This window comes from Bifidobacterium mellis, assembly GCF_000967265.1.
GTDB classification, from domain to species: Bacteria; Actinomycetota; Actinomycetes; order Actinomycetales; family Bifidobacteriaceae; genus Bombiscardovia; species Bombiscardovia mellis.
In genome coordinates this window covers 845,209-902,879 of record NZ_KQ033885.1, presented here as the reverse complement: position 1 = coordinate 902,879, position 57,671 = coordinate 845,209, and the positions used below count along the sequence as shown (strand labels likewise).

Here is a 57,671-nt window from a genome sequence, read left to right as displayed (position 1 = left end):
CCGAGGGCAGGCATGCACGCCCCCGCCTCCGCCTGGGAGAGGAGGAAACACGGCCGGGCAGGCCAGGAGGCTCAACAGCCACCAGCCGGCCCGGCCGCTGTTTATCCATTCAGACATGTGTCGTATCAACTTGTTTAATTTCTTTGACAAAGTGGCCTTTAGATCCAACCGATCCCAAAATACGTGACCAGACTCACATTGTTCATGCACTTTGTCCTAGGCGCGCTACAGGTACGTATCCTCAGCTTCTGAATCACTCGGTTCCCCATGATTACCAGGTTTCCGCTCTCATCCCGTCCTGCAGGATAGGTGGGAAGCGGCTTCGCTACAACGCTGCGTCCGTTACGACTGGCCGGGTTTGCGAAAAGCAAGATTCAGCCGCTTTCGTGCGCTACCATGAAAACTCCTTCGGCACTTCGGCTCTCCTGCGGCCTCAATAGGCCGTATGTAACGGACTGAAGTGCGCAAAAGAAGGTCTAATATACGGGATTAGAGGAGGCCGATTAGCTGGTATGGAGGTGATGGACCATATCACGCCATCCAATGCCTTTCGCTTCCCGCAGCACCAACCGGTGGCTACAAGCCGCCCTGTTAGGATGTTGAGGATCAGCCATGCATTTCACAGTAGACAACCTTGAAGAGGTATTTCCCCTGGCAGAATTCATAGCCGATTCCTTCGGTCCCATGGCCGAGATTGTGGTGCATGACATCACCCGCCCGGAGAATTCCATCGTCTTCATCCGCAACGGGCAGCTATCCGGACGCTCCCTGGGCGACGGGGTTACGGACCAGACGCTCCAACTGGCCATACGGGCCGACCAGGACGGGGCCGACTTCGTCTCCGACTACCGGGGGCGCCGCCTGAACAAGCATGAGTTCCGCGTCTCCTCCTACCTGATCCGCAACCAGGAGCAGACCGTCATTGGCCTGCTCTGCATCAGTATCAACATCACCGAGCTGCAGCAGGCCGCCCATGTGCTGCAGACCCTGTCCTCGATTGACTCCGACGATGTGCAGATCTCCACGGAGACCTCGCGCAGCCACGTGAGCGAGGAGCCTGCGGAGAACATCCGTAGGATCACCAGGGATGAGGTCCGCCAGTTCAACATCCCCATGGACAAGCTGACCAAGCAGGACAGGCTGGACATCATCCGCAACATCAAGGACCGGGGCATCTTCCTCATCAAGGGCGCGGTGGGCATCGTCGCTCCCGAGCTCAAGATTTCGATTCCCACCCTTTACCGGTACCTGCAGGCCCTCAAATAGGGCCTGAAAAGTAAAACCTCCGGCGGCAGGAGAGGGGGGTATATTTCTGTGCCGCCGGAGGAGCTTTACACCGCGGCCGCCGCCATTGGCGACAACCGGAACGTGGTCACACATACAGACCACGCAAGTATTTCATAGGTAAAACAGGGAGACCACAGTTTCCTCAAGCTGCGGTGCATTGCAGATTCAGCCAGGCTAGTTACGTGCCCTCATTGGCCTAGGCCTTTCTTCATGCTATCACCTCTTCAAGGATGCATCAGGTACTCCCGTTTCTGGCAGGTCCCCCGACCTGTTGCTAAGAGCAAATTATCACAAGGTCCCGGACATGCTCAACACTCCGTTCGCTATCTGCCATGACAACCGGCATAGCAAGCGGCAGCTGGTGCGCAATTCAGCCGATACGACCAATGCAGGAGAGCCTGAAAAGTAAACCTGGTTTGTATTGGTAACAATAATTTATTACCTGAATTCCAGCTGGAGGAATAATTAGTCGGGGATCATTAGGAATACGATCACTGAAAATTGAGAAGATTTGCAGGCATCAATTACTGACTGAAAACTGTCTCTAGATGGAAAATAGGGGAGAAGTGGAAAATCCAGGTGGGCGATGCAGGAATCGAACCTGCGACCCCTTCGGTGTGAACGAAGTGCGCTAGCCGCTGCGCCAATCGCCCGGATTGGGAAAGACCACCGAAGTGATCCTCGTGGGCGATACTGGATTCGAACCAGTGACCCCTTCCGTGTCAGGGAAGTGCGCTACCTCTGCGCCAACCGCCCGGGTCATTCTCGTTTCGAGAGAGAGGTGGGTACGAGAGTCGAACTCGTCTATACGGCTTTGCAGGCCGCTGCCTAACCGCTTGGCTAACCCACCGTATTGGTTAAACTGCTCGAAACCTCGAGCGGGCAACGGGACTCGGACCCGCGGTCTCGACCTTGGCAAGGTCGCGCTTTACCAACTAAGCTATGCCCGCACATTCAACTTTCACCGTGGTGGTGACTGCCGAAGCACGTTGCACTACTGTAGCGTAGACCTCCGCACTTGGCAAAAAGCGCGTGTCGCCGCGTCATAGAGCCACCCTCCGCTGATGGCAAAGCCGCGAAATACAAGGCTTCCTACCGGTAGGGTGATAGGTATGAGTGAAGAAGCCAGGCAGCACTGCACCATGGTGGCCGCCTTCGATGGCTGGAACGATGCGTGCTCAGCCTCGACCAACGTCATCCGCCACCTCTTGAACGTCTACGAGTCCCACGAGATCGGCAGCATTCCGGGCGACGGGTTCTACGACTACCAGATGTCACGGCCCATGCTCTGCCATGTGCAGGGTCGGCGGCGGATCATCTGGCCCTCCGCCAAGATCTACCGGGTGCGGATTGATGACACCCACACCCTGCTGCTGGAGATGGGCCCGGAGCCCAACTACCACTGGAGCGACTTCTGCCGGCGCAGCATCCACTGGGCCGAAGACGACGAGGCGGAGGCCATCATCACCCTGGGCGCCATGTTCGCCGACTGCCCCCACACCAGGCCCCTGCCCATCGACGACCTGGCCGGCGACCAGCCCAAGACCGACACCGACGGCCATTCCGGCCCCATAGGCATCCCCACCGTTCTGGATGCCCTGGCCACCCAAGACGGCTACAGCACCGAGTCCATCTGGGTCTCCGTTCCCCAGTACCTGGGCAGCGACGAGTGCGCCCAGGGCACCCTGCAGCTGCTGCAAAGGCTCTCGGCCATGCTCGGCGTCCACCTTGACGAGGGGGAGCTGCCCCGCAAGGCCGCCGAGTGGAAGGCCCAGGCCGGAATGCTGCTGCGCTGCAACGACGACCTGGCCAACTACGTCCACCGTCTGGAGATGGACGTCGACCAGGCCCAGGTGGACGAGCCGGCCGCCGAAGAGCTGGTCCGGGAAGCCGAGGATTATCTGCGCTCCATGGGCAACAAAGGCCCCTCCTTGTCTGAGTGACGACCTAGGCTGTGGCTCGATAACCATGTCCAGCCTGCACCCTGTAACGCGGGCTCCGATAGCAAGGACGGCATTCATGACACAGTCGAGCATCTCCATCATCGTCAAGGGCGAACGGAAGGAGGTGGCGGCGGATCAGACTGGCGTCCAGCTTTTTGCTGACGACAAGGACATCATCGCTGTCGACCTCAACGGGCAGCCACGCGACCTCTACACACCCCTGCACGAGGGCGACAAGGTCGAGCCCATCACCCTGGAGAGCGACCAGGGACTGGCCATCATGCGGCACTCGGCCACCCACGTCATGGCCCAGGCCGTCCAGGAGATCCGCCCGGACGCCAAGCTGGGCATCGGCCCGGTCATCAAGGACGGCTTCTACTACGACTTCGACGTGGACAAGCCCTTCACCCCCGACGACCTCAAGCAGATCGAACAGCGGATGAAGCGGATCATCAAGTCCTCCCAGAGCTTCCGCCGGCGCGTGGTCACCGAAGAGGAGGCCCGCAAGGAGGAGGCCGACCAGCCCTACAAGCTGGAGCTGATCGGGGCCAAGGAGGCCGAGATCAACAGCGAGGAGGCCACCGAGGTGGCCACCGGCGGCGAGCTGACCATGTATGACAATCTGGACCGCGAGGGCAACACGGTCTGGAAGGACCTCTGCCGGGGCCCCCACCTGCCCAACACCCGCTACATCCGCAGCTTCAAGCTCATGCGCACGGCTGCCGCCTACTGGCGCGGGGACGAGAAGAACCCCATGCTCCAGCGCATCTACGGCACCGCCTGGGCCAACAAGGACGACATGAAGGCCTACACTGCCCGTCTGGAGGAGGCCGCCCGCCGCGACCACCGCAAGCTGGGCGCCGAGATGGACCTCTTCTCCTTCCCGGACGAGATCGGGCCCGGGCTGCCCGTCTTCCACCCCAAGGGCGCGGCCATCATCAACGCCATGGAGGACTACTCCCGCCAGATGCACCGGCGCAACGGCTACTCCTTCGTGCAGACCCCGCACATCACCAAGGGCCACCTCTACGAGATTTCAGGCCACCTGCAGTGGTACAAGGACGGCATGTACCCGCCCATGCACCTGGACGAGGAGAAGGACGCCAACGGCAAGGTGACCCGCCAGGGCTTCGACTACTACCTGAAGCCCATGAACTGCCCCATGCACAACCTGATCTTCAAGTCCCGCCAGCGCTCCTACAAGGAGCTGCCCCTGCGGCTGTTCGAGTTCGGCACCGTCTACCGCTACGAGAAGTCCGGCGAGGTCCACGGCCTGACCCGCGTGCGCGGCCTGACCCAGGACGACTCCCACATCTACTGCACCAGGGACCAGATGAAGGGGGAGCTGACCAACCTGCTCCAGTTCGTGCTCAAGGTGTTGAAGGACTTCGGCCTCAACGACTTCTATCTGGAGCTGTCCACCAAGGATCCCAACAAGTTCGTCGGCTCCGACGAGGTCTGGGAGGAGGCCACCAACACCCTGGCCGAGGTGGCCAAGGACTCCGGGCTGGAGCTGGTCGACGACCCCGAGGGCGCTGCCTTCTACGGGCCCAAGATCTCCGTGCAGGCCCGGGATGCCATCGGGCGCACCTGGCAGGTCTCCACCATTCAGCTGGACTTCAACCTGCCCGAGCGCTTCCAGCTGGAGTACATCGCCGCCGACGGCTCCCGCCAGCGGCCGGTCATGATCCACCGGGCCCTCTTCGGCTCCATCGAGCGCTTCTTCGCCATCCTGCTGGAGCACTACGCCGGCGCCTTCCCGGCCTGGCTGGCCCCCGTCCAGGTGCAGGCCGTGCCCGTGGCCGACGAGTTCGCCCCCCACCTGGAGCACCTGCTGGACCAGCTGCGCGACGACATGGTCCGCTGCGAGATCGACCGCTCCGACGACCGCTTCGGCAAGAAGATCCGCAACGCGGCCAAGTCCAAGGCCCCCTTCATCCTGATCGCCGGTGAGGAGGATGTCTCCAAGAACGCGGTCTCCTTCCGCTTCCGCGACGGCAGCCAGCTCAACGGGGTGCCCGTGGAGCAGGCCCGCGCCTGGATCAACGAGGCCATCAAGGTCCGCGCCCAGATCAACTCGGCAGACGACTTCCGAGCGAACACCTCCTGCAGTCAGGACTGACCGATGTTCGAGCATCTACGGCGCCCCTGGAAGCGCATCATCGCCCCCATCGCCCGCGGCCTGGTTCGTCTGGGCGTGAGCGCCAACGGTGTCACCATCAGCGGAGCCGTAGGCACCACCCTGGTAGCCATCGCGACCGGGTTCACCGGCTGGCTCCTGCCCGGGGCCATCGTCCTGGCCATCCTGGTGGCCTTCGACTCCCTGGATGGTTCCGTGGCCGCGCTGACCGGCGGTGGCACCCAGTTCGGGGGCTTCCTGGACTCCACCCTTGACCGGATAGCCGACTGGGCCGTCCTGACCGGGGTCATCATCTACCTGCGGCGCCACGAGCTGGCCTGGGTGGCCGATGGCAGCCACCAAAGTCCCGACATCTGGGCACAGGTGGGCATGGCTGCAGCCCTCTTCGCCATCATGACCTCCTTCGTCACCTCCTACGCCCGGGCCCGGGCCGAGGCCGAGGGCTTCGAGGCCAAGAATGGCATCGCCACCAGATCGGACCGGCTGGTCATCATCCTGGTGGGCATGGCCCTGACGGGAGCCGGGCTGCCCCTGGCCGTGCTCAGCTGCTTCCTGGTCCTGCTGGCCCTGCTGGGCATCGTCACCGTCTGGCAGCGGATCAGCCACGTCGCCAAGGACATGAGCCGCAACCCGCAGCCCGCCAACCCCAACCACGAGTGAGCCTATGCCGGACCGACTGCTCATCTTTCTGGCGCAGCATGCGCGTCTGGTGCCCGAGGGGCTGCTGCGCGGCCTATTCCTGGCGGCGGCCGACCTTTGCTGGCTGTTTCGGATAGGCGGTGTCAGACAGCTGGAGCGCAACCTGGCCCATGTCATGCCAGAGGCCGACCGTCGCAGCATGCGGCGCACCTCGCGCCAGGGCATGCGCTCCTACTTCGTCTACTTCGTCGAGGCCCTGACCGTGGGAGCCCGCACCAAGGAGCAGCTGCTGGCACGCATACACGGCGGCGGCAGCGCCTACCCGGATCCGGCCAAGAGCGACATCGGCCTGCGATCCCTGCCCATCGGCATGGGCCACCAGGGCAACTGGGACTACGCGGGATTCTGGGCCTGCTCCACTGTCGGCCAGGTCACCACGGTGGCCGAGCGGCTGAGAGACCAGGGCATGCTGAACACCTTTGCAGACATCCGTCGCCGCCTGGGCATGAACATCCTGCTGACCGGCGAGCCGGACATCACCGGCCGTCTGACGACCCTGCTGCGGAAGCCTGGCCAGGTGGTGCCCCTGCTGGCCGACCGCGACCTGAGCCGCCGAGGCGTCTTCGTCAAGGCCTTCGACTCCTGGATTCGCGTGGCCGCAGGTCCTGCCGTCATCGCCTTGGATGCCCGTCTGCCCCTATATACCGTGAACATGCACAGGGAAAGGCTGACGGGGGAGCGCCGACGGCAGGCAAAGGCCCCCTACGGCTATGTCTGCCAGGTGGACGGGCCCATCGCCATCGAGCCCTACCTGGACATGCCCCGGGAGCAGGCCATCAAGGACCTGACCCAGGCCTGGGTGGACCAGTGGGCCCAGGGCATTCGCGAGCATCCCGAGGACTGGCACATGCTCCAGCCGATTTTCCTTGAGGATCTGGATCTATCCCGGATGCACGACCTGCCGGACTTCATCCTGGCCCAGGCATCCGAGAACAAGGGAGGTGACGGGCATGAAGGCACCCGAACAAAGGCCTGAGCGGGAGCCGGAGCGGGCCGCCATCAAGGCTCCTCTGCGGGTGGGGATCATCTCGCCCTACTCCTTCGAGACCCCGGGCGGCGTCCAACTGCACATCCGCGACTTCGCCAGGCATCTTATGGACCGCGGCCACCAGGTGCAGGTTCTGGCCCCGGGCCGACGCACCCAGGACATGCCCCTCTGGGTGCAGACCACCGGCTCCTCCTTCTCCATTCCCTACAACGGATCGGTGGCCAACCTGAGCTACTTCGGCGTGGCCGGCCACAAGACCCGGCAGTGGGTCAGGCAGGGCCACTTCGACATCCTGCACCTGCACGAGCCCGAGGTGCCCTCCCTGAGCCACAAGCCCCTGCGGCCAGGATTCATTCCCTGCCCCTATGTGGCCACCTTCCATGCGGCCTTCGATACGACCCCGCTGGCCCTGAGGCTGACCAGGCGCTACCTGCGCCGATACCTGGCCAACATCAGCCAGGCCATCTTCGTCAGCCCCTCGGCCATGCAGAACGCCCAGAACCTGCTGGAGCCGGGCATACCCAGCCAGATCATCCCCAACGGCATTGAAACCAGAGCCCTGCGCAATGCCCGACCGCGCCCGGAATGGCAGGGGAGCGAGCGGGAGCCCACCATCGGATTCCTGGGACGGATGAAGGAGGAGCGCAAGGGGTTCAGGATTCTGGCCCAGGCCGCACCTGCCATTCTTCGGCGGGTGCCCGGAGCACGCTTCCTGTGTGCAGGTGACGGCCAGGGGGAGGCCCGGGAAATACTCGAAGCCGTCGATCCCGGACTGGCCCGGCACTTCACCTTCCTGGGACGGATCAGCGACGAGGACAAGGCCTCCTTCTACCACAGCCTTGGCCTGTATGTGGCTCCGCAGACCGGGGGAGAGAGCTTTGGCATTGTGCTGGTCGAGGCCATGGCGGCGGGCTGCCCGGTGGTGGCCTCGGACCTGCCCGCCTTCGAGGATGTCTCCCAGAACGGGCGCAGCGCACGCCTGTTCTCCAACGCAGACCCCGAGGACTGCGCCCGGGTGGTCCTGGGTCTGCTGGACGACCGACCTGCCCGCCTGGACCTGGCCTCGTGCGGAATGCGTCGTGCCAGCGACTACGACTGGGAGCGGGTCACCGACCAGGTTCTGGATGTCTACGCCCGGGCCCTGGCAGCCCGGCCCGATCATCGCCGTGGCCTGCTGGGCAGACTGGTAGGCCGGAAGGCTGGTTCTCTTTACGATGAAGCCCCCACGAAAGGGCCTGAAAACCAGTAAAATTGTCGAAGAGCGGAACTAGAATTCCATTCGTTTACGCATTCGTACCGTCAGGAGACATATGTCAGGGCATTCGAAGTGGGCGACCACCAAGCACAAGAAAGCAGCCATCGACGCCAAGCGTGGCAAGCTCTTCGCCAAGCTGATCAAGAACATCGAGATCGCTGCCCGCACCGGCGGCGGTGACCCCGACGGCAACCCCACCCTCTACGACGCCATCGTCAAGGCCAAGAAGTCCTCCGTGCCCGCAGACAACATCACCAGGGCCGTCAAGCGCGGCTCGGGCGAGGAGGCCGGAGCGGCCAACTACGAGAGCATCGTCTACGAGGGCTACGCTCCCGCAGGCGTGGGCATCATCATCGAATGCCTGACCGACAACCGCAACCGCGCGGCCGCCGAGGTCCGTTCCACCCTGACCAAGGGCGGCGGCTCCCTGGCCCAGAACGGCTCGGTCAGCTTCAACTTCGAGCGCAAGGGCCAGATCATCGTCCCTTCGGAGGGCCTGGACTACGATACGGTCTTCGAGAAGGCCGCCGAGGCCGGTGCCGAGGACGTGCAGGACAACGGCGAGAGCTACACCGTGCTGACTGCCCCCGGCGACATGGTCAACGTCCGCAAGGCCCTGCAGGACGCGGGCATGGACTACGACTCCGCCGATCTGGTCCTCAACCCCAAGAGTGAGGTCACCCTGGACCTGGACTCCGCCCGCAAGGTCTCCAAGCTGATCGACAACCTGGACGACCTGGACGACGTGCAGGAGATCTACAGCAACTGGACCGCCCCCGACGAGGTCATGGCCCAGTTGGACGACGAGTGACCCCATGATCGTTCTCGGCGTCGACCCGGGGCTCACCCGATGCGGCGTCGGCGTCATTGAAGCCGGTGCATCGCGCCGGCTTTCCTTTGTTCATGTGGACGTCGTGCGCTCAGACCCCGAACAGAGCCAGGACCTGCGGCTGCTGACCATCTACCAGGGGCTGACGGCCGCCCTGGACCGTTTCAGCCCCGACGTGGTGTCCATCGAGCGGGTCTTTGCCCAGTCCAACCACAACACCGTGCTGGGAACCGCCCAGGCGGCGGGGCTGGCCATGCTGGGGGCGGCGCAGCGGGGGATTCCCGTGGCCCTGCATACCCCTACCGAGGCCAAGATGGCTGTGACCGGCAATGGCCAGGCCGACAAGATCCAGGTGCAGCGGATGGTGGCCCGCATTCTTGGGCTCAACCAGCTGCCCAAGCCCGCCGATGCAGCCGACGCTCTTGCCCAGGCCATCTGCCATGCCCTACGGCCTGCCGGGGCCATCCAGGGCGGGGAACGCGAGGAGCATCTGACCCAGGCCCAACGCCAGTGGGCCGAAGCCTCTGCAAAGTACGGCAAGCATCGGGGAGTCCAGCGAGACATGTAAGCTGATTCGAACAGACGTTCGATTCCATCGAGGGGTGATCAAGTGCTGGCAATGCTGACCGGGCGGGTGGCCGCCATCGAAACGGGCTCCGCCGTCATCGATGTTTCGGGGGTGGGTTTCGAGGTGCGCATGCCCCAGTCGGACCTGGCCTCCATGCATGCCGAGTCCACGGTCACCGTCTACACCGCCCTGTCCCTGACACAGGACGCGCTGACCCTCTATGGGTTCCTCAGCCGCACGTCGAAATCCCTCTTCGCCCAGTTGCAGAAGGTCAGCGGCATCGGACCCCGCGTGGCCCTGTCCATACTCGCCACCCTGAACTCTGACCAGCTTGCCCAGGCCGTGGCAGACGGCGACGCTGCGGCCCTGTCCCGGGCGCCCGGCCTGGGCAAGAAGGGCGCTCAGAAGATCATCCTCGAACTCTCCGGCAAGCTGGATCTGGATGCCGGCACGGGCAGACAGGGACCCGCCCAGACCGACGACGGCGCCCACCAGGTGGTCGAGGGACTGATCTCCCTGGGCTGGCTGCAGCGTGATGCCGAGCAGGCCGTGGAGCAGACCTGCAGCGAGGGCGGCTACACCCTGCCCCTGCAGTCAACCGACATTCCCAAGGTGCTCAAGCAGGCCCTGACCCGGCTGGACAGGGGGCGCTGACCCATGGCTGACAAGCAGATGACCACCGGGTACATCGATACCCAGAATGGCGACGCCCAGGAGGAATCCCTGCGGATGGTCTCGGCCCGGCCCATCGAAGGCGAGCCGGTCAGCGACGAGGAGCTGCGTCCGGAAACCCTGGACGGATTCATCGGACAGCCCCGGCTCAAGGCCCAGCTGGGCCTCTTCCTGAAGGCCGCCAAGAAGCGGGATGTGGCCCCGGATCACATCCTTCTGGCAGGCCCTCCAGGCCTGGGCAAGACCACCCTGGCCATGATCGTCGCCCACGAGCTGGAGGTGCCCATCCGTGTCACCTCGGGGCCGGCTGTCCAGCATGCCGGCGACCTGGCCTCCATCCTGAGCTCCCTGGAGGCCGGCGAGGTGCTCTTCATCGACGAGATCCACCGCCTGCCCAGAGCAGCCGAAGAGCTGCTTTACATCGCCATGGAGGACTTCCGCGTGGATGTCATGGTGGGCAAGGGCCCCGGAGCATCCTCCATTCCGCTGACCCTGCCCAGGTTCACGGTCATCGGCGCCACCACCCGTGAGGGCATGCTGCCCTCGCCCCTTCGGGCCCGTTTCGGCTTCACCGCCCACCTGGACTTCTACCCGGAGGATGAGCTGGAGAAGCTGGTCGAGCGGTCGGCCAAGGTCCTGGGCATCGTCCTGCAGGATGACGCAGCTCACCAGCTGGCCCTGCGCTCCCGTGGCACGCCCAGGATCGCCAACCGCCTGTTGCGTCGTGTGCGCGACTGGGCCATAGTCCACGATCTTGACCAGGTCGGCCCTGATGACGTCAAGCAGGCCCTGTCCCTCTACCAGATCGACTCCGAGGGGCTGGACCGTCTGGATCTGGCCGTCCTCAAGGCCATCGTGAACAGTTTCGACGGCGGACCAGTGGGCCTGAACAACCTGGCCGCCATGGTGGGCGAGGAGGCCGAGACGGTCGAGACGGTCTGTGAGCCCTACCTGGTGCGTGAGGGCTTCCTGGTACGCACCCCGAAGGGGCGAGTGGCCACCTCCAAGGCCTGGGAGCACCTGGGCCGCAAACCGCCCGAGGATGTCATGAAGCTGTTCTAGACTGGGGTCTTCGCAGCAATGCATATCGCCGTTTGATACCCGCCGAAACAAGGAGTGGAAACAGCCATGGGATCCATGATTTTCATGATCGTCATCATCGCCCTGATGATCGCCATGATGTGGGGAAGCTCCCGCAAGAGCAAGCAGCAGCAGGCCGCCGTCCAGGACTTCCGCCAGTCCCTGCAGCCCGGTGACGAGGTCGCCACCACCACTGGTCTTCTGGGCAAGGTGGTCTCCGTGGACCTGGAGAAGGAGCAGGTGGTCATCGACTCCGAGGGTTCGCAGTCCCGCTGGCGCATCCAGGCCATCACCAAGCCTCCCATCGTCCCGGCCTACGTCCACGACGACGAGGTTGACGAAAACGGCAACCCCCTGCCCGAGCAGGTCGAGGGCCAGTCCGAGGATGCGGACGCCCCCGCCGAGGTCACCGCCGCCGACGATACCGCCACACAGAACTTTGCCGCCTCCGAAGGCAAGGATGATGCACAATCCAAGTCGTCGGATTCCGAACCGGAGCAGGAAGACGAATCAGACAAGGCCAGGACTGCTGAGAAGTCCGATGACGCTGCAGACTCGGAGGCATCCAAGGATTCCGACGCCTCTGAAGAGTCCGACACCTCCGAGGCTCCGGATTCGACTTCCACCAAGTCCTGAACCTCATACGCGCGCCACACCTTCCGTCAGGCTGACTCCGAACGGAAACGCGGCGCGCGTATGATGGCCCCGGCAACCACTTCCAAGGAGCAAAACAGAAAGAAGATCATGGCTCAATCGGACGATATCAAGGTTGGAGAACTTAAGCAGGTGGGCGATGATGACGCCGCTTATCTGATCTCATTGATCCGTACCATTCCGGACTTTCCCAAGAAGGGGATCCTTTTCAGGGACTTCATCCCGGCCATGTCGGATCCCAGGGGATTGGCCATCATCCTCGACGCCATGAAGCGCACCCTGCCCGTCAAGCCGGAGGACTTCGACCTGGTAGCCGGGCTTGAGGCACGCGGCTTTCTGATCGGCCCCCAGCTGGCCACCGATCTGGGCAAGGGCTTCCTGCCCATGCGCAAGGCCGGCAAGCTCCCCGAGCCCACCTACAGCCAGGAGTACGCCCTTGAATACGGCAACGCCCGTATCGAAATCGAGCGGGGCTCCCTGCGACCTGGCCAGCGGGTCCTGATTGTCGACGACCTGATCGCCACAGGCGGTTCCGCCCAGGCAGCGGCACGTCTGGTGGAACAGGCCGGGGGCCAGGTGGCTGGTTTCAGCTTCGTCATGGAACTCAACGGTCTGGACGGCCGCAAGGCCCTGGGTGCCTACCCGGTCACCTGCCTGATGAACATGCCCGCCTGAGCACGATTGGGGGACCTTCACCATGGATTTGTACGAATACCAGGCCAGGCAGCTGCTCGCTGAACATGGCATCTCCCAACCCAGGGCCGTCTATGCCTCAACCGCAGAAGAGGCCGGCCAGGCAGCCGACGTCATCGGTTACCCCTGCATGATCAAGGGCCAGGCCACCATTGGCCATAGGGGACAGGCCGGAGCAGTCAAGCGAGCCGAGAATCACGATCAGGCCGTAGCCCTGGCCGAGGCCATCCTGCCCATGAACATCGACGGCCATCCGGTCAGCGGGATCCTGGTCACCGAGGCACGCAACATCCTGCACGAGTACTACCTGTCCATTTCGGTGGACCGCACCTCCCGGGACTATGATGTCCTGGCCACGGCCAGCGGCGGCACCGAGGTGGAGACCATCGCCCGCGAGCATCCCGAATCGGTCCGGCGCCTGCACATCGGCCCCCTGGAGGATTTCGACAGGCAGGCCGCCCGCACCATGGCCGAGCGCATCGGCTTCTACCATGCGGATCTGGAGCAGGCCGCACAGATTCTTCTGGGCATGTGGCACACCTTTCAGGACAGCGATGCAACCCTGGTCGAGATCAACCCCCTGGCCAAGGTGGGCGACCCGGACGACGAGGCCACCAAGCACCTGGACGCCCTCGATGCCAAGATCTCCCTGGACGGGAACGCGGCCTTCCGGCACGACGGCTGGAAGCGCTTCACGGACCCGGCCCAGGTGGACCCGCTGGAAGCCAAGGCCAAGGCCGCAGGCCTGCACTACGTCCATCTGGACGGCCAGGTGGGCGTCATCGGCAACGGTGCAGGACTGGTCATGAGCTCCCTGGATGCCGTGGCTGGGTCAGGACGCCGCCAGGGCGTTCCTGTTGGACCCGCGAACTTCCTTGACATCGGCGGCGGCGCCTCGCCCGAGGTCATGCGCACCAGCCTGGACGTGGTCCTCTCCGACCCCAAGGTCCGTTCGGTCATGGTCAATGTCTATGGAGGCATCACCTCCTGCCAGCAGGTGGCCCAGGGCATCCTGGCCGCCGTGGACGCTGCGGACGGGCAAGACCATAACGACGACCGGCCCATAGTGGTCCGCTTCGACGGCAATGAGGCTGCCGAGGGACTGGACCTGCTGGCCAAGGCCCAAGAGCCTCGGCTCAAGGTGGCCCGCACCATGGAGGAGGCGGCGGACCAGGCCGTGGCCCTGGCCGCTCAGGCAGGAAAGGAGACGGGACGATGACCCTCTTCGTTGAAGACGGCGCCCCCGTCATGGTTCAGGGCATGACCGGTCACCAGGGCATGGTCCACACGGCCCGCATGATGGCGGCAGGCACCAACATCCAGGCTGGGGTCAACGCCCGCAAGGCCGGAATGACGGTGGACTTCGACGGTCCTGACGGCCAGACCCGTCATGTGCCCGTATATGCCGACTGCTCAGCAGCGCGCCAGGCGACCGGAGCCCGCACCTCCGTGGTCTTCGTCCCGCCCAGATTCGCCAAGGACGCCATGGTCGAGGCCATCGAGGCCGGCATCACGCTGATCGTGGTCATCACCGAGGGCATTCCCGTTGCCGATACCGCCTACTGCGTGGCCCTGGCCAGGGAACGCGGCTGCCACATCGTCGGCCCCAACTGCCCGGGACTGATGACCATGTCCGACCGGCCCAACGGCGTCGGCGTGGACCTGGGCATCATCCCGCAGGGCATCGCCGGTCGCGGCCCTCTAGGACTGGTCTCCAAGTCGGGCACCCTGACCTATCAGCTCATGGGGGAGTTGTCCTCCATCGGCTTCACCGCCTGCCTGGGCATCGGCGGCGACCCCATTGTGGGCACCACCATGCTGGAGGCCCTGCAGGCCTTCAACCGCGATCCCGAAACCAAGGCCTGCGTCATGATCGGCGAGATCGGCGGCTCGGCCGAACAGGAGGCCGCCCGCTGGGCCTCCACCCACATGACCAAGCCCATCGTGGCCTATATCGCCGGCTTCACCGCTCCGGAGGGCAAGCAGATGGGCCACGCCGGAGCCATCATCTCGGGCGGCAAGGGCACGGCTGCAGACAAGAAGGAAGTGCTTGAGTCCGTCGGCATCCAGGTGGGCACTACACCCGGCGAGACCGCCCGGCTGACCCGCGACCTGCTGCGGGAGCATGCCATCATATGACCGGCAGGGTGAAAGTATGGCTCCGGGGGGCCCTAGAGGCCTTCCTGGCCATGCTTATCTACACTGTCGCCCTAGGCGCCTGCATGGCCCTGCTCCTGCTCATCATCTCCATCGAGGAGGGCGGGCCATCACTGTCCATGGCCACTGTGGCCCTGACGGAAACCATCACCCTGCTCACCCAAGGCTGCGGGTTTACAGCCGGGGCCCTGACCCTGACCATCATCCCCTTACTGCTGACCGGCCTGCTGATTTGGGTGATCCGCACCCTGGTCGGCCGCATGGGCATGTCCATCGGCGGCTGCATTGCCGGCCTGGTCGTCTGGGTGCTGTGCAACCTGATTCTCATGCAGGGCAGCCAGACCATGCAGGTCGACACCACCCCGGTCATCCTTTTGCGGACCAGCCTGGTCTTCCTGTTGGGTTATGGCTGGGCCTGGGTCCGCTCCGAACCATTCCGCCAGGCTTTTGCCAAAGCAATCAAAAAGGTTCTGCCGGTCCAGGTCCGCAGGACCATCCGGCTTGGCCTCACGGCCGGCTTGATTCTTCTGGCCGCCATGCTGGCCGCCGGCCTGGTCGCCCTGATCGTCTGGATCGCCCTCTATCACGGAGACGTGGGCCGCCTGTTCAAACTGACACGTATGGGCACCGCCTCGGCTGTGACGACCAGCCTGGCGTCCCTGGCCTGGCTGCCCAATCTGATTATCTGGGCTGCCTCCTGGATCTTCGGAAACGGTTTCAACATCGGCAGTCTGGCCACCTTCACCCTCTGGTCAGGCCATGCCTCAAGTCTGCCCTCGCTGCCCCTCTTTGGACTTTTCCCAGAGCCTGTCTCCCGGCAGGAGGTTCGTCTGCTCCTGCTCAACCTGCTCCTGCTGGCCGGAGTGGTCGCCGGCATTCTGTTGCTGACCGGGCCATGGGGGGTCAGGATTCACGCTGCCGTGCGCCAAGCAGGGCTGAAATCCCGAGACACCGCAGTCTGCTTCCTTATGGCAACCCTGGCCATGGTCCTGGCCTGGCTGGTAACCCTGCTCGGCCTTGCCCTGCTTTTCCAGCTCTCCAACGGTGCCCTGGGCCGCCAGCGACTGGCCGGAGTGGGCGTGCCCATAGCCTCCTCCCTGCGCATGATCGGAACCTCCCTGGGGGTCGGCCTGCTGGGAGTATGGCTGCTGGCTCTCGTCACCGCCGCCCTGATCATCATCAAGGACGTCCTGATTGACTATCTGCGCCAGGCAGGCGACAAAAAGACTTCCGCCCAGGCGGAAAACAAGGGAAAAAACAATCAATCACGCGGTCAGGAGGGAAAGGAGCCCAAGGCAACCGACCGAGCAGACACACCACGACAGGTCTCGTCCACCCGCAGACCAGGCAAGTAGGTCCGAAGGTGGCGGGGCGCCTCGGCATTCAAGCATAGGAGTAGGAGTTTCCATGGTCACCACGAATCGAACCATCAACCGAGCACTGGTCTCGGTCTACCACAAGCAGGGCCTTGAGGCCCTGGCATCGGCCTTCCGCCAGGCAGGCACCGAGGTCGTCTCCACCGGCAGCACCGCAAAGAAGCTGCAGGATCTGGGCGTTAAGGTCACTCCGGTGGAAAAGGTCACCGGCTTTCCCGAGAGTCTTGACGGCCGGGTCAAAACCCTGGATCCGCATATCCACGCCGGGCTGCTGGCGGACATGACCAATCCCGACCATGTCCGGCAACTCAAAGACCTGGGCATAGCCCCCTTCGACCTGGTGGTGGTCAACCTCTACCCCTTCGAGCAGACCGTCCTTGAGGGCGCCGACGCGGACCAGTGCCTGGAACGCATCGACATCGGCGGACCCGCCATGATCCGGGCCGCCGCCAAGAACCATGCCAGCGTGGCTGTGATCACCGACCCGGACGACTATGCCCTGGCCGCCGAGCGCATCGCCTCCGGCACCGGGTTCAGCCTGGCCGAGCGCGGACGTCTGGCTGCAAAAGCCTTCGCCCTGACCGCCTCCTATGACGCGGCCATCGCCGAATGGACCGCACGCACATGGGTCGACGACAAGCAGGACAAGGCAGAAGATCAGAAACCAGCCCAGGCACTGACCCGCACCTGGCGTCTGACCAACCAACTGCGCTACGGGGAGAACCCCCACCAGAAGGCCGCCCTCTACCTGGACCCGCTGGACCGGGACGGCTTCGCTGCGGCAGAGCACTTGGGCGGGGCCAAGGAAATGAGCTACAACAACTATGTGGACGCTGACTCCGCCTGGCGCTCGGTCTGGGACTTCCCCGACCTGCCCGCAGTGGCCGTGGTCAAGCACTCCAACCCCTGCGGTCTGGCCGTGGGGGAGGACATCGCCCAGGCCCACCGCCGCGCCCACGCCTGCGACCCCATGAGCGCCTATGGCGGGGTCATCGCCGCCAACCGCACGGTCACGCTGACCATGGCCCAGCAGATCAAGCCGGTCTTCACCGAGGTGATTGTGGCACCAGGCTATGAGCCCGAGGCCCTGGACCTGCTGCGGACCAAGAAGAACCTGCGCATCCTGTCTGTGCAACGCCGCCCGCGTCAGCGTCCGGTCATTCGTCAAATCGATGGGGGAGCCCTGGTGCAGACGCCCGACCTGATCGACGCCCCGGGAGACAATCCCTCCAGCTGGCGTCTGGTCTCCGGCAACCCTGCCGACCAGGCGACCATGGATGATCTGACCTTCGCCTGGCGGGCCATCCGCTCGGTCAAGTCCAACGCCGTGCTCCTGGCCAACCAGGGTGCCACCGTGGGCATCGGCATGGGCCAGGTCAACAGGGTGGACTCCAGCCATTTGGCCGTGGAGCGGGCCAACACCCTGGACGAGGGCCGCAACCGCGCCAAGGGCTCGGTGGCCGCATCCGACGCCTTCTTCCCCTTCGCAGACGGTCTGGAGTATCTGATCCAGGCCGGCATCAGGGCAGTGGTGCAGCCGGGAGGATCCATCCGTGATCCCGAGGTGATCAAGGCCGCCCAGGACGCCGATCTGACCATGTATCTGACCGGAACCCGCCACTTCTTCCACTGATGAAACCGGACCCCGCGGTCGGATGTCGCCCTGCGACAAATTCCTTGACCGCGGGGTCCAATGCGGTGATATGCTGAATAGACTGACCAGCGAAGATGCTGACTGGTTATCAATCATTCGAAGGAGATATTGTGACCTATCAGACTGTCAATCCCTTTAATAATGAACTTGTCAAAACCTACCCCGATGCCACCGACGAGGACCTGGAGAACGCCCTGGCCCGTGGCCATGACCTCTACAAGACCTGGCGTAAGCAGGAGGGCCCCGGAGACCGTCCCGCACAACTGCGCCAGGTTGCCAAGCTCTTCCGCCAGAACGAGGATGCCCTGGCTGCCAACCTGACCCTGGACATGGGCAAGCTGGTGGGTGAGGCCCGCGCCGAGGTGGAGCTGTGCGCGGACATCGCCGACTACTTCGCCGACCACGCCGAAGAGCTGCTGGCCCCCGTCCCCCTGGACAACCCCGCCGGCAAGGCCTACTACATCAAGCAGGCCACCGGCATCGTCTTCATGGTCGAGCCCTGGAACTTCCCCTACTACCAGATCATGCGCGTGTTCGCTCCCAACTTCATTCTGGGCAACCCCATGATCCTCAAGCACGCCTCCAACGTGCCGGGTTCGGCTGTGGCCTTCCAGGAGACCGTGACCGAGGCAGGAGCCCCCGAGGGGAGCCTGACCAACCTCTTCGTCAACTATGACCAGGTTGACCGTGCCATCGCCGATCCCCGCGTCTCTGGCGTGGCCCTGACCGGATCGGAGCGCGGCGGCGCCTCGGTGGCCAAGTCGGCTGGAGCCAACCTGAAGAAGTCCTCCATGGAGCTGGGCGGCAACGACGTCTTCATCGTCCTGGATGACGCTGACTGGGATCTGCTCAAGAAAGTGGCCCCAGGCGCCAGGCTGACCAACGCCGGCCAGGTCTGCACCTCCTCCAAGCGCTTCATCGTCACGGAGAACCGCTACGACGACTTCGTCTCGCTCATCGTTGACGCCTTCTCGCACGCGGTTCTGGGCGATCCCAGCAACCCCGAAACCACGCTGGCCCCCATGTGCATGGTCTCCGCCCGCGACAACCTGGCCAAGCAGGTCGAAAAGGCCGTGGCCGGTGGAGCCAAGGTCGTCTACGGCAACAAGCCCTACGATTCGCCGGGGGCCTTCTTCACCCCGACGGTTCTGACGGACATCGACCGTGACAACCCTGTCTACAACCAGGAGATGTTCGGCCCCGTGGCCTCCATTTACAAGGTGGCCAACGAGGATGAGGCCATCGAGCTGGCCAACGACTCCAGCTACGGCCTGGGCGGTGTGGTCTTCTCCTCGGATACCGAGCATGCGGATGCCCTGGCCCGTCGCATCGAGACCGGCATGACCTTCATCAACGGCGGTTGGGTGACCATGCCCGAGCTGCCCTTCGGAGGCATCAAGAACTCCGGCTATGGCCGCGAGCTCTACAGCCTGGGCTTCGACACCTTCGCCAACGAGCATCTGATCTTCCAGCACAAGAACTGATCGGACAGCTCTGGCTCCTTGTTGGAACAGTGACCGTGCCATCATCGTCCAAGGGCGATGGCGGCACGGTCGCTTTGCGTCTGCAGCGCTGGTAGGCTCGAACCTGCAGAGCAAGTGCAGAGGCAGGAGAGCATGACAGACGCAGATAAGGCCGAGAACCCGGACCTCAAGCCCCCGCAGCCGCCCAAGACATCAGGCCGAGGTCATCCCTTCGTCTCTGAGGCCCAGGAAGGCCGTCCTGTATGTGAGGGGATCATTTTTACGGTGGTGCTGGTCGCCGCGCTCGTGGCCTTCTGTGGATACACCTGGGCCGCGACTGGACTGGTATCCATCGCGGCCCTGGTTTGCGGCGCCCTGCGGCTGATTCTCAAGGATCGCAGCCCCTGGAAGGTGCGGTCGGTGCCCTTCGACGCCTTCATCAGCATCGCCCTGGGCATCGGCCTCCTGGTCACCTACTTCAGCATTCAGCTGCTGCTGTGACCCCTCTCAGGCTTTTCGGTCCTGCTAAGTTCAGCCTTCGGTAGGCTTGTCTTTGGGTTCCTCGTCACCCTCTTCGTTTTCGGAAGCGGTGTGAAGGGGCTCGACCTGCAGATCGGGAATGGTCCCTGCATCGACTGGGGCAACCTCATCCTGGCCACCATCAGCCTGCTTACCGGCATCGGCATCCTGCCCTGCATCAGTATCTGATAGAGCCGATACATCGACAGCCTGAGCCGTGGTGTCTGCGGGGGCGGCCGTGTCTGCAGCATCTGCTGCATCAGCGGCAGTGTTTTGAACCGGAGCAGGATTGGCCTGGGCGGATTGATCCTGTGTCTGCGCACCTGTAGCAGCGAAGGCGTCAGCGTGTGTTTGTGCCTGTGCAACCGGCTGGGCGTCAGTGGCGATACCCATGGCATGCATGGCCATGTTGTCGGTGATGATGCTGGTCACGATGATGACCAGGGCCACCAGGGATGCAGCCAGCAGGGGGCAGATCCAGAAGAGCCAGAGCTGGGAGATCGGGCTGACGGCCATGTGCTTGGACTGGGCGAAGATGGCGATGCCGGTGGAGCGAGCCGGGTTCAGTCCCGAGCAGGTGATGGGGTAGGTGACCAGCACGCCGACGCCGTAGGCCAGCCCGGTATAGAGAGCATGGTTGCGGCGGGCGCGGCCGTCGGAGCGCAGGGTGGTGATGGCCGCAGCCACCACGATCATGCAGCCGATCAGCTCAACCACGATGGCCATGGGCGCCCCGAAGGCGATGTGCTGCTGGCCCAGGGTGGCTGCAGCGGGTGATCCGCCGGAAAAACCGTTGACCGAGAACATGAGCCAGGTCCTGTCCGGCACGGACTTGCTGACAGGAATAAGGGCGACTGCGAGTGCACCGGCGCCAATAGCGCCGATCACCTGGGCGACGATGTAGATCAATCCGTCCACCATGCTGATCTGCGAGGTGAACATGGCAGCCACGGTCACGGCGGGGTTGAAGTGTCCGCCGGAGACACCTCCCAGCATGGCCGTCACGACCAGGTAGGTCAGAGCGGTACCCAAGACCGGCAGCACCACGCTGGGCTGGCCCATGACCAGCTGGCCGAAGCTGTAGGACAGGTAGATGACCGCGCAGATCAGGAAGGTTCCCGCCAACTCTGCGGCCGCACGAATCCAACGAACATCACGAGGTCTGATCCGCCTGCGGACGGGCTTTGCGGCAACCTGCCCGTCGGCCTGTTCGAGGACCGGCTCAGCACTTGCTTCCATAGTCATGTTCCCCACCTTGCAATCCCTTCGACGACAATGAGCAATAACAGTTTCAAGCTTAGGGCAAGCCAACAACACTTCCCTAGGCTCCGATATAGTATGATATGACCTTTCGGCGGCTGCGGTCGTCCGGAACGGTATCCGTTACATATCTATCAGGCCACGTTGGGAGAACGATGCCACATCCATACACACAGGCGATAAGAGCGCGCGAACAGGGGGAGGAAGGCATCCGCCTCCAGAAGGTGCTGGCCCAGGCCGGATTCGGCTCTCGTCGCAAATGCGAACAAATCATCACCCAGGGCAGGGTCGAGGTCGACGGCAAGTTGGTTACCACCCTGGGCAGCCGGGTGGACCCCTCCCATCAGCAGATCCGCGTGGATGGATCGCGCATCCATCTGAACGACAAGCACGTCACCCTGGCCCTGAACAAGCCCCGCAAGGTCCTCTCGACCATGGACGACCCCAAGGGTCGGTTCACCCTGCGCGACATCATCGGGGACCGCTACGAGCGCGTCTTCCACATGGGCAGGCTGGACTATGACTCCGAGGGCCTCATCCTCATGACCGACGACGGGGAGCTGGCCCAGCACGTCATGCACCCGCGTTACGAGGTGGAGAAGACCTACATCGCCACGCTCAGCGGCCACATTGGCGGCAACGTCTGCCGACGGCTGGTCACCCAGGGTGTGGAGCTGGACGACGGCCTCATCCGGCTGGACCATTGCGCCATCATCGACCACAATCGCGAGCACACCATCGTCAAGGTGGTCCTGCATTCGGGCAAGAACCGGATAGTCCGGCGCATTTTCGGCGCCATCGGCTACCCGGTGACCAGGCTGGTGCGCACCCAGATCGGCCCCATCCGGCTGGGCGAGATCCGTCCGGGCTCCTACCGGGTGCTCTCCGCCACCGAGATCAAGGCCCTGGATAAGGAGGTCGGACTGTGATCACCGTCGCCATCGATGGCCCTGCGGGAGTGGGCAAGTCCTCCACCTCGCGGGCCCTGGCCAAGCATTTCGGACTGGCCTACCTGGACACAGGCGCCATGTACCGGGCGGTCACCCTCTGGTGCATGGACCGCGGGCTGGACCTGGACGCGGACCAGCCCGACCATGGGGCCATCACCGAAGCCGTGGCCGATTCCATCACCGGCTGCCACCTGGTTATGGGACTGGACCCCGAGCATCCTACTGTCAGCCTTGACGACCGTGACGTGGATGAAGAGATACGTTCCACCAAGGTCTCCGAGCATGTTTCCGTGGTCTCTTCGATTCCGGCCGTGCGCCATGTCCTCATCGCCGCCCAGCGGGCCATCATGGCTGACCAGGAGCGGGGCGTTGTGGCCGAAGGACGTGACATCACCACAGTGGTGGCCCCGGATGCCCAGGTCCGTGTGCTGCTGACAGCCCGTGAGGAGGTCCGTCAGGCCCGTCGCAGCGGCCAGGCCCAGTCCGGGTCGGCCGGCGCCGAGGATCTGGCCGCCCGGGATGCCCGGGATTCCAAGGTCACCTCCTTCATGAGCGCCGCCGACGGGGTGACCACCGTGGACAACTCCGATCTGACCTTCGAGCAGACCCTGAAGGTCCTGATCGATCTGGTCTCCTCGGCCATGGAGGAGGAATCCTACGACGAGTACGCCCGGAACCTGGACGACTATGAGCTGGACGAGGAGGACCGTGCCCTGCTGGAGGGCGGCTCCGAGAACCAGGATGACCAGGACCAGGGCCCCAAGGCTGTAGGCGTGCTGGCCGTGGTGGGAAGGCCCAACGTGGGCAAGTCCACCCTGGTCAACAGGATTCTCGGCCGCCGTGCCGCCGTGGTCGAGGACACCCCTGGCGTGACCCGCGACCGGGTCAGCTACGAGGCCGAGTGGGCCGGCACCCAGTTCAAGCTGGTGGACACCGGCGGCTGGGAGAGCGACGTGGAGGGCATCGAATCCGCCATCGCTTCCCAGGCGCAGGTCGCCGTATCACTGGCGGATGCCGTCATTCTGGTCGTGGATGGCCAGGTGGGGCTGACCGCCAGCGACGAGCGGATCGTCACCATGCTGCGGGCCGCCGGCAAGCCGGTCGTCCTGGCTGTCAACAAGCTGGACGACCGGATGGCCGACTACACCGCCTCCGAATTCTGGAAGCTGGGACTGGGCGAACCCTATGCCATCTCCGCCATGCACGGCCGGGGGATAGGTGACCTGCTGGACGCCGCGCTGGAAGAGCTCGGCAAGGCCGAGAAGACCTCGGGATTCCTCACCCCGGAGGGGCTGCGCCGGGTGGCCCTGGTCGGCCGGCCCAACGTAGGCAAGTCCTCCCTGCTCAACCAGCTGGCCCACGAGGAGCGGGCCGTGGTCCACGATGTGGCCGGCACCACCAGAGACCCGGTCGACGAGGTGGTCCAGGTGGACGGCGAGGACTGGCTCTTCATCGACACCGCCGGCATCAAGCGCCGCCTACACAAGATTTCGGGTGCCGAATACTACTCCAGCCTGCGCACCCAGGCGGCCATCGAACGCTCGGAACTGGCGTTGATCCTCTTCGATGCCTCCCAGCCCATCGCCGACCAGGACTTGAAGGTCATGAGCCAGGCTGTGGATGCGGGCCGGGCCATCGTCCTGGTCTTCAACAAGTGGGATCTGTTGGACGACTTCGGCCGTCAGCGTCTTGAGCGGCTCTGGCAGACCGAGTTCGACCGGGTCACCTGGGCCGAGCGGGTCAACCTTTCCGCCAAGACCGGCTGGCACACCAACCGGCTGGCCAAGGCCATGCGCACCGCTCTGGAATCATGGGACAAGCGCATACCGACCGGCAAGCTCAACTCCTTCCTGGGCAAGGTTCAGGCTGCACACCCGCATCCGCTGCGGGGCGGCAAGCAGCCGAGGATCCTCTTCGCCACCCAAGCCTCCACCAGACCGCCGCGTTTCGTGATCTTCGCCACCGGCTTCCTGGAACACGGCTACCGCCGATATCTGGAACGCTGCCTGCGTGAGGAGTTCGGTTTCGAGGGCACTCCCATCCAGATCTCCGTGCATATACGCGAGAAAAAGAAGCGCAAATAAAGAAGGTCCCTGGGCCAGTTCTTTAGTCGGCCCAGGGACCTTTCCATAACCCTGCAGATTGGGCGCAGCACATCGATCATCTCACTCCAATAGCCTCGCAATGCAAACTTGGCTGACAGTATTTGTGTCTGTCCCCCAGTTCGGGTTTTATTGATTAACCTTTGGGTCACTTAAACAAGATCTCTTGACTATTACTACCGATATTAATTCGGAATCTGCACATTGAGTAAGGAGTAAATATGATATTTAAGAAAATAGCACACTTAACTCAGGCAAATGCAGACCAGATCGCTAGAAAATGGCACTATGGTGGCCAATACAGCTTTTATGATATGGAAAATGATCTAGAGGATCTTGAAGAGATAATCACTCCGAAGTTGCGTGGAGATAAGTATTACCAGGTTGTGGATGATCAAGATGAACTGGTTGGTTATTTTTGCTTGGAAAGGCTATCAGAGGAAAAAGTAGAAGTTGGTTTAGGATTGAGACCGGATTTGACTGGACACGGGTTGGGATTAAATTTCGTCAAAGGAATCGAAGAATTCATACAGAATAATTTTAATTATAGAATTATTGTTCTTTCAGTAGCCAGCTTCAATAAACGTGCAATTAAAGCTTATCAGGGCGCAGGATTTAAAATAACGGGTTCTAAAATGCAAAAATCGAACGATGGCGTATATGAATTCCTTAATTTAAGCAAGACTATGGATCGGTAATAGGACGTACGAACTTCCCCGAGATCTAAACTGACTAAATAGCTAAACGAATTTTATAGCATGCACGCAGAAGATCGCCGGGTGTGTAGACGGTCGTTATTGGGTTAATTAGATGAGAAAGGTGATGTTAAAGCTCTTACATCTCCAACAATCCCCGATAGGAGCGCACTGCTTTCGTCCTCATTTCGAGTGCATTCAACCATGTTGCCATGAAATACAGGGTTTGTGCGGTGTCTGTTATTCCAGTTTCTAAGGTGAGAGCAGATTGCCTGTCCAGACTGTTGCAGCTTGGCTCGTGAAATGATACTGATGATGAAGGACCGTGTTGGCGGGTGCTTGATTTGATCTAAATCAGCTTTGAGTCCTTCAACGGATTCAGGAAGTTCTTACTTGTATCCTGAGCTGTCATTTACAGTCTCTTTTAGCTCACGCATTGCATACAGGAACTAACGGTGGTAGATAGGTTCTCCCTGCCCGGCATACTTTCTGCCAGCGTATGAACCATAGGCACATATGAGTACAAGGACGATTGCCAGAGCGGTTCCACAGATCCAGTAGAGCCTGACTCCGCTATAAGCCAGGGCGGCCAGGATCATGACCACGCCCAGAATCATGAAGAGCACCCCGCCAAACTGCTGACAACGGCGCCAAGCCTCGCGGCTGGCGTAGGCACCTGGCACTCGAAAACCGCTGATGCCGTTGGGTCTGGTTTTAGGAGCAAGATTGCCGATGACTATGAGAGTCAGACCAGTCAATAGCATGGCGACCTTATCAATGCCGAAATCCGTCGGCCACCATCCCCAATGAGGATCAGCAACAGCTAATTCGAACAGATCTAAAACCGCGAAAACAATCTGCATGCATAGACCACCAAGCAGAAAAACGGTCAAGGTATGCCCCGCTTCATCACCACGTTTAATCAAATATGCGCGCAGGACGAGCATGAGGATGGTCCAAATCAGCGCAATGACCAGACTGAAGCAGGGCATCCAAACCAGCTCCTGGGGAGAGCCCCAGCGATCCACCTGGTTCTGTGCATTCCAATGAAGCGGGACGTTTTCATTCGGCAGACGATTTACCACTATGCGGCTTACGCCCAGCATGATTATCCCCGGCAACCACTGAGCCGCGATAAGGGTCGGGACGAACCGACCCGCTTTGCTGCCATCCGCCATGAGAGTCTCCTTAGGACTCAGAAACCGCCGTCGAACCAGTTTCCTTGCTCACGGTCTGCGGCTCGGGCAGACTTCTCTTGTCGCTGGCGCTTGTCCGCAGGCGGTAGAGCCACTGAATGGTGCTGTCCAGCACACTCAGATTGAGTTCGTAGATGACCCTGGTGCCCTGTTTGTGGCCGACAATCAGGTCTGCTTCTTTCAACTTCCTCAGATGATAGGACAGCTTGGATGGCGTCATTCCCAGCTTTTCGGCCAGACGTCCGGCCTCCATGCCGCCCTGTTCCAAGAGATCCAGCACACGACGACGCAGTGGATCAGCCAGAGCCGCTGTTGTTTCCTGAATAGCCATAAGACTCCTTTTTCGATGATTTTCTCTAGTATTTGCATGCTAACATTGTTTCAACCAATATTGTATATTTTCTTCAACTTTTATCTGCTTTTCACTCACTGAGCGCAAAATATTTGACAATCGCTCGGAATGATGACTTGCGGAGCAAGACTAAACTGTTGAACATACCCACTTTTCCGAAGCCATGGCTGGTTGGGGAGGGCCTTGGCTCTAAGCCGCCGGTCCGGACATGATTTGAGATCATGCTACTATGAATAACTTCGACGAATAGGAGAACTTGCGGCGTGGGCGGAAATAGAACAAAAGTCAACATTGGCAAGGCCGCCATCTTCGACCTGGACGGCACACTTCTGGATTCCATGGGAGTCTGGAAGGAAATCGACCAACGTTTCTTTGCTCGCCGCCACATCCCCATGCCGGACGATTACGCATCCGCAGTGGCCTCCATGCAGACCGGCGCCATCGCCAGGTACACCATCGACCGCTTCCATCTTGACGAGCGCTCGGAGGATCTAATTGAGGAGTGGAACCAGGACGCGCTCCTGCTCTACGCCACGGCTGTGCAGCCCAAGCCACATGCACTCGATTACCTGCGAGCGCTGAGGGCCAGCGGTGCCGCCCTGGCTGTGGCGACCAGCCTCCCTCCGCGCCTGCGACAGGCTGCCCTGAAACATGCAGGCATGGTCGACTGTTTCGACCAGGTCTGCAGTGTGGATGACGCCGAAAGCATAGGCAAGGAGGAGCCGGAAATCTACCTGCTGGCTTCGCGGATGTTGGGCGTTGCGCCTGACCACTGCACAGTGTTCGAGGATCTTCTTGTCGCCGTCGATTCGGCCAAGCGCGCTGGGATGAAGGTCTGGGCCATGTACGACCAGTCCTCGGCCAAGGACTGGGATTCTATCCGTTCCAAGGCCGATGGCGCTATCACAGACTTCGCCCAGGCGCCTGCCATCCTCTGACTCGCTCCGCACCGGCTGGAGCCAGCTGTTACCATGAAAGCGTCAGGAATCGTATGGAGGCGTTATGGGCGATGCGGGCAGGATAAATGCCGGTTGCTCACAGTGGCTGTACTCGCGTTTGCTCGCTCGTCTGGGAGTGCAGAATTGGTGGCCGGCAGAGACTGACTTCGAAATGATGATCGGAGCGGTGCTGGTCCAGCATACAGCCTGGGGGAACGCGGCCATGTCCATCGAGCAACTGCGCAAGGCCAACCTGCTCAACCCCTGCAACATGGCCGACGTCGACCTGACAAGGCTGACGAACCTGATCAGATCAAGCGGCTTTATGAAAGCCAAGGCACGCACCTGCAAAGCCCTGGCTCAGTGGCTGCTGGCTCATGGCATCCGAACGGCCGATGTGGAGGACTGCGCGGATGAAGGTCTGCGTGACAGCCTGCTCACCATTGCCGGAGTCGGACGCGAGACGGCGGATGTCATACGGCTTTATGCATTCGGCCAGCCCTGCTTCATCTGGGACGCCTATGCACGCCGGATGCTGGACGGTCTGAGGTGGGCCTCTTTACGTTCATATCAGGAGGGCGAAGAGTACGAGGCGGATTTTATTCGGGTTGATCAATGGTCACTCAACGATCTGCGTGAATATCACGGGCTGATTGTCCAAGCAGGTAAAAACCATCGCAACCCCCAGGCCTATGCTTCCTTCCTTAAGGAACTTGGCAGCCCACAAAGCTCCTCCAAATAAGTTGAATCGTTGAGGTTCGGCCTATGACGTGCATACAAGGATGCTTACGATTTGTCACAAGACCTATGACGATACCTCAATACACCACCTCTACATAGCAACCCTTATACGGCATCCCTATACAGCACCTATATATGGCTGCATCTTATGACCGTATTCCCGTGTGACAATCTTGTCCGCACCTCTGTGAATCGCGCACAATAAGGATTTGACTTGACTTCGAGCGGATTGAACTCCGTAGACTATGTTTCATCCGCATACTTGGCAGACGGATCCGCCAGGTAGTGAAGAATGGGGAGCAGGAGCATGAAGGCAGCAAAGTTTGTGAAGCCGGGCCGCATCGAGCTGGAGGAAGCGCCGATGCCGGACATCGAAAAGCCCAAAGATGCCGTGATTCGGGTCGTCCGAGCCTGCGTGTGCGGATCCGACCTGTGGTGGTACCGGGGAATTTCCTCTATGCCCTCAGGCAGTTATGTGGGGCACGAAGCCATCGGAGTGGTCGAGAAGGTGGGCTCCGAAGTCACCCACGTCAAGCCAGGCGACTTCGTCATTGCGCCCTTCACCCATGGCTGCGGACACTGCGCGGCCTGCAGGGCCGGCTTCGACGGTGACTGCCTTGATCCGGACAGGCGGGGGAGCGGCGGCTACCAGAGTGAGTATCTGCGTTTCACCAACGCGGACTGGGCCTTGGTGAAGATTCCAGGCCAGCCCGAGGACTACAGCGACGACATGCTCGACTCACTGCTGACCCTCTCCGACGTAATGGCCACGGGTTATCATGCAGCCGCAACAGCCCAGGTCAAAGAAGGCGACACGGTCGTGGTCATGGGCGATGGGGCGGTGGGTCTGTGCGGAGTCATAGCAGCCAAGCTGCGTGGGGCCGAACGCATCATTGCCATGAGCCGACATGAGGACCGCCAGAAGTTGGCGCGTGAATTCGGAGCCACTGACATCGTGGCTGAACGCGGCGACGCTGCTGTGGAGCAGGTCATGGCCCTCACCGACGGAGCAGGAGCCGATGCCGTCCTGGAATGCGTGGGCACCGAGCTGTCCACCGACACCGCCATCAGGGTGGCCCGGCCCGGCGCAGTAGTCGGCAGGGTGGGCGTGCCGCAGCAGGCTACCATGGACACCTCTAAGCTGTTCTGGCGCAATGTTGGGCTGCGAGGAGGCACGGCCGCAGTCACCACATATGACAGGCATCTGCTCCTTGACCAGGTGCTCAAGGGCAGCATCCAGCCAGGCAAGGTCTTCACCCAGCGCTTTGCCTTGGATCACATCCAGGAAGCCTATGAGGCCATGGACCAGCGCACCGCCATCAAATCCCTACTGCTTGTCAGCGAATGAGGCTGCAGCAGTAATCAGCTGATCCCCGCCGCTACTGACTTTGCCAGTGGCGGCGCGTAAGCATGGCTGATCGAGCATGCCTCTTATTTCGAAAAATCAGGGTCGAATCAGGGATAATTCAGGGTAACTCAGGGTATTTCATCCCTTCTTTCGCTGATATCAATGGAAGTGACTGATGACGACAAGGATGACCGTCATACAGGGGCAAGCGACGAACGAGGGCACATGACATCTGCGAGGCGAATCAGCATTACTGAGCGTAGATGCCTCGGTCTGGAAGGTTGTCGATGATCAACCAGGGGAAAGATGCAACCATGAATAACCCCAACGTAAGCGAAAGCAGAGGCCCGACACCCACGATTGAAGCTACGGGGCTGTCCATGGTGGTCTCCCCGCGCCGCGGCGATTCACTGACCATTCTCAATGACATCTCATTCACTGCCTATCCGGGGGAGATGACCGGCATCATCGGGCCGTCAGGCAGCGGCAAATCAACTCTGCTGTACTGCCTGGCTGGGCTGGAGAAGGCCACTAGCGGCACTGTGCTTCTGCTGGGCAAGGACATAACCCGTCTGGGGCTGTCGGCCATGACCAAGTTCAGACGCCAGCATCTAGGCTTCGTATTCCAGTCCTACAACCTGATCACCAGCATGACAGTCGAACAGAATCTGGCTCTGCCATTCACCCTTCGCGGATCCCGCTTTCCCAGAAAGACGGCGGATTCCCTCTTGAAGTACTTTGGTCTTATCGATCAGAAAAAGAAAAGCGTCACCCTGCTGTCTGGCGGCGAGCAGCAACGTGTTGCCCTGGCCCGCGTCCTGTTATCCGACGTAGACGTGGTATTCGCGGACGAGCCGACTGGCGCCCTGGATCAGGAATCCGGAGAAAAAGTCATATCGGTGCTGAAGGACCTTGCCAACCACGAAAAGAAAACCATCGTACTGGTGACGCACAACAATGAGGTGGCAGGTCAGTGCGATCGGCTGTTTGCCGTGCGCGATGGCCGTATCAGCAACCAATTACATTAATCAGCTTTTGTACATTGAAACTCCTGGAGTTTCATCCTTATAAATACCGTCTATTTCAAGTTCCATCGGTACTTGAAAGGCACTTCCGAGGACAACGGCAGTACCAGGTGCAAAACTGGGTAATCGACTGACTTGATCAGCGGTGATGGACGGAACGTTCCTTTTTATATAATCCAAATCGATTGCATTTTGTATTCTATGAATTATGAAAGCGCCAGTCTGCGATAGTACGACCTTCGATAATTCACTTGGAATTTGGCTGATTATCGTTAAATGAACGCCAAATTTTCTACCTTCGCGAGCGATTTGATTGAAAATACTGTCGTCGGTGAGATCATTCTGACGAATATATCTATGCGCTTCATCAAATATAAGATAAACCGGCTCTTTGTCGTAATCATCATCTTGTCTATTTCTCTCAAACAGATATCTTGCAACATAATTAGAGAATAACTTAAGCCCATCAGAATCTGGCATCTCGGAAACATCGAAGATGACACATCCTTTCTTACGAGCTAATATTGAAGAAACTGACGTCGTATTTGCAGAATTGCTCAAAATATTATCTGAGTATTTCTCTCGAAGATTATAAAGCTGAGTAACAAGTCCTTCTGAATAAGATCGGGCCTGCTTATTACCTCTGACCTCTTCTTCAGCAAATACAAAATCTAAGGACCGGTCAATGTCCTCCATCGATATTGTGGAAGGATCTTTCGAATAATCTTTATCCTTAAGAATCTCATTGATATTCGGCTGGCTGCCATCCATGAACTTCGGAGTCAAATAGTTGAGAAAACATTCCTGCAATGTACTCTGCAAGCCGTCGGGTAGATTACCGTAGTACAAATTATACAGTTCGAACAATTCCTTGAATGACTGGGGTGAACGTATCTCTCCCGTCCTTGATCCAGGTACATTTAATATAAACGTTTCTTTTAAATTCGGATCTGTACTATCGGGGTAGTTAATATCTTTTTCTAGTTTATCAACATATTTTGAGATTAAAATCCGCCTAGAGGCATGGCTGTCCGCATTGGTGTCTTCCAATGCTTGGTATGCCAAAGCTGCATATAGCTTTTTCATCCCCTGATCAGTTAAGAATGAATATCGAATTGTACGTTCCAGTAAGGGTTTTTGTATTCGTTGGGATGGATTCAGAATCGAGGACCAGTCATCAATCGTTAACTCGCCTGGTGATAAATGGTAATTCTTATTGTCATAATAGGTAACTTTCCCCGAATCGATTGACTCAAAATTCTGAGCTATATTTTTGTAATCACCATGCAGATCGAACACAACAAATAGTGCATCATTCTTTATACCTTGCTTTTGGCAAACGAGTTCCCTCATTATCTTGCTTAGTAACAGTCGTATAGTGGTTGATTTTCCTGACCCTGTATTGCCCAGCACTGCTGTGTGGCCGCCAAAAAGATCGTCAAGTTCCAAAGAAGGCCGAATATTGCGATAACCTGCTAATTGCCCGATTGATTGCCTTTCATCACAGTTGAACAAAACGGCCAGCTCAGTTTCGTCGCAAGCATAGATATCAGAACCAACCATTGGAATGTCAACGACACCAGGGCTGTAACCACCAGAACTGATCGCGCCCAGTGGAATAGCTGAGAAAACGTAGTCATCTAGGAACCTATTCGATGCTTCATGTCCGTATGGCTTTTCATACTCTGCTATTGCAATAACTTTGAATATTACTTTTACGGCGGTGTTCAAATAAGCGAAAAGATACTGGTTGAGGCTATTTATATGTCGGAATTTCCCCCACAACAGCCGGTCAGTAATGTCGCTCGAAACTGCACGAAATCTGATTTGTTTTTGATCAACATAGGTTATCGTGCCTATACGCCACTCGCTTAGCTTATTTCTGCTGGACTCGATCATTCTTTGCCACCTTTTTTGGTATCCACGTCGATATGAAGTGTTGCGTCTGAGTCTTCAACATCTGTGTACGTAAATATTGTTGGGGCAAAAAAGTCGGCAACGTCGGAGAACTGTAGGGGTGCATCCTCATCAAGTTCCTTGCCTTCTGCATCTTTGTATGGATATATAAAATATGCATTAGCGGATTTTGCTTTCGCATAGAATGCTGATAATCCATTCTTACTGGCATCTGAGATCATAGGCTTCGAAACAAAAGCGTAGAGTGTAAAATCTGGTCTTGCGAGTGCATCCAGTATTAATTTAGCAATGTGATCGTCACCAAAACTAAAGCCAGCAGTAAATAGCACTGTGTTAGGCACAGCAAGTGTGTTAACAAATTCTCTGAACAAGTCAGAGTAGGGCTCATTTTGAGTTAACGCATACTTGGAAGAAGTTGGCGATATCAAAACATCCTGCAAATCCGCTTCATCATCAGTATCATTGACAGTTTGTGTCCTGATTATTTGGGAATTTTCGCTGTCGCTTTTCCAATTTATAGAACCATGCAATTTGACCAGTCTGAAAAATGGATTGACTAATTCTAGGTGATCTTTAAATCGATTTTCCAAATCAGCCGGTCTTCTATGGAATTCAGTCATAGAAAATGTGCTTTTTATACCGTTCGTAAAACCATCAGTATAGGCATATCTACTGGATTCTAAAGCACGTTCATGGCATAGATCATAGTTGGTAGTGAATAGATTTACGACATCATAGTGGCCATTACTCTGAGCGTTTACAACTCTTCTTGATTCTCCTAATCCCTGAATCACTTTTCGATAGTTATTGCTTACATTGCAGACATTGTCCTTATCTGAATCCTTGTCTTTTCCTGAATCCTTGTCTTTTCCTGAATCCTCTTGCTGCTCATTTGCGTCTCCTTCACGGATCTTTTTTAGCAGAAACGCCACTATATTCTTATACATAGCGCTGTCTTCTTTTTCATCCACACCTCCCAAGACGCGGTAATCAAGCCATGAAAGGAATGGTTCAATGTCTTTGAAGTTTTCGATTTCCTTCTTTAATCCGCCACTTCCCGCATCAGTACTTTCGCTTAAAGTTGTTTGGTTGTCACTGGCTCGCTTTTTAAGAAATCCTTCGATTTTTCTATCTAGGTTCGTTTTGCCTTGGTCTTTTAAGGATTTTCGGTAATCACTGAAAACGCTACCCATTAAGGGAACTGTTGGCATAGATGCCCCTGAACCTATGAGCGTAGAGAGATTTACAGAGTTTGCTAATACCGATTGAACCAAGATGCGAATTTGCTGTTTCGAATAATGCTCCGATTTATTAAATCCACCTCTTTCTACATTATAAAAGGGTCCTTTTACTTCCTCGCCTGCTTCAACGCCCTCATCATCTGACATAAATCAAAACCCCCCTCATTTCCTCTTTAAATGCTCAACGGTAATTACATCGTTAAAATATCACCAAATACATCGATTCAGAAACATTAATAATTGTAGAAGCAAATGCAAAATTCAGTTTTCTAAAGATATAAACAGAAATAGACGTTTTACAGTATGTGCAAGTAAGCGGATGCTGACAAATAACAATACTGCTGATCCGCATTTCTTGTAGGAGATTGGCTATATTTAATCATATATATCAACTTCTCCCCCTCAAAGAGGTGACATAGTCCATGCTGAAAATCAAATATGGCGAATGAGAATTCCTGGCAAGTGCTGTACCCTATATTTCATGTTTGGCTTCGGTAGATGTAAATAATCTAAATGGACATTCAGCAGAAACGATATTTCACTTTCTTTTTGCCCAAGCGCTAGTTACATCGTAGAATAGCTAAAGCAAGCGCCTTTGAAATGCAATAACAAAATCATAAAAATCAAGCCCACTCGGCTGCTCATCAAATACAGCTAATATAGCAATGGAGGACCGTCATGGCGCGACCGACCACCAAGGAAGAATTCATCAAGGCGGCTGATGATGGCTTCGACAAAATCATGGCGCTGCTTGAGCCGCTGACACCTGAAGAACGCAATGGCCGCTTTTCCTTCGACCTGAGCAAGGAGAAGGGGGCCCATTGGGCACGCGACAGGAACATCAAGGACGTGCTCGTCCATCTCTACGAGTGGCATCAGCTGCTGTTGAACTGGGTGGAGGACAACCAGCAGGGCAGGACCCACGACTTTCTTCCTGACGGCTACAACTGGCGCAATTACGGCGAGATGAATGTGAAGCTGCGGGACAAGCATGATGACACCACCTACGATCAGGCCTTGAACCTGTTCATTGAATCCCATAAGAAGGTCATGGCTCTGGCGCAGTCGTTCACCAACGAACAGCTGTTCACCAAGGGCGCCCTCCCATGGACCGGAAACTCTACCTTGGGCTTTGCCTTCATCTCTTCGACCTCCAGCCACTACGACTGGGCCCTAAAGAAGATACGGAAGTACTTGAAAGGGCGTAAATAAGCGCTAGGACACCTACACCTGCTGAGAAGTTACTTGATGCGCAGACGTTAATGTTTTGTCTTGCGACGGGATTCACAGGATGGACGATCCAAAAAACAGCATCTCAGCAAATTCGTAATAGCAATGGAGCATAACCGCGATAACCGCTTGCATAACAGTATGCAGGACGATATCCAGGATGTAGACAATACAGAGAAGGACATCATCAGTGAAACGATCTCGCATTGATCCAGACACCGATGATATAAGGCTGATCAAGATGGTGGCCGCTGAGAATGAATCGGCCTTTGAAGCACTTTACCATAAGTATGCTCATACCGTCCAAGCCTTTATTTCCCTGCGAATATCCGACGATGAAGATGCCAGTGAAGTTTTCAATGACACTTGGCTGGGCTGCTGGCGTTCCTCAAAAACCTTCCGCGCAGACAGCAAGGTACTTACCTGGATACTCGGCATCGCCCGGCGGCAAATTTATATGAAACGTCGCAAGCCGAAACCACCTGACGAAATGGATCAGGTGGAACTTGACTCGATAACCGATGATCAGCTGGAGCCTGTAGAACTGGTCAATAAGGATCTGACGATGGAAATAATACGGCAAAGGATTGATGCACTTCCAGCAGAAATGGCATACACGGTGACGCTAGCCTGGCTCCACGAGTTACCCTACCCGGAAATAGCCTCCCTGCTCGACGTCCCGGTTGGGACTGTGAAATCTCGCATTGCCCGGGCAAGGCAGATCCTGCGCCCGCAGTTGACCGACCTCGCTCCTGTCAAAACCCATAAAGTGCCGAGCCAGAGATAATTGAAGAGGTGATTATGACAGACAAATATAAGAGCACAAGCCCAGACAGCACAGGCCCGGTCACCGAAGAGTACCGGGGTGAAGTTCAAGAGGCGCTTAGGGAAAAAGAGCAGAATGCCCAGCCGGCAGTTCCGGCTTTTACTAGCGTAATGAAGGCCATCCACCAGAAGCCGTCACTGGTAACGTATCAACCGATACCATTCATGCGTCAAGTACGTTCCTGTGGCCCGCTTGTTCTGGCACAATTACGCCTCATACCGCGATATATCTTACTGGTGGAAATCGCGATAGCAGCGTGCTCCGTTTTAATTAGCAACCTTATGCAAGGTGCACGGTATGGCAGTCTCGGTACGCATATCTTTTCAAATATGCTCATGCTCAACATGGCACTGACCATGATCCTGGTCTTTTCCATTAAAGATGATCGTGAATTAATGCTCAGTATGCCTTTGGGACCTCAAGTTGTAGTAGCTACTGGGCTATTGCTGGCCTTTATCTCCAATATTGTCGTCGGGGGAGCAGCCTTGTTGATTGTCACTGCGATTAACCCTGGAATACGGCCCCTGCCGGTTATTGCCCAAACGATAGCCCCCATGACACTCCTGGCGAATATCGTGGCCCTCTTATGCATATGGCAATGCTCTTGGATTGCACTGCTCCTAGGGGTACTTGCACCACTAATGAGAACTTTGCAGAACTTGAGGTCATCATTTTTCCTACCGGCATGGGTCAATTCGGTACCCACTACAACCGCAGCCTGGGCAGGGACCATCCTACTGACAGTGGGACTCCTATCTGCTGCTATCCTTACAGCCCCTCTTGCCTGGCATACTCAACTCGCCGGCGGTGATAAAAATTAATGAACCTTTTCATCTTCTCTCGCTACTAACTAAGCAGACAGGACGAGCAGCGAGCAATGTCTGGCGGCAGCCGAGGCCAAAACCAGATATGAGGAAGGTGGATGAGGTTGGCTTTCGTAGGTATACAGCTCAAGAGGCTTTATAGGCTGGTATTGCTGCCTTTCATACTGACCGCATGTATTCTTCTTGCGGGCCTCTTACTGGAAGGCAGTTGGTCACCGGGTCGCATACGACCAGTTATGATGGCTCTCACTCAGGTGCCAGTAATTGCTGCTGGCCTATCTACAGCTTTTGTGCTCAATGGTGACCCAATCGTTGAACTTACTGAGTCAACTCCAACTGGATGGCGGAAAGTTCAAGTGACCAGGCTGCTTATCATTACCGGAGCATTTCTTGCTGCCGCAGGCCTTCTCTTTATCGGCTTGCATTTGATGCGACTTTGGCCACGCGACCAGGGATGGGTGAGCATCATTACCCCGGTTGGCAGTATATTCATTGTCAACTGTCTGGTTTTCCTTATAGCCGTACTTACCATGTCCATGCCAACGTCATCGCTGGCTTCCATAGCTATTTGGCTGTTTTTATGCTTTATATGGGATCCATACATAACCGATCCGGTCCGGCAACGACTCGTCCCAATGATTATTGCGGCGGCAGGCGCAATCTTCGGATGGAAAATCTGCAGTGATGCAGAGCGCAATGTCGTAAAGGTGGCAGCCCTATGAGGATACTGAGTCTTGTACGCATCACGCTACTGATGTTTTATCGGCGCAAAGCCTTATGGATAGCCAGCATACCGCTGGCGCTCTTCGCCCTCTTTTTGGCCTATGCCTCTCCTATGTCACCTGGATTCAGCAACATACAGGGTCTTGTCTTTACCGGACAGGTTCTTGCTATGTTCACCCCGTTGGCATACGCAGCATCTTTCAGCGACCTTATGACTGCCGGCAGGCGAACAGGTATGGACGAACTTGAATCCACCTCCCCCTTGCCGATGGCAGTCATCCGCGCAGCTCATGTCCTGGGAGCCTGGGTTATCTGCATATCGTCTTCCCTGCTTTTCCTTGTATTGATCGCGGTCCACCAAGCCATCCACGGCAACGGTGAGGCAATACTGGTGGCCCTGGCAGTAGCACTTGTCATACTCTCACCATCAATGCTGATCGCTATGGGGATATCCGCCCTGCTGGGAGCCCTGTTGCCCACGATCGTAGCCCGAATTCTTGCCGTCCTGGCATGGGCTTGGCTGGCTTTCTATACCCCCCTCTTACCACTTCCAACACTCAATGGCGGCCCCTTGTCAGTCATTGGCGATCCCATTGCGCAGGGATGGTTCCACACCAATCCTATGTACGTACCAGTGAATGGCCCCTTTACCGCCCAATCAGGGGTCATATCCCTGCTCTGGCAGGTGTGCATCATCTACCTCCTTTTCACTGGTGCGAACATGGCCTCCAACCACATAAAAGTTCGGGTATGACTAACCACTGACTTTGAGAGGAATTACCCACATGTTTATCTCGATTGACCATCTGACCAAGGATTTTCGGGGGAGACCGGCCGCTTTAAACGATCTGACCGTTGATCTTCCACAGGGCATGATAGGACTCATAGGACCAAATGGTGCCGGCAAAACAACCCTCATGCGCATTCTCACCGGAATAATCAAACCGACTAAAGGCAAAGTTTTTATTGATGGGCAAGACCTCTCTTCGCCAGCCAATAGGCGAAATCTAAAACGGCACCTGGGTTATCTGCCACAGCACATCACCCCCTACGACAACCTGACGCCACTTGAATTCCTTGACTATATCGGCATCTTGAAAATGATTGACAACAAACACGTACGACAAGAGCAGGCGCATACCCTCCTGGAACAGGTGGGATTGGAAGACGTGATGAACCAACCCATCGGAGGGTTGTCCGGGGGTATGAGGCGCAGGGTCGGCATCGCACAGGCCCTTATGGGCGGCCCCCAGCTACTGGTAGTCGACGAACCCACAGCGGGGTTGGATCCCGAAGAGCGCATGCGGTTCCGCACACTCCTTGCCCAGCTGGGGCAGGATCGAACCGTCATCCTCTCCACCCACATACTCGATGACGTTGCACAAACCTGCCCTTGGGTGTGCGTGTTACGTTTCGGGCGCAAACAGTATGACGGGCCAACAGAGGGGCTGATCCATGAAGCTGCCGGTCACACCTGGGTCACGCCCCCCATCGCAGCCCCACCGGATAATGCCACAATCATCAACGCGGAACCTACCCCACAGGGGACAAGGTACCGCATAGTCACCGACACCCCGCCCGCAGGCTCTGTCGAAACCGCGCCCAACCTTGAGGACGGATATATGGCTTTGGCCAGCGAGCGCTAGAAACCGTCTCCAAGTATGAAAGAAGGTCGAATGATTATAAAGCGACTCAAGCAGAGCCTCAGAACCATTTTGCTTATATGCGCCACAATTATGCTGACCGTGGGGGTTGTCGGCTGCACCGATGGCATGAAGCACCCTGAGGAGTATTCCACTGATGAAAGCAATAAAGTCGCAGCCACCAGTAACCCGCAAACAATTTCGAAAGAAGATCTGGGTCACACCTGGCCTCTTAAAGTTGATGAGGGCACCGTGTCATGCAAGCTCAGCAAGCAGGGAGACCCCATCCTCCGCTTTACCACCTCAGATGGTGAACAGTACGCGCTGAACCAGGTACAAGACAATGAGAATCTCAAAAGCATTGAAATATTAAAATCAGATAAGAGTAAGTCAGTAGGAACTCTTATGAGTTTCGCCTTCTCGGTCTGTGACGTCCCAAAATAAACCAGTTTTACAGGGGTTTGCGGCTTGTCTTCTCCAGGTAGTCTACCTGATCTTACCGGGTCCAGAGCAACCTACCGGATCATGCATCTACATTCTGCTACCACTGTGCTCTTCAACTGGCTGGCAGCGCAGTTGGAATGCCTCTTCTTACCACCATGTTCTGCCGACCATCAAGAACGGAACCAACAACTATCTGCGAAAAGATGCAGACCTCATGTTTTGATCCACCGGCCGTTCGAGACATCTAATCGTTGCTCTTTCAATCAAATCACGAGTAGGGGAGGTACTTCATCTTTGTTCATTGACCGTGCGAGTTCAGATAAACTTGAGCCTTCTGTTTGTCGACAGCCAAAGCGGCTGTCAGAATAAGAATCAGGCCTTCCGGAGTGTGAATCCTAGCTTCAAGCGAATTCCACGGCTTACGTAATGGAGCTGAAGTGGAGCCAGGACGGAGGCGCTCGCATGCATCCACAATCTTGCTGATCTGCTTTTCCGTGACTGCTACGCTCAGGCTTCCTATGGACTCCATATCCGTATCAGGGTCGCCAGTATTGGAACCACTCTTACGAATCAGCACATCCTGAAAGGCCCAGCGCCTCAAGTGAATCATCATGCCCGGCATGGTGTATAAATTGATGAAGCCCAATCCCTGCGTCCAGAAAACCTCTGATTCATCTAGATCTTCGCTATACAGGCACATGAACATGGGCATGAGATAGATGCCCCTATAAGGCTCCGGCGGTTCCGCACCCTTCCCCGGCTCCGGCACGGGACTTATGCCTGCACCTGCATAAGCAGTAGCTTTGGGCTGGTCATGGTTGTCCATGGCTACCTCGTTCCTTAGTTGAAATGTTTTGAATTGGGTAGTCAAACAGAAAACGTGATACGTAGACGGAAGATACTGACTGCATCACTCCCATTTGACGGTTGCCAGATCTATCCCGTTTGCACGCGCTGCAGTTTCGATTGCAACCAGCATCCATTTCGCCAATCCAGGTTCCAGTTGTTCGTAATGGCGCCTGAAACGCGGGTCGGCCACATACATTCGCCCCAGAATGACATGCATGGACGGCGTTACGTGGAACCATGACAAAGCCTGCCGATGTTCGTCAATCAGTTCGAGAACCTCGTCCGAGGTGGGAGCCAGACCTTTGCGTTTGGCTTGTGCAAGCTCACTTTCCACGTCTTTAAGCCGGGTCATGTCCTTTTTCTGTTCTTGTTCGGAGCGGGAAGCTTTTCGCTCCGCATACTCAAGCCACTGCCTGCTAGCACCCCAGCGTTCGTATGCTTCCGAAAAGTACTGGTCCTCCTGATCGATCTTCGTAGGAGCTGAATCATTGCCTGAATTCCCCTGGGCAAGGGCTATAAGCCGGTCCAAACGATCCGCAGCTTTCCTAAGCAGCTGGATTTTCTCATCAATTTGCGAGCGCTGACCCCGCAACTCGTCCAAAGCAAGCGGTGTTTTGCAATCGAGCAATGCCTTGATTTGTCTGGCATTGAAGCCCATCTCCCTGTAGGTCACAATTCGCTCCAGCCGTGCGACGTCATCCTGCATATATTGCCGGTAATTCGACAGTCCACGAATGGGATAGATTAGTCCTTCCTCTTCCCAGTGGCGCAGCATTCTCCTACTGACCCCTGTAAGTTCAGACATCTGACCGATGCTCAAGCCGCTCTTGCTGCCTTCGCCACTGAATTCGCTCTCACGTGTCATGCCTTGACCCTAAACCCTGCCATCATGTCAAGGTCAAATCAATTGTTTCCTGAAGATGGGGTAAAGGGAGTGCATGCACACACCGGCCTTTAGCGTCCCAATACCCAATAACAGGTTCTTGAGGAGGTCGCTTTTGTTACTGCTTGTTTGCAAAGTAATCCCTTATCATGAAGATGACTAAATCCAGCGAGGCGTCTTTCCCATGGATGCAAATTAGCCTCGTCAGCAGCGACGTGTCCCCTGCAGGGGACAGTTTCTTTTCCCGCGTTGAAGGATTGCGCCCGTCGAACTTGCATAGGAATCAGTTGAATTCCGATTGGAAGGGGAGGCGCAATGGCATATACGGACGGAAACAACGACCCGCAACTGGCTGTGTCCACACAGGGGTTGGTCAAGGCCTATGGCGGATTCAAAGCCGTGGATGGACTGAATCTACGGGTGCCGGCAGGCGTGGTCTACGGACTGCTGGGACCAAACGGAGCCGGAAAATCGACCACCATGAAACTCCTCCTGGGATTGACAAAACCGACTGCTGGAAGCATATGGATGCTTGGACAGCAGGTCGGAAAGAAGAGCAGGATCCAGGCGGGCCGTGTGGGCTCCATGATTGAAGGACCCAGCTTCTATCCAGGCCTATCAGGTCTCGATAACTGCCGCATGGTAGCCGATTATCTGGGTCTACCAGTTTCGGCTGCCTCAGAAGTGCTCACCAAGGTTGGATTGCGGGGATACGAGAAGAGGAAGGCGGGCGCCTACTCTCTGGGGATGAAGCAGCGGCTGGGCATCGCCATGGCGCTGATCTCGCATCCGGAGCTCCTGCTCCTGGATGAGCCCACCAATGGCTTGGATGCCGAGGCAGTGGTCGAGGTGCGACGAATGATTATGGACTTGGCCGCCTCGGAGGGGGTCACTGTCATCATCAGCAGCCATATCCTGTCGGAGATTGAAAAGATGGCTCCGGTGGTTGGCATCATTGCCGATGGTCATCTGCTCTACCAGGGGACTTTGGAAAATCTTCGCGATGAGGGCCATATCGATCTACGGGTGTCCGACCCTGGGCTCGTGTCAGAGCTGCTCGAAGCTCAAGGCATTCACCACGAATATATCCGGAAGAGCGCAACCCTGCGCATTCCCGAGATACCAGATCCGCAAATCGGGACGCTGGTGACTCGGATGGTATCGCATGGTCTGCAGGTATACCGTGTCGCTTCCGAACGCAAGAGCTTGGAAGAGGCCTTCCTCGAACTCGTGGAAAACCCGCAGAACCATGTAGCGCAGGGTCCTGTGAAGCCGTTCGGTCATAAACAGAGGAGCGCACGATGAGCTCTGTCGAATCAATCTCCATGCGGTCCGAAGAATTTCGATTGGGAAAACCGCCACGCCCATCCCATCCAGGAGGGCTACCTGTTCTGCTTTCCATGGAGCTTCGTAAGTTGAAAGGCTCCTCATTCTGGTGGATGGCCTTGGGCATGATTGCCCTGGTTTCGTCATGGTCAGGCTTGGCATTCATGAAACGAGCTGAATCTTCGAACCCCACCACTCGTACCGTAGCCCTTGCACAAGGTGAGATCTTCCAGACCGTAGGCCTGCTGGCACCTATCCTCGCGGCCCTGCTGACCAGCCGGCTTGCCGTCATGGAGAGCAGCGAGCGCATGGATCTCAAATGGCTCTCCTTGGGCCAGAGCCCGATAGGGATGTTTCTTGCCAAGCTCGTAGTTGCGGGGTGCGCGCTTACACTTTGCTTCGTAATTCCTCTGACTTGGATACCGTTGACGGCTTCAGCACAAGGGTTTCATCTCGAGGGCAGTCTGGCCGAATACATACTCCTTCCGGCTCTGATTGCCTGCTTTTCATCCATGGCTGTTACGGCTATACAACTCGCCCTCTCCCTGACTATCGAAAGGCAGGCCATAGGCCTGGGTCTGGGTGTGATAGCCGGTCTGATCGGGACTGGGCTGGGCCCGATGAGTATGCCGGGTCTGGGCTGGTTCTTCCCAGCCGGGATCAGTTCCGCGACCAGCCCGTTCCTGTTTTCAGCCAGCTCTGATGGTTTTGCCAGAATGACTTTGGCCGCCAATCCCTGGCCAAAGGTCCTGACCAGCCTTCTGGCCTGCATTATCTGGTCCGGAATATCAGCATTCATCGTCAAGGTCAAGGAGTCAGACCGATGAACAGACAGTACTCGACAAACACCATAACCATTAGCCCGATGAATCGCCCTAGGCCATCGATCACTGCCGCCTTCAGATGGGAGATCCGCAAGGCCGGCAATACTTGGTACTGGCTGGCCACAGTGCTCTTCGACGCCATAGGAATATTCAACGGTTGGGACCAGTACCAGAGCTACAGACCGGACTTCCAGGCTCAAGGAGTGACCTGGGCTGCGGTCTGGGGGCAGGCGATCCTTCTGCCAAGTATGGTCTTCATACCAGTCCTGGTTGCAGCCTTTGCAGCCCAGGTTGAAGCCAACGAGCACAAGGGACGCAACTGGCAGCGCCTTAATGCCTCCGGCATGGTCGGGACCGCCATAGTCGGGAAAATGCTGCACGGACTGCTGGCATCCCTCCTTACCGTCGCCATCTTCGAATCCGAATTCATACTCGTGGGTGTTCTGGTAGGAGGCTTCGACCCAGCGGAACTCGGTCCCTATCTTATGCGTGGCGTACCGATGACGTTGGCAGTGTGGGCCATTATGACTCTGACCCAAGCCATAGCTGCCAGAGCCGAATCCTTTGCCTCAACCATGAGCATCATGTTTCTGCTCACCCTTGCAGGCTGTGTGCTGTCGGTTGCCGCACCTGCCTTGGCACTGCCTTATCCGCTGGCCCTGATCACCACTGCATCCGCAGCCCGTGACATGGGCAATATCGCGTCTACGGCCTCTATGGCGGCTTTGTGCATGACGGCAATCCTCTGGGTGCTGATCAGCCTCCTTATATTCCGGCACGAGGCCCGCAGAGCAGTCTAATTTTGATGCAGAGTCAATGGAGAGAGGATGCAGCACTCGTAAGGTCGCATATCTCAGTGTCTGACAGCATAATGGAATACCGGCAGTTATCAGGAAGAGGCTCACCGATGAGAGCAGGCAAGAAAACTCAAGGCTGGATTCAGTTGTGGACCCGGCCATATACGGCTTTCGTGGCAGTCTTTCTCTGCGCCATCTACGAGACGATGATGCTGACCAGGCTGATTCTCGCCCCGGGCAGTGCCAATCGAACCCTTTACCAGGTTTTGAAGTCTGACAGCTGGGGCTTGCCCCTGTTCGTGGTCATTATTTTTGTCGCACTTGTCACCCTATGCCTGCGCCGCCTATATCCTATGGCGACCCTACTGGTTTTCAGTGGCCTGCTTGCCCTGACTGCCGCAATCTATGGCTCGGGATGCACCTACCTGATCATTCCCTGGCTCGTCAACCTCTACGCCTGCGCTGTAGAAGCCAAAAGCATGGCATCATTGGCAGCTGGACTGTGTAGTTCCACCATTCTGGGTCTGCTCAGCATTGCACTCTCTGCCAACTGGCATCATGATGTCCACTTCACTGACCTTCTATATCCGACTGGTCTGGCATTCGCCCTGTGTCTGACAGCCGCCTTTTTCTCACGCTCAGCAAGGCAGTCACGCATGTCGGAGCAGGCGCTGGAGGAGGAGCGCTTGCATGCCCAGACCCTGGCCCGCGAGCGGGACCAAGCCATGTATCAGTCCAAGGTCGCCGCCGATTTGCACGACAGTCTGGGTCACGACTTGACCGCCATCATCGCCCTATCCGAGGGGATGGATCATGCCAGCGGTAAGCCGGAAATTGATGAGGCCATCTCGATGATCAACGACCTGGCACGACAGGGATTGGACGATACCCGAACAGCTGTAAAAACCCTGCAATCAAAAGCAGGACCTGAAAACGACCCAGCGCAGTCCGTAGGGGAGGGGCATGGCTGGAATGACATCAAACCAATCCTCGACCACGTCCGTCATGCCGGCATCAGCACTGCCCTGACAGAGACAGGCCGTCGACCACAAGATCCCAGGCAGGCCAATCTTGCTTTCACTGTGACCAGGGAGGCGATCACCAACGCTCTCCGCCACGGACAAGGAGTCGATCGTATTGTGGTTTCCTGGGATCACGACAGCCAGGGCGGCACAAACATTACCGTTCGTGATGATGGCCAGCTCTTGAACAATGATGCTAACGATGGCGGTGACAACGGTACAGGCCTTGCCAGGTTAAGAGCCGAAGTGCGAGCTCATGGCGGCAGCTTCCATTCGGGTCCTGGTCCTGACGGTTGGACCTTGCAGGCTCGCATACCCCCACTAGCTGCAACGGCAGCTGACAACACGGGTAAGGAGGAAAGTGCATGATCCTTGTCATGATCGTCGACGACCAGCGCCCGACCCGCATGGGACTGGCACTCATGGTCGCCAAGGATCCAACCTTGCATGTCGTAGCACAGGCGGCCAACGGCCAAGAAGCTTTGGGAAAACTGGCAACAGCCGCCGGAAATCAGCAACCCCTGCCCGATGTGATTCTGATGGATGTGCGAATGCCGGTCATGGACGGGCTGGATGCCACCAGCCGTATCAAAAAGCTCCACCCTGAAATGAGCATTCTTATTCTGACCACCTACGACGAGGACGACTATGCCTTCACAGCCTTAGGGGCAGGCGCCTCCGGCTTCTTGCTCAAGGATGTCAAGACAGCCGATCTGAATAGAGCCATCCATGCGGTGCATGCAGGCGATGCCATTCTTACGCCGCGCATCACGGCCGAAGTAATCAGGAAAGGAGTTCCAAGGCCAAAAGCCAATGATGAATCTGAGGCTCGCCTTAAATTCGCCCAGCTGGGCAAACGCGAGCTTGAGGTCGCTTCGCTGGTCAGCCAAGGCCTGACGAATGCGGAGATTGCCGAGCGCCTCCAGCTGCAGCCTGACTCGGTCAAAAAGACCGTCAGCCGCATACTGGCAAAACTCAAAGTCAGGGACCGGATCAACATCGCCGTCCTTTGGTATCAGGCCAACATTGCAAACCACTGAATAGCACTGAATGCAAGCGGGCTTATCCGTAGATGGAAGAGGGCTGCATCCGGCTGTATCTTTACGGCTTAATCCATATATTGGCGATAGAAGTCCGCCATTTGGTTCATCAACGGCACATCCAGCTCGAAGCCCCTCGACTTGTCGAAATGCTTGGCCGAATATGCGTTATAGCTTTCGTTAGAAGGCTTTTGACCCAGTCGTCTCATGTGTTCCTTGTATTCCTGGTCGAATTGCTTGCGGTATTGTACTGAGTCCTGGGAATAGTAGACATAGGCGTGCCCGCGATCCTGGTATTCACGAAAACGGAATCGTGGGTTGGACTGAAATGTCTCATGGAAGAGGTCATAACTATATCTGACCGGTACCACCTGATCGTCACGGCTCTGAGTGATGAAAATTCCCGCCTTGGATTTCTTCAAGCCATCCAAAGCGGTATAGCCCGCAAACTTCCCGAACTTTACATGCTCATATAAGCCCAGGCAGGGCAGGATAAGCGAGACGGCAGGGCCAGCGATTTTTCTGCCGGGCTGACGCATCATATCGATCGAACGATTGAATCCAGAAACCATGACTGCAGCCTTGACCTCTGAGTGAAGGTTGAGAACAGCGCCGACCGCATAGCCTCCCCAGCTCTGCCCGAACAGGAAAAGAGGAAGGCCCTTATATGATTGCTCACCCTCCACGAAACGAAGAGCTTGGTCAAGATCCTCGACCCCTTGAGGAAGGCCCCTGACGGACTTGCCGGCGCTTTCATCATTGCCGGTCGCGTCATAGGCGAAGACCAGGAAGCCCTGGGAGGTGAAATAGTTAGCAACATCCATGTAGGTATTCTGTCCGCCGCCGCCGAAACCATGAGCAATGACCACCAGGCCCTCAGCCTTGTCCTCTCGCTGGTTCGGATTATTTCTTGAATACTGATATCCCGCCAGTTCCTTACCGTCCTTGGACCGGAAGACGCACCGCTTCATGCGCAAGCCGGGAAAGTCTGCGAGCGCATAACGCATCCATCCAGGAGTGTTATACCGTTTTCCGAAGGTGTCCTCATAGACCAAAATGGAAGCCCCAGGCAGAATGATTGCCATGACAAGAACAAGTACTATTGCCAGGGCAAGAAGGACCCGCCTCCAATTGCGTTTGGGCTTTGTCCCGCCCGGATTTTCGGACATTTCACTCCCTGATCGGCACCCCATTGTCTGTTTGTATAACTATAAACTTTACAGCTATGAAGCCAGGCCAACTAATCGGTATCGCAATGCTGTAATCGGCTGTTTGTAAGTATTTGTCCTCCTATTCATGTGACAGAGGTAGTCAGAATCTTATTAGCCGATGATCGTTTGAGAATGGTTCGTTTTTGGCACAATTAGTGAGGTGCAGGTTCCAGAGAGGTGTTTCATCTGTTTAAGTGTTTCAAAACTCGTCTAAAAATCAATGTAATATTTAATTGATGAAGGATGAGTTTTGAAACACTTGCGGATAGAGGCCACAGAGAACTCGTGCGGGGGAGGGTCGTGCTCATGCTGATTGGATATGCCCGGGTCAGCACATTGGACCAGAATGAGGACCTGCAGGTCGATGCTTTGAAATCTGCAGGGTGTGAGCGATGGTATGTGGATCACGCTTCAGGTGCGAAGGCCAGCAGGCCGGAGCTCGATCGGATGGTTGAGGTCCTTCGGGAGGGTGATGTGCTGGTGGTGTGGAAGCTTGACCGTCTGGGGCGCAGTGTCCAGGTTGATGTCATGAACCGACTGCAGGACATGGGGGTCGGCTTCAAGTCGCTGACAGAGCAGATGGACACCACAACACCTGGCGGCGTCTTGGTGTTCAATGTGTTTGCGGCCATGGCTCAGTTCGAGAGAGACCTGATACGTGAACGGACAAATGCTGGTCTGAAGGCTGCCCGGTCGAGAGGTAGGGTTGGTGGCCGGCGCCACAAACTCAGCAAGAGCGATGAGGCCATGGTCCGACAGCTCTACGCGTCCAAAAGCGTCACTGTCAACGAGATCGCACAGCGGTTTAGGATATCCAGAGGAACTGTATATGGAGTGCTTTGGCCACGAATTAGAGCACATAAGGAAAAGCGAACAGGGCGAACTATAAAACATGTGGCAGTTCGCCCAACTCACATATTTCAGCATCTTCAAATGACGCTAGTCTTTATCGTGTTTCCCTCGGCGTTCTATTGCCATAAAGATAATCATCGCCACCCAAGCCACTGGATAAGTGCATAAAGCCCAGAACTGTGAATCAGTAACAAACGATATAATATGGGCAAGGACTAACGCTAGTCCGAAAAAGCTGACAGCAATATCTATTGGTTTATTGGACATCAGAAAAGGCATCCAGCAACTGCATCGCCAACACGAACCCAGCCATTCGCGTCAGAAAATAGCTTTTGTTTCAAAGATATATGTGTCATGGCGGTTCCTTTGCCGTCGCAACAAAATGCACGATTTGTGCATAAGAGAATTATGATAGAGAATTGTCACTTTGGCAATATCTGTCCATATATTGGATATGTACTACACCTTCGGAAGACGATCATTCCAGAAGGCGGATCATCCCCGCGGATGCGGGGAACACTTGTACAGCAGTTCATTCCTACCATATTTGAAAGGGATCATCCCCGCGGATGCGGGGAACACCACGACCATGGTTTTTTGGAGCCAGGCGATGAGGGATCATCCCCGCGGATGCGGGGAACACAAGCCAGCCAAGCCCCGAAAGAAGAGCTATCACGGATCATCCCCGCGGATGCGGGGAACACTACCTGGGACGGCCCCGAGACCTTCGACCGGGAGGATCATCCCCGCGGATGCGGGGAACACACTTAGAAATCCTTCCATTTGTAAGTATTATCTACTACCGTGCAATGCAAACCAATGCAACGCAGACCAGCGTAATGAAATCAATAACGCTATTGAGTTTGACCTGAAGTGCCTTGGTCTGCAATAACTAGTCTTGCTCTAATCGGACACAAATACCATCCTGTATTGATCAATAAGAAATGAGCGGGCTGGGATAGTTCCAATCCACTCACTGCTTAGCTCTTAACTGCTTTGCACTTTTTCAACGCGCAAACGAGGAAACTACTCGCAACCGACAGATTAGAAGTCAGTAGCTCGTCTCGTCTTTATCCTGTAACCGCAAACGGAGGGAGTGGCTTTTGGATAGTTCGGCCCTCTTTGCGCTCAGCTGGCCTGCTGCTGGCTCAGATCATACACAGTGACGCCGTCAACCGTGGTTGCGGTATAGTGCTTGGCCACCCACTGTGAGATTTGCGTGGCAGTGCCGGAACCTCCCATCTGATGGCCACCCATCTCACCAGCTATGTAGTAATGAATCTGCTTATCCTTCACGTACTGCTTGAACTGTTCCAAGCTGGGGTAGGGGTCGGAACCATTGAACCCGCCAATGGCCATGACCGGCTTTTGAGAAGCCAGCTGATAGCCCGCCGCCTGCTGGGATCCTGTTGTGGCCGCGGCCCAGCGATAGGAGTCGGATGACTTTTCCAGCATGACGACGACCTTGGAACTGGACCGGCCTCCACCAAGCAGACTTCCTCCCTTCATCCTTCCTCCTTCTGGTCCATCATGGAATCCAGATTTGCCCCTGCGCTGTGATGGCACGGAAGGCACACCCGAAGTGCTGGATTCCCCTTGTGACCCCGAGAAATCCTTGCCCATGGGACCTGGTCCTTGAGAACCCATGCTAGGAGCCTGTTGACTATTCGAACTGCCGCCAGGCATCTGGCCCTGCTTGCTCGACTGACCCTGCTGATTCATTGGGTCTTGGCCCATTTGATATGAGCCCATGGGCCCGCCGTCACCACCAGGTATGCCTTGCTGCATATTGCCAGGTGCCATGCCGCCTGCCTCACCACCGCCATGCTGGCCACCGCCAGGCCGACCGCCACCAGGAGCACCCCCGTGCATGCCACCGGGGCCGCCACCCATGCTCTCAGAACTCAGGCTAGGTCCAGCCAGGACGATCGATCCCATGTGTCCTTGGGATACGGTGTACAGCGTCCATGCAGCAGGGCCAGCCATAAGCCCTATGACCGAGAGAATGAGGGCAGCAAGAGCGAGTCGTCGTATTCGCAACAGCCCAGCCAGAGCAAAGCCGAGAGCGCCCATGAGACCGATTATGAGAATGGCCCACTTCAGCCAGGGAAGCCACTGGGACCGACCTGCCAGGCTGAAATCCCAGAAGGCCGTGAAAACGATAAGAATCGGCGTAACGATCCTGGCCCAGAGCTTGTCCCGGGCGATCCACAGACTGAATGCGCCGATAGCCACCAAGGCAGCCAGGGCTGGAGCCAGTGCCACAGTGTAATACTGGTGGAAAATGCCGGCCATAAAGCTGAAAACGAGCCAGGTAACGATCAACCAACCTCCGAAAGCAATGACGCTGGCCCTGCGCACATCAGTACGGGCAGCTCTGCCGATAACCAGCAAGCTGATGACAATGCCCGCGAAAGCCAAAGGAGCCAGCCAGGAAATCTGCGTACCGAACTCGCCGCTGAACAGACGATTGAGACCAGTCTGGCCCCACATGCCACCACCACGACCGCCGCCAGCCGGCATGCCGCCTCCCTCATGGCCGTGGCCGGGTATGACGGATCCTTCTTCGCTGCCGGTCAAGCGTCCAAAACCGTTGTAGCCAAAAGTGAGCTCAAGGAAGGAGTTTCGCTGGGATCCCCCCATATAAGGTCTGTCGCTGGCTGGCACGATGACCGTCAGCAGCACCCACCAGCCAGCGGTGACGATTATGGAACCAATGGCAGCGAGTGAATCCAGGATGCGACGAACCATGCCTGTCGGCGAGGCCAGAAGAAAAGGCAGGGCAAAACCAGGAAGTACGAGCAGCACCTGTAGTTGCTTGGCAAGGAAGCCGAATCCGATCAGAGCACCGGCCAGGACCATCCACCAGGTCCGCTTTCGATTGCCAGAAGGATGGTTGGCATACTCCAGGAATCTGAGGAGCGCATGAGTGGCGCCAGTCATCAATAGCACCAGCAAGGCATCGGGGTTGTTGAAGCGGAACATGAGCGCGGCTACCGGAGTAAGCATGAAGATGAAACCGGTGACGATGCCCGCCCAGTTTCCCCAGTAACGACGCACGGTGGCATAGAGCAGGTAGGTGGTCGCAACCCCTATCAGCGCTTCCGGCAGGAGGATGGCAAAGGAATTCAGACCAAGGATGCGCACGGAAAGCGCCATCAGCCAAAGGGCTGCCGGCGACTTGTCCACGGTGATGGCGTTCCCCGAGTCCAGGGACCCCCAGAGAAAGGCCTTCCAGCTGACCGAGCCTGCCTGGGCCGCAGCCGAATAAAACTCGTTGGCATATCCGGAGGCCGTAAGGTTGATGAAGAATATTGCACAGGCCGCAAGCAGCATGGCTCCCAGTGCCATCCAGTCTTCACAAGTCCGTCGGGGCAGAATATACGCGCGGGAGGTGTGCTCCTCAGCGACTGTGTCTACGCTTGTTGATCGTGGCGGATTGAAAGTCTGTGAATGCGGGGAGAAGCCATAGCTGCTGTTAGAAGCCAATGAAGCGTTCATGATAGGTGAAGTTTGCTCTTTATGTATGAGATTTCGTTTGCTGCCAGCCGCTCAACAAGCGGCAGTCTCTTCGCCTGGATTCCGCATAGGTGAATGCGAATCCTCCTCTTTTGCAGGCAAGAGAGATCCGCGCAGCTCATGCTGACGTATCTGATCCCGGACAGCAGGGGAGTCCAGGTCGACGCGAAGCCCCTCGACCGCTCGGGCATCCATACCCTCCCTGACCCGGTGCATGCCTTCCAGATCCTTCTTTACCGTGTCTGGAATGTCGACCGTCGAGCCGGCATCCTCCACCCAGCGAACAGGAAGCTCCAGCATGGTCATCCCGGCCTGCTGGGCTCGCACAAGCAGCTCGGTATCGAAGAACCACTCGTTATCTTTCACTTGCGGCAGCAGAGCATGTGCGGCTTGGGCAGTTATGGCCTTGAAACCGCACTGGGCATCATGAAAGGAGACGGCCAGATATGAGCGGAGCATAAGGTTGTAGGTGCGCGAAATGAATTCACGTTTGGGGGAGCGGGTGACCTGAGATTGCGGCATAAGACGCGAGCCGAAGGCGATGTCAGCCCCGCCCTGGAGCAGGGGGGAGAATAAGGCTGCCCGTAGAGCCGATGTCGGTGGATAGATCCACGTCCATATATGCGACGACTGCCGCCCTGGAGCTGAGCCAGGCCTGTTTCAGGGCGTACCCGCGGCCCTTTCTGGTGAGGTGCAAGGCGCATACCTGATTGGGACACCAGTCACACAGGGACTTGGCGATCTGCCAACTGGCATCGGTGCTGGCGTTGTCCGCAATCACGACATTCCAGCTAAAGGGTGTCAGATCTCTGGCGTGACGATCCAGAAAGCTGCATAAGGTGGATACGGAGTCAGCCAACTGGGTCTCCTCGTTGTATACGGGAATGACAATATCGGCATCGACCGGCGCTGGATCGCCATGGTAGATAGGCGAATCATCTTCACTTGGTGGGATTTGCCTGTTGCCAGAAGAGCGCCTGTCGGGCACATAGGATTGTTTACTGATGTTTCTTTCGAGAATATTCGTTGTATTCATGACTCATAGTAAACAACGGCTTCTTGGGATATTCCTCGAACTTGCCTTTATAAACTGATTGGACTCCTTAAAAAGAATCATGAGAATTTCTCAATGCTTGCTGACATTGCTGCACCAAATAGCAACAGTCAATATCGTTTGTCGAGACCAATCAGCATAGTCTTGCTTGGCTTGTTGCAGGGATCGAACCAAGACCAATCTCTGTATTGTATTTAGGCAGAGACCATGATCATGTACATTCAAGCTGCATCTATAACATAAAGAATAATGAAGCAATGATAATATGAACAATACATCCCACAGTTAAGCATTCTTGGATTTGCCTGTTTAGTACGCCTAGATCAAGTCCTGCAGAAACCACAAACAGCGATATGGTTTGTCGATTGTCCCAAGCGTGCCTCAAAGGCAACTGGGTTCAAACGCAATCAGGCTTCCTCTGCTGATACAAAAGCCGACAGGTGTCCTCCTCAATGGGCACTCAAGTTCAGAGAAAACATACAAGACGAATTACAAGCAACAGAGGCATACCAAACAACAAGATGAGCAGGCTGTCATACCAATAATCACCTGTATCATTACCATGACAAAACCGCAAGTTTGGCAATACTCGGTCTAATAATTACAGTCAGCTATCTGCACAGCAAAGGTAGGATAAACACAATGGCACAATAGGTTATGGTTCCGCAAATTAAACTAATTATTTTATGAGGACTTGTTACAAAGTCCTTCCAGGATTTTCCTATGGCCTTGGAAATAGCTGCTATCAGTAACAGGCAAAACCCTGTGTAACCGGTATGGACAAAAATTTTCTCATCCTACTGAGACCACAAGATCTTCCGTGCGCCGGATCTTGATTAAAGCAAACATATCAGTCTTCTTCGGTTGATGCGTGAGCCCATTACTGTTTTCACAATAACAGGGACAAAAGCTTCTAAGATTCGTTTTGGCAGAAAGATCTTTCGCCGACATCTGCGAATGGCTTTCTTCCAACAGCCTGGTTTCATAGCGACCGTAAGACCGAAAATAACCTCGAGTCCCACTTCCAATGTCGCAGTAAAGACGTTAGGTAAACCACATAAAGAATAAGATGTCAAATTGGCTTGACGTAAAGTTTACTTTACTTTATTCTGATGCTCATACAGGTCGCCCGATTCTGAATTGAGTTCCACAAAGGAGAAGCCCATGAAGGGCAAGAAGAGCAATGACGCAACTGTCGATGTGCAACCCAGATTGTTTGGCACTGTTCGTTTCGGCTCCCGTTCGATGCCAGCGCTCACAACCGCTTTGATTCCAGGCCTAGCAAGCAGCATAGTTCTGGGAATCCTTCTGGCTGACTTCATGCCACAGTCCGTGCCATGGATGATCAAGGCTCTAATAGCGGCCGTAGTACTTTGTCCCATATCCGTGAGCCTTTGGTGGGTAATTTTGGTAGATCCCGATACCTTGCCTAGATCAAATCTGCATGCAGAAGAGAAAATAGAGAGCCACTGGTACGGAAGGGCCGAGCAACTTTCATACCGTATTTTCATCGGGTTGGTGTCGGCCGGTTGCCTGCTGGCCAGTTTGATGGGAGCCGATCAGTGGGCCCTCGTGCTGGTATGCGTTCTGATAGCGATGCTCCTGATTCTTGCCCTTTCGTATGCATTTGTGAGGTTCGCCCATCATGAATAACCGCCTGGCAAAGATGCGAAAGGAGCGTGGCTGGTCTCAGGAGCAACTATCAAAAAAGCTGGGAGTAAGTCGTCAAACAGTAATTTCGATCGAAAAAGGCCATTTCGATCCCTCGCTCCCATTGGCCTTCCGCCTGGCCGACGTCTTCGATTCAACCATCGAGGATATATTTCGGCCTTGAACCTCACTTTTTCTCGTAAAACTCGAATCAACAAAGGAACTGTGGGCCGGATCTATCTTTCTCAGCCAGAGTAAGAGGATTGGCTTTAAATAGTTGTCTCTAGCTTATAGCTAGTCAAAAAACGATAGCAAGGGCGGCTTAAGGTCCAGGCACATATACAGGCTGAGAGAATGATACTCACAAGCCATTAATGACAAACGAAGTCCTTTTGAGCCAAAAGACCAGGTACGGTATAGCGGTTTACTTCCAACGTCTGGACAATTTAGGCGAGAGACCTGTCCCTATTTCCAACAATCAGCTTCATACACGGATCAAACAGTGAGCGCTCCAGTCGGGAAACACAGTGGACCTTGCCTTGGAACGCAAAATCAGAGATAATCCTTTTTTAGGAGTAACGATTTGCAGAATGGTTCAAAACGCTGGACTCGTTGAGAATTCCAGCACAGATTGCATCCCTCGTACATCAGAAGAAACTTCGTCTGGCAACACTGACTGCAAGGCTTAGGGGCCCACAGGAATGCCTATAACTTATAGGCACCGTAATCGGTCCAAAAAAAATACACTCACCATCCAGAAATACAAAGCTACAAAAACAAGATTAATATTAGAATCTTAGAAGAATTAATTCGTTCAAAAAGTTATAAGAAACGTTTATTCGTTGAGGCAATGAACTGGTTATAAACCAAATCAGACTTCACAATAAACCTCAATACTACAGATCTTCTTATTCGAACCTTTTACAACTCAGGGGAATAAGAGGTTGATAAATCAACCAGACAACTCAAAATTATGTTGTGCTGAGGGTATAATCTAAGTTTAGGCGGTAATAGCTTGTTATCCAGTAAAATTACCAACTACGGTAGATTTGAACAGGTATCACCAAAGTGAGGGGAACACATTGATATCGACGGAATCGGACAAATGGAAGAGCAGCAAAGAAACGCCTGCAACCATTCAAGAAGAAAGATTCAAGAATTGGAATAGGACACATCTAATAGATAAGGGTACTTTACCAAGAGGAAACTATACATATACGCTCGAAAGTACGCTTAGGAATATGAAAACTAGGCTCCTTGACCAAGCTGGAAGTCAAGTTGCGACTGCTGTCAAAGAATCAGCTTTTGATTATCTTACTTACGACGAATTCAAACCTATTTACGATCAAATCTTAGCTGACTCAGATTTTAAGAAAAATTCCAGTGCTTTACATCATTATGATATGAAAGCAGGCATAGATCGATATAAACAATTTCTTTTTGAGTTCCGCCAAACGGAAGAGGATTATGAAAAGTTCGCTCGTTTACTGGATTTCTTCATTAAACACAATGACGAAAATGTAGAAGCAAAGAAAAACGGTTCACGCCTCGAGTATACGAACAGCACGCAGAGAGGTTTTGCGGAACATTGGAAATTGGACGATGGCTTTAATGTCCTTTCAACAGGCATGGATTTCACCTTGTGGTTCTTTAAAAATGGGGCTTTTGCTACACCTAATTCCACGTATATAAATGTAAACGGAACCTTCCTTAATATCCGTCCGATTTTCAAAGAGAAAAGTAAAAGTATTACAGGGTTGCGCGCTGGCTGGCATCCGGTCAGGTCAGAACCATGGCAGAAAGAACTGCCCTCACTTTCTTGCTCTGTAGATGATCTTGATTTGTCAGCAAAGAGACCGAACCGACTGGTCAAGCAAATGCTTGATTTAATTGTCCAGCTAAACAAGATATATAGAACTTATAGGACTGGTAAAACTAAAATGCCTCACAACATGACCTCGGAACAATACAGCAGGCTCAGTGAACGAGCAAAACAACTACTAGAAGTCAGAAACATTATTTTCCATGGTGCCCCGGGAACCGGAAAGACTACAGTCGCCAGGAAAATAGCCGCTGAATTGCTATGCCTAGACTATGACAACGATGAGCAACTAAACGAACAACTCAATGAAAGTCCGCAATATGAATTTGTCCAATTTCATCCTAGCTATGACTACACGGATTTCGTAGAAGGCCTTCGACCTGAGACAACAGCATCAGGCAATGTGGGTTTTCAACTGTATCCTGGGACGTTTACTAAGTTCGTCAACGAAGCAAGAACTAATCCAGAGCAGAATTATGTGATTGTCATTGACGAAATCAACAGAGGAGATCTGTCGAAGATATTCGGAGAGCTGTTCTTCAGCATCGACCCCGATTACCGAGGGAAAAAAGGGAGTGTTGACACTCAATATACCAACCTCCATTCTTCAGCTTATAAAAAACGTGGCGGATTGGATGCAGGCCAGAAGTTTTATATTCCCGGGAATGTATACATCATCGGAACTATGAACGACATAGACCGCAGCGTAGATTCCTTTGATTTTGCTATGAGACGCCGCTTCACTTTTGTCGAAATAACTGCAGAAGAATCGGCGAAAGCTCTTGACGGTACGCCCAATGGGGATAAAGCAAAGAGCATGATGACAGCTGTAAATAGCAAAATAAGCGACTTCTTAGGGACAGATTATGTGTTAGGAGTCGGATACTTCCTCAAGATAGCACAATCAAGAGAAGATAAGGCACCTATGGAACTTTGGAAGAACCATCTCGAACCATTGCTGACTGATTATCTGAGGGGTATGGATGATGCCGATAGAAAATTAAAAGAGATCCATAAAGAGTTTGAAACAAGTGATGCTTCTAAAGATAAAAAGGAAACCACAACAGGGAACGATTCCTCCAGTGCCAAACACGAATCCACTCAGGAGGATGACGCACCCACAGCTAGCAGTGATTCAGACTCCAGTGAGGCATGAGAAAAGTGGTCAAAAGCGCTTCAGATGCAGGCCAGCAGTTCTGGTACATCACGGATAACAGCCCTATTGAAGATGACTTATTTACTTCAACCGACCTCTGTAAATCGTTACGGAATCAGACAGTAGAAACATTACTGGATGAAGAAGGTATTATTTATGTAGGACAGGACGAGGATGGGGATGTTGATGTAAGTCTCAACCAGCGCGTTATTGGCACTTATCAGGGCAAGACAA

Annotated in this window: 53 protein-coding genes, 4 tRNA genes and 1 CRISPR repeat array (1 of these 58 running past the window's edge); of the genes, 42 read left to right on the top strand and 15 right to left on the bottom strand. The window is 56.3% G+C overall.

Annotation, left to right across the window (positions count from 1 at the left end; all coding sequences use genetic code 11):
* Positions 1 to 612 precede the first annotated feature (612 nt).
* A complete protein-coding gene (locus JF70_RS04020; RefSeq protein WP_045935374.1) occupies positions 613 to 1,266 on the top strand; it encodes a helix-turn-helix transcriptional regulator in 654 nt (217 codons plus the stop codon).
* A gap of 601 nt (positions 1,267 to 1,867) precedes the next feature.
* On the opposite strand, the gene JF70_RS04015 is transcribed toward JF70_RS04020, so the two are convergent.
* The 4 genes from JF70_RS04015 to JF70_RS04000 form a co-directional block, all read right to left on the bottom strand.
* A tRNA-Val gene (locus JF70_RS04015) sits at positions 1,868 to 1,940 on the bottom strand.
* Positions 1,941 to 1,971: 31 nt separating this feature from the next.
* A tRNA-Val gene (locus JF70_RS04010) sits at positions 1,972 to 2,043 on the bottom strand.
* 23 nt (positions 2,044 to 2,066) lie between these two features.
* Positions 2,067 to 2,137, bottom strand: a tRNA-Cys gene (locus JF70_RS04005).
* Between the two features lie 27 nt (positions 2,138 to 2,164).
* Positions 2,165 to 2,237 (bottom strand) — tRNA-Gly (locus JF70_RS04000).
* A gap of 162 nt (positions 2,238 to 2,399) precedes the next feature.
* On the opposite strand from JF70_RS04000, the gene JF70_RS03995 reads away from it, so the two are divergent.
* From JF70_RS03995 to JF70_RS03915, 17 genes are all read left to right on the top strand, one after another.
* The gene (locus JF70_RS03995) at positions 2,400 to 3,230 is read left to right on the top strand and encodes a PAC2 family protein (protein WP_045924425.1); all 831 of its coding nucleotides are present in this window, start codon (positions 2,400 to 2,402) and stop codon (positions 3,228 to 3,230) included.
* A gap of 76 nt (positions 3,231 to 3,306) precedes the next feature.
* Entirely contained in the window at positions 3,307 to 5,352 is a 2,046-nt protein-coding gene (gene thrS, locus JF70_RS03990; RefSeq protein ID WP_045935373.1) for a threonine--tRNA ligase, read from the top strand.
* Between the two features lie 3 nt (positions 5,353 to 5,355).
* The gene (gene pgsA, locus JF70_RS03985) at positions 5,356 to 6,030 is read left to right on the top strand and encodes a phosphatidylinositol phosphate synthase (protein ID WP_045935372.1); all 675 of its coding nucleotides are present in this window, start codon (positions 5,356 to 5,358) and stop codon (positions 6,028 to 6,030) included.
* 4 nt (positions 6,031 to 6,034) lie between these two features.
* Entirely contained in the window at positions 6,035 to 7,045 is a 1,011-nt protein-coding gene (locus JF70_RS03980; RefSeq protein WP_045935371.1) for a phosphatidylinositol mannoside acyltransferase, read from the top strand.
* Positions 7,020 to 8,306 carry a glycosyltransferase family 4 protein gene (locus JF70_RS03975; RefSeq protein WP_045935370.1) on the top strand — a complete coding sequence of 429 codons (1,287 nt, stop codon included), beginning with the start codon at positions 7,020 to 7,022 and terminating at the stop codon, positions 8,304 to 8,306. Before JF70_RS03980 ends, JF70_RS03975 begins: the two co-directional genes overlap by 26 nt.
* A gap of 61 nt (positions 8,307 to 8,367) precedes the next feature.
* The gene (locus JF70_RS03970; RefSeq protein ID WP_045935369.1) at positions 8,368 to 9,123 is read left to right on the top strand and encodes a YebC/PmpR family DNA-binding transcriptional regulator; all 756 of its coding nucleotides are present in this window, start codon (positions 8,368 to 8,370) and stop codon (positions 9,121 to 9,123) included.
* A 4-nt stretch (positions 9,124 to 9,127) separates the two neighbouring features.
* A complete protein-coding gene (gene ruvC, locus JF70_RS03965) occupies positions 9,128 to 9,709 on the top strand; it encodes a crossover junction endodeoxyribonuclease RuvC (protein ID WP_045935368.1) in 582 nt (193 codons plus the stop codon).
* A 42-nt stretch (positions 9,710 to 9,751) separates the two neighbouring features.
* Positions 9,752 to 10,363 carry a Holliday junction branch migration protein RuvA gene (gene ruvA / locus JF70_RS03960; RefSeq protein ID WP_045935367.1) on the top strand — a complete coding sequence of 204 codons (612 nt, stop codon included), beginning with the start codon at positions 9,752 to 9,754 and terminating at the stop codon, positions 10,361 to 10,363.
* Positions 10,364 to 10,366: 3 nt separating this feature from the next.
* Positions 10,367 to 11,443, top strand: coding sequence for a Holliday junction branch migration DNA helicase RuvB (gene ruvB, locus JF70_RS03955; RefSeq protein WP_045935366.1), 1,077 nt, complete (start codon positions 10,367 to 10,369; stop codon positions 11,441 to 11,443).
* Positions 11,444 to 11,509: 66 nt separating this feature from the next.
* On the top strand, positions 11,510 to 12,097 hold the full coding sequence (locus tag JF70_RS08720) for a preprotein translocase subunit YajC (protein ID WP_082069384.1): 588 nt from the start codon (positions 11,510 to 11,512) through the stop codon (positions 12,095 to 12,097).
* Positions 12,098 to 12,205: 108 nt separating this feature from the next.
* Positions 12,206 to 12,790, top strand: a complete 585-nt coding sequence (locus JF70_RS03945) for an adenine phosphoribosyltransferase (RefSeq protein ID WP_045936110.1) — start codon at positions 12,206 to 12,208, stop codon at positions 12,788 to 12,790.
* A 22-nt stretch (positions 12,791 to 12,812) separates the two neighbouring features.
* Positions 12,813 to 14,027 carry an ADP-forming succinate--CoA ligase subunit beta gene (gene sucC, locus JF70_RS03940; protein ID WP_045935365.1) on the top strand — a complete coding sequence of 405 codons (1,215 nt, stop codon included), beginning with the start codon at positions 12,813 to 12,815 and terminating at the stop codon, positions 14,025 to 14,027.
* Positions 14,024 to 14,947 (top strand): succinate--CoA ligase subunit alpha, encoded by a 924-nt coding sequence (gene sucD, locus JF70_RS03935; RefSeq protein WP_045935364.1) that lies wholly within the window; start codon positions 14,024 to 14,026, stop codon positions 14,945 to 14,947. The genes sucC and sucD overlap by 4 nt, the downstream gene beginning before the upstream one ends.
* Positions 14,944 to 16,320, top strand: coding sequence for a cell division protein PerM (locus tag JF70_RS03930; protein ID WP_052690732.1), 1,377 nt, complete (start codon positions 14,944 to 14,946; stop codon positions 16,318 to 16,320). Before sucD ends, JF70_RS03930 begins: the two co-directional genes overlap by 4 nt.
* Positions 16,321 to 16,372: 52 nt before the next feature.
* Entirely contained in the window at positions 16,373 to 17,974 is a 1,602-nt protein-coding gene (gene purH, locus JF70_RS03925) for a bifunctional phosphoribosylaminoimidazolecarboxamide formyltransferase/IMP cyclohydrolase (RefSeq protein ID WP_045935363.1), read from the top strand.
* Between the two features lie 131 nt (positions 17,975 to 18,105).
* On the top strand, positions 18,106 to 19,479 hold the full coding sequence (locus JF70_RS03920; protein WP_045935362.1) for an NAD-dependent succinate-semialdehyde dehydrogenase: 1,374 nt from the start codon (positions 18,106 to 18,108) through the stop codon (positions 19,477 to 19,479).
* A 132-nt stretch (positions 19,480 to 19,611) separates the two neighbouring features.
* The gene (locus tag JF70_RS03915) at positions 19,612 to 19,959 is read left to right on the top strand and encodes a DUF3017 domain-containing protein (protein WP_154313476.1); all 348 of its coding nucleotides are present in this window, start codon (positions 19,612 to 19,614) and stop codon (positions 19,957 to 19,959) included.
* A 30-nt stretch (positions 19,960 to 19,989) separates the two neighbouring features.
* Here the strand turns inward: JF70_RS03915 and JF70_RS08510 are convergent, their stop codons facing one another.
* Positions 19,990 to 21,222 carry an MIP/aquaporin family protein gene (locus JF70_RS08510; RefSeq protein WP_082069383.1) on the bottom strand — a complete coding sequence of 411 codons (1,233 nt, stop codon included), beginning with the start codon at positions 21,220 to 21,222 and terminating at the stop codon, positions 19,990 to 19,992.
* 170 nt (positions 21,223 to 21,392) lie between these two features.
* Here JF70_RS08510 and JF70_RS03905 point away from each other — a divergent pair, with 170 nt between their 5' ends.
* From JF70_RS03905 to JF70_RS03895, 3 genes are all read left to right on the top strand, one after another.
* The gene (locus JF70_RS03905) at positions 21,393 to 22,166 is read left to right on the top strand and encodes a pseudouridine synthase (protein WP_045935361.1); all 774 of its coding nucleotides are present in this window, start codon (positions 21,393 to 21,395) and stop codon (positions 22,164 to 22,166) included.
* Positions 22,163 to 24,271, top strand: coding sequence for a bifunctional cytidylate kinase/GTPase Der (gene der, locus JF70_RS03900; protein ID WP_045935360.1), 2,109 nt, complete (start codon positions 22,163 to 22,165; stop codon positions 24,269 to 24,271). Before JF70_RS03905 ends, der begins: the two co-directional genes overlap by 4 nt.
* A gap of 239 nt (positions 24,272 to 24,510) precedes the next feature.
* Positions 24,511 to 24,987 (top strand): GNAT family N-acetyltransferase, encoded by a 477-nt coding sequence (locus JF70_RS03895; RefSeq protein ID WP_045935359.1) that lies wholly within the window; start codon positions 24,511 to 24,513, stop codon positions 24,985 to 24,987.
* Positions 24,988 to 25,433: 446 nt separating this feature from the next.
* Here JF70_RS03895 and JF70_RS03890 read toward each other — a convergent pair whose 3' ends face one another.
* Entirely contained in the window at positions 25,434 to 26,162 is a 729-nt protein-coding gene (locus JF70_RS03890; protein ID WP_045935358.1) for an SdpI family protein, read from the bottom strand.
* Positions 26,163 to 26,172: 10 nt separating this feature from the next.
* A complete protein-coding gene (locus JF70_RS03885) occupies positions 26,173 to 26,511 on the bottom strand; it encodes a metalloregulator ArsR/SmtB family transcription factor (RefSeq protein WP_044097886.1) in 339 nt (112 codons plus the stop codon).
* A gap of 311 nt (positions 26,512 to 26,822) precedes the next feature.
* Between JF70_RS03885 and JF70_RS03880 the strand changes: the two genes are divergently transcribed.
* The 4 genes from JF70_RS03880 to JF70_RS03865 all read left to right on the top strand — a co-directional run bounded on the left by JF70_RS03880 (position 26,823) and on the right by JF70_RS03865 (position 30,587).
* Entirely contained in the window at positions 26,823 to 27,470 is a 648-nt protein-coding gene (locus tag JF70_RS03880; protein ID WP_045936106.1) for an HAD family hydrolase, read from the top strand.
* Between the two features lie 64 nt (positions 27,471 to 27,534).
* On the top strand, positions 27,535 to 28,212 hold the full coding sequence (locus JF70_RS03875) for an endonuclease III domain-containing protein (protein WP_052690730.1): 678 nt from the start codon (positions 27,535 to 27,537) through the stop codon (positions 28,210 to 28,212).
* A gap of 306 nt (positions 28,213 to 28,518) precedes the next feature.
* Positions 28,519 to 29,559 carry a zinc-dependent alcohol dehydrogenase family protein gene (locus JF70_RS03870; protein WP_045935357.1) on the top strand — a complete coding sequence of 347 codons (1,041 nt, stop codon included), beginning with the start codon at positions 28,519 to 28,521 and terminating at the stop codon, positions 29,557 to 29,559.
* Between the two features lie 287 nt (positions 29,560 to 29,846).
* Entirely contained in the window at positions 29,847 to 30,587 is a 741-nt protein-coding gene (locus JF70_RS03865) for an ABC transporter ATP-binding protein (protein ID WP_082069382.1), read from the top strand.
* Here the strand turns inward: JF70_RS03865 and JF70_RS08715 are convergent, their stop codons facing one another.
* A complete protein-coding gene (locus JF70_RS08715) occupies positions 30,588 to 32,483 on the bottom strand; it encodes an ATP-binding protein (RefSeq protein ID WP_082069381.1) in 1,896 nt (631 codons plus the stop codon).
* Positions 32,480 to 33,889 (bottom strand): SIR2 family protein, encoded by a 1,410-nt coding sequence (locus JF70_RS08710; protein WP_082069380.1) that lies wholly within the window; start codon positions 33,887 to 33,889, stop codon positions 32,480 to 32,482. Before JF70_RS08710 ends, JF70_RS08715 begins: the two co-directional genes overlap by 4 nt.
* Before the next feature lie 531 nt (positions 33,890 to 34,420).
* On the opposite strand from JF70_RS08710, the gene JF70_RS03850 reads away from it, so the two are divergent.
* From JF70_RS03850 to JF70_RS03820, 7 genes are all read left to right on the top strand, one after another.
* Entirely contained in the window at positions 34,421 to 34,954 is a 534-nt protein-coding gene (locus JF70_RS03850; protein WP_045935354.1) for a ClbS/DfsB family four-helix bundle protein, read from the top strand.
* Positions 34,955 to 35,162: 208 nt separating this feature from the next.
* Positions 35,163 to 35,759 carry an RNA polymerase sigma factor gene (locus JF70_RS03845; RefSeq protein WP_231578831.1) on the top strand — a complete coding sequence of 199 codons (597 nt, stop codon included), beginning with the start codon at positions 35,163 to 35,165 and terminating at the stop codon, positions 35,757 to 35,759.
* 14 nt (positions 35,760 to 35,773) lie between these two features.
* Positions 35,774 to 36,619, top strand: coding sequence for a hypothetical protein (locus JF70_RS03840; RefSeq protein WP_045935352.1), 846 nt, complete (start codon positions 35,774 to 35,776; stop codon positions 36,617 to 36,619).
* A 239-nt stretch (positions 36,620 to 36,858) separates the two neighbouring features.
* Positions 36,859 to 37,344: a hypothetical protein gene (locus JF70_RS03835; protein WP_156149586.1), complete on the top strand. Its 486-nt coding sequence runs from the start codon at positions 36,859 to 36,861 to the stop codon at positions 37,342 to 37,344.
* Positions 37,341 to 38,099, top strand: a complete 759-nt coding sequence (locus JF70_RS03830) for a hypothetical protein (protein WP_045935351.1) — start codon at positions 37,341 to 37,343, stop codon at positions 38,097 to 38,099. Before JF70_RS03835 ends, JF70_RS03830 begins: the two co-directional genes overlap by 4 nt.
* Before the next feature lie 31 nt (positions 38,100 to 38,130).
* The gene (locus JF70_RS03825) at positions 38,131 to 38,991 is read left to right on the top strand and encodes an ABC transporter ATP-binding protein (RefSeq protein ID WP_045935350.1); all 861 of its coding nucleotides are present in this window, start codon (positions 38,131 to 38,133) and stop codon (positions 38,989 to 38,991) included.
* 15 nt (positions 38,992 to 39,006) lie between these two features.
* A complete protein-coding gene (locus JF70_RS03820; protein ID WP_231578829.1) occupies positions 39,007 to 39,432 on the top strand; it encodes a DUF2511 domain-containing protein in 426 nt (141 codons plus the stop codon).
* 298 nt (positions 39,433 to 39,730) lie between these two features.
* Here JF70_RS03820 and JF70_RS03815 read toward each other — a convergent pair whose 3' ends face one another.
* Complete coding sequence (locus JF70_RS03815) at positions 39,731 to 40,258, bottom strand: VOC family protein (RefSeq protein ID WP_045935348.1); 528 nt, start codon at positions 40,256 to 40,258, stop codon at positions 39,731 to 39,733.
* An 84-nt stretch (positions 40,259 to 40,342) separates the two neighbouring features.
* Positions 40,343 to 41,146, bottom strand: a complete 804-nt coding sequence (locus JF70_RS03810) for a MerR family transcriptional regulator (RefSeq protein ID WP_045935347.1) — start codon at positions 41,144 to 41,146, stop codon at positions 40,343 to 40,345.
* A 333-nt stretch (positions 41,147 to 41,479) separates the two neighbouring features.
* Here JF70_RS03810 and JF70_RS03805 point away from each other — a divergent pair, with 333 nt between their 5' ends.
* Genes JF70_RS03805 through JF70_RS03785 form a run of 5 tightly spaced genes read left to right on the top strand, consistent with a single transcriptional unit; the run spans position 41,480 to position 46,173 of the window.
* The gene (locus JF70_RS03805) at positions 41,480 to 42,469 is read left to right on the top strand and encodes an ABC transporter ATP-binding protein (RefSeq protein WP_045935346.1); all 990 of its coding nucleotides are present in this window, start codon (positions 41,480 to 41,482) and stop codon (positions 42,467 to 42,469) included.
* Positions 42,466 to 43,317, top strand: a complete 852-nt coding sequence (locus tag JF70_RS03800) for an ABC transporter permease (RefSeq protein ID WP_045935345.1) — start codon at positions 42,466 to 42,468, stop codon at positions 43,315 to 43,317. Before JF70_RS03805 ends, JF70_RS03800 begins: the two co-directional genes overlap by 4 nt.
* 38 nt (positions 43,318 to 43,355) lie before the next feature.
* Positions 43,356 to 44,114: an ABC transporter permease gene (locus tag JF70_RS03795; protein WP_231578828.1), complete on the top strand. Its 759-nt coding sequence runs from the start codon at positions 43,356 to 43,358 to the stop codon at positions 44,112 to 44,114.
* 56 nt (positions 44,115 to 44,170) lie between these two features.
* A complete protein-coding gene (locus JF70_RS03790) occupies positions 44,171 to 45,502 on the top strand; it encodes a sensor histidine kinase (protein WP_197069097.1) in 1,332 nt (443 codons plus the stop codon).
* Positions 45,499 to 46,173 (top strand): response regulator transcription factor, encoded by a 675-nt coding sequence (locus tag JF70_RS03785; RefSeq protein WP_045935343.1) that lies wholly within the window; start codon positions 45,499 to 45,501, stop codon positions 46,171 to 46,173. Before JF70_RS03790 ends, JF70_RS03785 begins: the two co-directional genes overlap by 4 nt.
* 68 nt (positions 46,174 to 46,241) lie before the next feature.
* Here JF70_RS03785 and JF70_RS03780 read toward each other — a convergent pair whose 3' ends face one another.
* The gene (locus tag JF70_RS03780; protein ID WP_197069096.1) at positions 46,242 to 47,258 is read right to left on the bottom strand and encodes an alpha/beta hydrolase family protein; all 1,017 of its coding nucleotides are present in this window, start codon (positions 47,256 to 47,258) and stop codon (positions 46,242 to 46,244) included.
* A 369-nt stretch (positions 47,259 to 47,627) separates the two neighbouring features.
* Here JF70_RS03780 and JF70_RS03775 point away from each other — a divergent pair, with 369 nt between their 5' ends.
* Positions 47,628 to 48,404: a recombinase family protein gene (locus JF70_RS03775; RefSeq protein WP_420804933.1), complete on the top strand. Its 777-nt coding sequence runs from the start codon at positions 47,628 to 47,630 to the stop codon at positions 48,402 to 48,404.
* Positions 48,405 to 48,728: 324 nt separating this feature from the next.
* Positions 48,729 to 49,001: a CRISPR direct-repeat array (repeat unit 28 nt; unit sequence GGATCATCCCCGCGGATGCGGGGAACAC).
* Between the two features lie 363 nt (positions 49,002 to 49,364).
* Here the strand turns inward: JF70_RS03775 and JF70_RS03770 are convergent.
* The 3 genes from JF70_RS03770 to JF70_RS08500 all read right to left on the bottom strand — a co-directional run bounded on the left by JF70_RS03770 (position 49,365) and on the right by JF70_RS08500 (position 52,791).
* Entirely contained in the window at positions 49,365 to 51,587 is a 2,223-nt protein-coding gene (locus tag JF70_RS03770; RefSeq protein WP_052690727.1) for an ArnT family glycosyltransferase, read from the bottom strand.
* Positions 51,588 to 51,788: 201 nt separating this feature from the next.
* Entirely contained in the window at positions 51,789 to 52,277 is a 489-nt protein-coding gene (locus tag JF70_RS08505) for a glycosyltransferase family protein (RefSeq protein ID WP_052690726.1), read from the bottom strand.
* A 22-nt stretch (positions 52,278 to 52,299) separates the two neighbouring features.
* On the bottom strand, positions 52,300 to 52,791 hold the full coding sequence (locus JF70_RS08500; protein WP_052690725.1) for a glycosyltransferase: 492 nt from the start codon (positions 52,789 to 52,791) through the stop codon (positions 52,300 to 52,302).
* Between the two features lie 1,182 nt (positions 52,792 to 53,973).
* Between JF70_RS08500 and JF70_RS03760 the strand changes: the two genes are divergently transcribed.
* The 4 genes from JF70_RS03760 to JF70_RS03745 form a co-directional block, all read left to right on the top strand.
* Positions 53,974 to 54,462, top strand: coding sequence for a hypothetical protein (locus JF70_RS03760; protein WP_045935341.1), 489 nt, complete (start codon positions 53,974 to 53,976; stop codon positions 54,460 to 54,462).
* Positions 54,455 to 54,643 (top strand): helix-turn-helix transcriptional regulator, encoded by a 189-nt coding sequence (locus JF70_RS08705; RefSeq protein ID WP_045935340.1) that lies wholly within the window; start codon positions 54,455 to 54,457, stop codon positions 54,641 to 54,643. The genes JF70_RS03760 and JF70_RS08705 overlap by 8 nt, the downstream gene beginning before the upstream one ends.
* 1,057 nt (positions 54,644 to 55,700) lie before the next feature.
* The gene (locus tag JF70_RS08495) at positions 55,701 to 57,437 is read left to right on the top strand and encodes an McrB family protein (protein WP_052690724.1); all 1,737 of its coding nucleotides are present in this window, start codon (positions 55,701 to 55,703) and stop codon (positions 57,435 to 57,437) included.
* Positions 57,434 to 57,671, top strand: the beginning of a protein-coding gene (locus JF70_RS03745) for a 5-methylcytosine restriction system specificity protein McrC (protein WP_082069376.1). The gene runs 1,250 nt beyond the window's last position; 238 of the gene's 1,488 nt are visible here — the first part of the coding sequence; its start codon is at positions 57,434 to 57,436; its stop codon lies beyond the right edge, outside the window. The genes JF70_RS08495 and JF70_RS03745 overlap by 4 nt, the downstream gene beginning before the upstream one ends.

Coding starts and splice junctions, on each gene's coding strand:
- JF70_RS04020 (WP_045935374.1), top strand. CDS start 613: ATGCATTTCACAGTAGACAACCTTGAAGAGGTATTTCCCCTGGCAGAA.
- JF70_RS03995 (WP_045924425.1), top strand. CDS start 2,400: ATGAGTGAAGAAGCCAGGCAGCACTGCACCATGGTGGCCGCCTTCGAT.
- thrS (WP_045935373.1), top strand. CDS start 3,307: ATGACACAGTCGAGCATCTCCATCATCGTCAAGGGCGAACGGAAGGAG.
- pgsA (WP_045935372.1), top strand. CDS start 5,356: ATGTTCGAGCATCTACGGCGCCCCTGGAAGCGCATCATCGCCCCCATC.
- JF70_RS03980 (WP_045935371.1), top strand. CDS start 6,035: ATGCCGGACCGACTGCTCATCTTTCTGGCGCAGCATGCGCGTCTGGTG.
- JF70_RS03975 (WP_045935370.1), top strand. CDS start 7,020: ATGAAGGCACCCGAACAAAGGCCTGAGCGGGAGCCGGAGCGGGCCGCC.
- JF70_RS03970 (WP_045935369.1), top strand. CDS start 8,368: ATGTCAGGGCATTCGAAGTGGGCGACCACCAAGCACAAGAAAGCAGCC.
- ruvC (WP_045935368.1), top strand. CDS start 9,128: ATGATCGTTCTCGGCGTCGACCCGGGGCTCACCCGATGCGGCGTCGGC.
- ruvB (WP_045935366.1), top strand. CDS start 10,367: ATGGCTGACAAGCAGATGACCACCGGGTACATCGATACCCAGAATGGC.
- JF70_RS08720 (WP_082069384.1), top strand. CDS start 11,510: ATGGGATCCATGATTTTCATGATCGTCATCATCGCCCTGATGATCGCC.
- JF70_RS03945 (WP_045936110.1), top strand. CDS start 12,206: ATGGCTCAATCGGACGATATCAAGGTTGGAGAACTTAAGCAGGTGGGC.
- sucC (WP_045935365.1), top strand. CDS start 12,813: ATGGATTTGTACGAATACCAGGCCAGGCAGCTGCTCGCTGAACATGGC.
- sucD (WP_045935364.1), top strand. CDS start 14,024: ATGACCCTCTTCGTTGAAGACGGCGCCCCCGTCATGGTTCAGGGCATG.
- JF70_RS03930 (WP_052690732.1), top strand. CDS start 14,944: ATGACCGGCAGGGTGAAAGTATGGCTCCGGGGGGCCCTAGAGGCCTTC.
- purH (WP_045935363.1), top strand. CDS start 16,373: ATGGTCACCACGAATCGAACCATCAACCGAGCACTGGTCTCGGTCTAC.
- JF70_RS03915 (WP_154313476.1), top strand. CDS start 19,612: ATGACAGACGCAGATAAGGCCGAGAACCCGGACCTCAAGCCCCCGCAG.
- JF70_RS08510 (WP_082069383.1), bottom strand. CDS start 21,222: ATGACTATGGAAGCAAGTGCTGAGCCGGTCCTCGAACAGGCCGACGGG.
- JF70_RS03905 (WP_045935361.1), top strand. CDS start 21,393: ATGCCACATCCATACACACAGGCGATAAGAGCGCGCGAACAGGGGGAG.
- JF70_RS03895 (WP_045935359.1), top strand. CDS start 24,511: ATGATATTTAAGAAAATAGCACACTTAACTCAGGCAAATGCAGACCAG.
- JF70_RS03890 (WP_045935358.1), bottom strand. CDS start 26,162: ATGGCGGATGGCAGCAAAGCGGGTCGGTTCGTCCCGACCCTTATCGCG.
- JF70_RS03885 (WP_044097886.1), bottom strand. CDS start 26,511: ATGGCTATTCAGGAAACAACAGCGGCTCTGGCTGATCCACTGCGTCGT.
- JF70_RS03875 (WP_052690730.1), top strand. CDS start 27,535: ATGGGCGATGCGGGCAGGATAAATGCCGGTTGCTCACAGTGGCTGTAC.
- JF70_RS03870 (WP_045935357.1), top strand. CDS start 28,519: ATGAAGGCAGCAAAGTTTGTGAAGCCGGGCCGCATCGAGCTGGAGGAA.
- JF70_RS03865 (WP_082069382.1), top strand. CDS start 29,847: ATGATCAACCAGGGGAAAGATGCAACCATGAATAACCCCAACGTAAGC.
- JF70_RS08715 (WP_082069381.1), bottom strand. CDS start 32,483: ATGATCGAGTCCAGCAGAAATAAGCTAAGCGAGTGGCGTATAGGCACG.
- JF70_RS08710 (WP_082069380.1), bottom strand. CDS start 33,889: ATGTCAGATGATGAGGGCGTTGAAGCAGGCGAGGAAGTAAAAGGACCC.
- JF70_RS03850 (WP_045935354.1), top strand. CDS start 34,421: ATGGCGCGACCGACCACCAAGGAAGAATTCATCAAGGCGGCTGATGAT.
- JF70_RS03840 (WP_045935352.1), top strand. CDS start 35,774: ATGACAGACAAATATAAGAGCACAAGCCCAGACAGCACAGGCCCGGTC.
- JF70_RS03835 (WP_156149586.1), top strand. CDS start 36,859: ATGATGGCTCTCACTCAGGTGCCAGTAATTGCTGCTGGCCTATCTACA.
- JF70_RS03830 (WP_045935351.1), top strand. CDS start 37,341: ATGAGGATACTGAGTCTTGTACGCATCACGCTACTGATGTTTTATCGG.
- JF70_RS03825 (WP_045935350.1), top strand. CDS start 38,131: ATGTTTATCTCGATTGACCATCTGACCAAGGATTTTCGGGGGAGACCG.
- JF70_RS03820 (WP_231578829.1), top strand. CDS start 39,007: ATGAAAGAAGGTCGAATGATTATAAAGCGACTCAAGCAGAGCCTCAGA.
- JF70_RS03815 (WP_045935348.1), bottom strand. CDS start 40,258: ATGGACAACCATGACCAGCCCAAAGCTACTGCTTATGCAGGTGCAGGC.
- JF70_RS03810 (WP_045935347.1), bottom strand. CDS start 41,146: ATGACACGTGAGAGCGAATTCAGTGGCGAAGGCAGCAAGAGCGGCTTG.
- JF70_RS03805 (WP_045935346.1), top strand. CDS start 41,480: ATGGCATATACGGACGGAAACAACGACCCGCAACTGGCTGTGTCCACA.
- JF70_RS03800 (WP_045935345.1), top strand. CDS start 42,466: ATGAGCTCTGTCGAATCAATCTCCATGCGGTCCGAAGAATTTCGATTG.
- JF70_RS03795 (WP_231578828.1), top strand. CDS start 43,356: ATGAATCGCCCTAGGCCATCGATCACTGCCGCCTTCAGATGGGAGATC.
- JF70_RS03785 (WP_045935343.1), top strand. CDS start 45,499: ATGATCCTTGTCATGATCGTCGACGACCAGCGCCCGACCCGCATGGGA.
- JF70_RS03780 (WP_197069096.1), bottom strand. CDS start 47,258: ATGGCAATCATTCTGCCTGGGGCTTCCATTTTGGTCTATGAGGACACC.
- JF70_RS03775 (WP_420804933.1), top strand. CDS start 47,628: ATGAGTTTTGAAACACTTGCGGATAGAGGCCACAGAGAACTCGTGCGG.
- JF70_RS03770 (WP_052690727.1), bottom strand. CDS start 51,587: ATGGCACTGGGAGCCATGCTGCTTGCGGCCTGTGCAATATTCTTCATC.
- JF70_RS08505 (WP_052690726.1), bottom strand. CDS start 52,277: ATGCCGCAATCTCAGGTCACCCGCTCCCCCAAACGTGAATTCATTTCG.
- JF70_RS08500 (WP_052690725.1), bottom strand. CDS start 52,791: ATGAATACAACGAATATTCTCGAAAGAAACATCAGTAAACAATCCTAT.
- JF70_RS03760 (WP_045935341.1), top strand. CDS start 53,974: ATGAAGGGCAAGAAGAGCAATGACGCAACTGTCGATGTGCAACCCAGA.
- JF70_RS08705 (WP_045935340.1), top strand. CDS start 54,455: ATGAATAACCGCCTGGCAAAGATGCGAAAGGAGCGTGGCTGGTCTCAG.
- JF70_RS08495 (WP_052690724.1), top strand. CDS start 55,701: ATGAAAACTAGGCTCCTTGACCAAGCTGGAAGTCAAGTTGCGACTGCT.